The following is a 45,208-nucleotide window of genomic DNA, read 5'->3' as shown; positions in this document are numbered from 1 at the left end:
GCTCCGCCAGCGTTGAGGTCGATAGCCCAGGTCACTGGCTCGCCCTCACTCAACGCGAGAACATCTGCGATCAGCTGGAGCAGTGTGTTCTCGTCGTTGGCGACCCGCCTCGACAGCCTCCGCTTGCCCTCGGTGTCGATCACAGTGCAGTGATGCTCGGCTTTGCCCGCGTCCGTTCCGGCCCAGAGTTCGGGCACGCTCACCTCCGAAGTTCCGGTACTGGTCCCAGCAGACGACCTCGCCAGCGTGTCCTTACCAAGCGATCTCCGCGCGCATCCCAATCAGTGGCCGAGTCGTCGCGGGGCACCGGGCGGCCAATCAGTAGAAGCCACACGTGCGGCATGAGCTTGACAGCCACACCCAGTGCCCCAGGGCCTTCCGATCCTACGAGTGAGCGGAATCGACCCACCAACAACGTAAGGACCTTGAAGTCGTCTTGTCGTAGGGGCTGACGGTTGGTGATCGTGGCGGTATGCCGGAGGTATGAGGTATCCGCAGGGTGGGGGTCTGACCGCGGAGAGGCAAGCGTTCCGTTAGCGGGTCCGGATGGAAGCGATCGGTATGTTCGCCGTCGGGCGGGGCAGTACGGAGATCGCGAAGGAGTTACGGGTCAGCGTCCGGTCGGTTCAGCGGTGGCGGCGGGCCTGGCGGGAGGCTGGTCAGGACGGGGTTCGTTCCCGTGGCCCGGTGTCCCGGCCGAAGCTGAGCGATGGGCTGTTCGCGGTGCTCGAGGAGGAGTTGGCCAAGGGCCCGGTCGCTCACGGCTGGCCGGATCAGCGGTGGACGCTTGCCCGGATCAAGACGCTGATCGGGCGGCGGTTCCACAAGTCCATGACGTTGTCGGGGATCTCGCAGATGCTGCGGCGCCGTGGCTGGAGTCACCAGGTTCCGGCCCGTCGGGCGGTCGAGCGGGAGGAGGCGGCGGTGGCCGGCTGGGTGAAGGAGGTGTGGCCTCGCTTGGAACCACCGCGGCGGCGCTCGGGGCCTGGATCGTCTTCGAGGACGAGGCAGGATTCTCGATGACGCCGCCGACCTCCCGCACGTGGGGCAGGCGCGGATCCACCCCGGTCATCCGGGTGAGAGGCCGTTCTCAGCGTCGCTTCTCCATCGCGGCCCTGTGCTGCTACAAGCCCGGCGAACGCTCCCGCCTGATCTACCGGCCCAAACGCCATACCGATCACAAGAGCGGCGGACGCAAGAGCTTCGCCTGGACCGAGTACCGCGACCTCCTCATCGCCGCCCACCAGCAGCTCGACGGACCCATCGTCCTCATATGGGACAACCTGAACGTCCACAAAGACCGTCGGATGCGGGCCTTCATCGACGCACAGGACTGGATCACCGCCTACCACCTGCCGCCCTACGCACCCGACCTCAACCCGGTGGAAGGCATCTGGTCGGTACTCCGCCGGACCACCCAGGCCAACACCGCCTTCACCGGCCCCGACCACCTCATCCGTCGGCTACGACGTGGCCTCCGCCAGATCCAATACCGCAGCGACATCATCGACGGCTGCCTCACCGGGACCGGTCTCACACTGACGACACCACGCCTACAACCTCAGTAACGACAAACCTCAGACTCAGGTCACTAGGTTCTGTCCCGCCGATCATGGGTGTGGGAGGATGCCGCCCATGACTTACATCCGAAGGGGCCGTGCCTCGTAGAACACCAGCTTCACTTCGGCCGCGGGAACGCGGCTGGGGTAGACCCTGGGTGCGGTACCGCGATGTCCCAGGTCTGTCGGGAGCGGCGAATGCCGCTGTCCGTGTGCTCGAACGAGAGCGATTGTCTCCGGGGATCGTGACGGTGGCACTGAGCGTGTGGTCCGTGCGCGTTCACGGCACGAGGCGCCGGTGGAGACAATGGGAGGCAGAGTTCACCTGCCCCTGCTGCGGCGAAGGTTGGGCCCGGGACAAGCTGCAAGATGCTCTGTCCATGCTTCCGCCAAGGGCCGCCGGCGAACTTCGGGTGCAGGTCGAACGCCTGGACGCGGTGCTCCTCGGGCGAACGCATCACGAGCCGACAGAAGACCCGGAGTTGGCGTGGTGGCATTGCAGGTGCTGACCGTACCGATGTCGCCCACGGGATCGTTGGCTCTTGCGTGACTGGTCGGGGGGATCTGACAGAGGCGGAGTGGCGACGTCTGGAGCCGCTCCTGCCCACGGGCAATAACCGCTGCGGGCGGTGGCGTGACCACCGCCAGGTGGTCAACGGCATCCTGCACCGAGTGCGAACCGGGGTGCAGTGGCGTGACCTGCCTGAACGCTACGGGCCATGGAAGACTGTCTACGAGCGTCACCGGCGCTGGTCGGCCGACGGAACCTGGGAACGGCTACTCCAGCAGGTGCAGGCCCAGGCCGATGCCGCCGGTGGGATCGACTGGGACGTCTCGGTTGACTCCACCTCGATCCGTGCCCACCAGCATGCGGCCGGCGCGCGGAAAGCTCCGCCGCCCGCCGCATCAAAAGGGGCGGCCGCGATGGCACACCAGAGCGGAAGGCCATGGGTGAGACTGTGCGCCCGCCTGGCGGAGGTGGTGCAGGAGGTGAGGCGCTCGGTCGCTCCCGAGGAGGCTTCACCACCAAGATCCACTTGAGTGCCGACGGGCGTTGCCGCGTGCTTTCACTGTTGCTGACGGCAGGCCAGCGGGCGGACTGCACGCAGTTCGAGCCAGTCATAGAACGCATTCGGGTGCCTCGACTCGGGCCGGGCCGCCCGCGCACTACACCAGACAGCGTGAGCGCCGATAAGGCATACAGCAATCGCCGGACCCGCCGCTACCTGCGGCGACGCCGCATCCGCCACGTCATTCCCGAGAAGAGCGATCAGGCCGTGCACCGCATACGCCGGGGCCGGGCAGGAGGTCGCCCACCCGGCTTCGATAAGGAGCGGTACAAGAAGCGCAACACCGTGGAACGGGCGATCAACAAGCTCAAGAACTACCGAGCGGTGTCCACGAGGTACGACAAGCGCGCGTACGTCTACCTGGGCACCGTTGCCGTCGCAGCAACCATCATCTGGCTCCGGACATGATCGGCGGGACAGAACCTAGTGACCTGAGTCAGAGATTCGGTGGCAGTAGGCGGCGACTTTGTCGAGGATCTCGTCAGCGGTCTTCGTCCAGACGAAGGGCCTGGGCTGCTCGTTCCAGTCGGTCAGCCAGGCCCGGATGTCGCGTTCGAGTGCCTGGACGGAGCGGTGGACTCCACGCTTGAGTTTCTTCTGTGTGAGCTCGGCGAACCACCGCTCGACCAGGTTCAGCCAGGACGCGCTCGTGGGCGTGAAGTGCAGGTGAAAGCGCGGGTGCGCCAGCAGCCACTTCTTCACGTCCGGCGTCTTGTGGGTGGCGTAGTTGTCCAGGATCAGATGGACCTGGAGACTGGCCGGGACTTCCTTGTCGACGGCCCGGTGCCGTCGGTGCAGTGATCCGATCACCTTGCCCGTCGCGACTTCGAGGGCTGCGAAGAGGGTGGTGGTGCCGGCGCGGATGTAGTCGTGGCTGCGGCGCTCTGGAACACCGGGCATCATCGGCAGCACCGGCTGGGACCGGTCCAAGGCCTGGATCTGCGACTTCTCGTCCACGCAAAGAACCAGGGCCTTCTCAGGCGGGTCGAGGTAGAGACCGACGACATCGCGGACCTTGTCAATGAAGAACGGGTCCGTCGACAGTTTGAAAGTCTGCGAACGGTGCGGGGCGAGCGCGAACGCCCGCCAGATCCTGGAGACCGTCGACTGCGACATCCCCGTCGCCGCGGCCATCGACCTCGTCGACCAGTGGGTCGCGTTCTTCGGTTTCTCCTCGAGTGTCCTGACGATCACCCGCTCCACATCGGCATCGGTGATCTTGCGCGGTACACCAGGCCAGGGCTCGTCACACAGACCGTCCAAGCCGTGTTCCAGGAAGCGCCGCCGCCAGGTGCGGACCGTGTCTGGAGCAATCCGCAGCCGACGGGACACCTCCATGATCGAGCGGCCGTCTGCGCACTCCAGCACGATCCGTGATCGCTGAGCCAGAGCCTGAGCCGTCGAACGACGACGTAACCAGCCCTCCAGCACAGCACGCTGGGCATCGGTCACCGACAACGGCGGAATCTCCGGACCAGGACGACTCATACCCGAACTAACGACAAACCTCAGACTCAGGTCACTAGGGCAGCGTCGTGCGGACACAGTTTTGGGCATCAAAGCCATGACCCAGGCCGCGGGGAAGTACCCCGCGCATGGTCGAGCCTTCGTGTTGGCGATCGAGAACTCTATGGCGCACGCTGTTACCGCCGGGTACGGTGATCACCGCGTGAAACGGCGACCGTGACCTGGTCGTTGTTGCACACGTTCACGGCGGCCGGGGGGACCAGCGCCGCTACGGGGGATGACATGATGCCGCGGGCCGGTACACGGGACCGCATCAACGGGCGCTGCCGGCTGCACATCTGTGCTGCCGGCTCGACCCCGCGCACCACCTCGAAGCGAAACATCCCCGTCTGCCTTCGCCTGCCACGAGGGAAGACACCACTTTGTACACAAGACCAGGCCGAAGCCTCCGCAGATCGCGCAGACCCGCCTTCCTCACCCCCGCGATCTCGGCCGCGGTCGCCGTCGCCGTGATCGCCGTCGGCGGCCCGCAGTCCCCGCCCGGCCCCCAGGACCGTACGGAACTCGCGGGCAACTCGTACGACTGGTTCGACGACACCACCGCGGAGCAGCTGCGGCAGGACCAGTGCCTGATGGCCGATGTGCTGCGGCTGGGTGGTCCGGCCATGGCCGGCACCGCTCAGGACGGGCTCAACCACCGACGTACGACCTCGGCAGGGACGCGCTGCTCGCCACGTGCACCGGCGGAGGCCCGCAGCAGGTCAACATCAAGCCGTCCGGCCACACTGGCGAGGTCCAGCCCAAGGCGCACTTCGACCTGGCGACGAAGGGCATCGCGAACGCCCAGGCCGGCGCGAAGCAGCAGCTCGCTCTGCTCAAACAGCAGGCCACCGCCGCGAAGACGGCCGCCACCGCCTCGGACGCCGCCGTGCAGGCGGCCTACGCCATCGCGGACAAGAACGGCGCGCCGCGTGGCCGCGGCATGCTGGTGGGTCTGCAGAAGGCCCAGGTCACCAAGGGTGCGGTGGCGGCACTGGACGCGATGGTGAAGGCGGGTGAGACCGCCGAGGCGGCCACCCGTGCCTCCGGCGCAGACAGCGACACCATCGCGCAGCGCGCTCTGGCCCAGGCCGCGCAGTCGAAGGCGGAGTTCCGGCGAGAGGCCGCGCACACGGCCGAGCTCCAGGCAAAGGCCGCCGCGGATGCCGCCCAGACGCACCGGGACAACGCCAAGAAGGAAGCGGACACCGCGAAGGCGAAGCTCGGTGAGGCGCTGAAGGCGGAGGCCGACGCGAAGGCGGCGGCCGCCAACGCCCACGCCAAGCGGCTCGCCGCCGAGGCCCAGGAGGCCACGGCGAAGAAGGAGAAGGAAACCGCGGCCGTCAAGCAGGGCGAAGCCGCCCAGCACAAGAAGAACGCGGAAGCGGAGGGGACCAAGGCAAGCAACGCCAGGACCAAGGCCGAAGCCGCCGAGGCGGCCGCGGTCGAGCACAGGAACGGCGCCTTCAAGGCCCGCGATACCGCCAAGGCCAAGCGCGACGACGCCTGGGAAGCGGAACAGAAGGCCGACGCCGCGCGCGCCAAGGCGGACGCCAAGGCCGCCTACGCCGCCTCCCTCGATGCCGCCCCGGAGGCCGTCGCCGCACGTGCGGCCGCCGATCAGGCGGACAAGTACGCGACAGACGCGGAGACGGCGGCCGGCAGGGCGCGGGGCGAGGCCGACGCGGCGACGAAGGCCGCCTCCGAGGCCGATGCGGCCGCGACCCGCGCCGAGGCGGCAGCCAAACGCTCGCGCTCGGACGCCGACGCCGCCCAGGCAGAGAAGCTGAAGGCGGACGCCGCCGTGCGCACCGCGACGAGCGCGGCCGCCGAGGCGATCGGCGCTTCCGAGCGCGCCGCGTTCTCCGCGCGGGCGGCCGTCTCCCAGGCCACCGCGGCGGACACGCAAGCCAAGGCCGCCAAGACCCTGGCGGACATGGCGAGCGCGGAGGCCGGGAAGGCCCGGGCCGCTGCGGCGAAGGCGGGGGGTTACGCACACGTGACCGCCCAGGCCGCAGTGGACGCTGGGAAGGCGGCCGCACAGGTCGCAAAGCCCGCGAACGACGCGATCCAGCTCGGCTCGCCCTACGTCACCACCGACTCGGCCGCCGAACTGGTTGTGTTGACCGGGCAGGCGTCGAAGAGCATCGCGGAACAGCAGAAAGCCATCGCCGACGCGCACGCCAAGAACGCGCAGGAGGAAGCCGCCTCGGCCAAGGTCATCGCCGACCAGGCGCAGGGTGACGCGAAGGCCGCGTACGAGCACGCGGCGACCGCCGCCAAGCATGCCTCGGACGCCCGTACCTACGCCAAGGAGGCTCTTGGCTACTCGGCTGACGCCGCGAAGTCGGCAGCCATGGCCTCCGCGTCGCTGGCCCGCAGCACCGAGTTCGCCGGCCAGGCCGCGGCGGACGCAGTGGCCGCGGACCAGGCAGCCGGACGCTCCGAGGGCTACGCCAAGGCGGCCCGGGACTCCGCCGACCAGGCGGCCCTCGACGCCGCCGCGGCCCGCGCGGCGGCGACTCGAGCTGAAGAGGAGGCGAAGAGCGCCCGGGCGGCCGCCGACCGCGCCGCCATTGCCGCGACCGAGGCCGAACAGGCCGCGAAGGACGCGGACAAGTACGCCAAGGAGGCCCAGGAAGCGGCCGACAGGGCGGAGAAGGCCGCCAAGGCGAAGCAGATCGACGCCGGAACCGTCCCCGACGGTGTCGGCGCGTCCATCGGACGCATGTTCTACCTGGTCAACCGCACCGAGCAGATCGGTGCTCCGCAGACCCTGAAGAAGACGGCCGGCTGCGAAGGGTGGATCGACGCGCTCTTCTACAAGGGCGATTGCACGATGACCATCAAGATCCGGTACAAGGCCTTCCTCGATCTGTACCTGTGCTCGGCCGACGCCCCGGACCCGTCGACCGGCAGATGCCCCGCCAACGAGACCAAGTATCTGGGCGAGTACCCGACGGACGAACTGTCCCAGGAGATCACGCACACCATCTCGATCGGCGAGTATCAGTCGGGCATCAACCCGGTGGACATCCTCTTCGGGCACTGGATCAAGTGCGCACAGTTGTGGCCCGGTGGTGAGGGCGGCAGCTGGGGCGGATGCGCCTGGGCGGCCCTGGACGTCGCCCTGCTGTTCTCGGGGAAGATCCTCAAGCCCATCGCCGAGGGCATCATGGCTGCCGACGCCGCCATGCGCACCGGAATCGGCATCGCCGACGCCCTGCGGGCCCTGCGTTCGCTGAGGCTCAACCCGGAGGCCCTGGCGGCCATCGAGTACGAGGCCAACCTGGCTGAATCGATCTTCACCAAGTGCGAGAGGAACAGCTTCCCGGCCACCACACCCGTGCTCATGGCGGACGGATCACACCGCCCGATCAGCTCCCTCCGGGTGGGCGACGCGGTACTGGCCGGCGACCCGGTCACCGGGACGGTCCGCTCGGAGCCGGTCACCGACACCTACCAGCACGCGGCCGACGGCCTGGTCACCATCGGCCTCACCGACGGCACCAGCCTGGACACCACCCCCGGCCACAAGATCTACGCCGAGAAGCGCGGCTGGATCCTGGCCTCGGACCTGCGCCCGGGAGACCGGCTGCTGCGCCCGGACGGGGAGCGGATCGCGGTGGCAGGGATACGCGGCGACACCGACGCGGCATCCCGGCAGGTCCACGACCTCACGGTCGGCGGCACGCACACCTTCTACGTCGGCGCCGAGGGCGCACGGGCGTCGGACGTGCTCGTGCACAACTGCCTCAACCTCAACGACGAACTCCTGCCGGCCCTTTCGAAGTACAAGGACTCGGGCGAGATGCACGCCCTCAGGGAGCACGTGCTTCCGACTCCGACCGAAGCGTTCGCCCTGGCCCAACACAAGGGCGTGCCGAAGACGGTGTGGACCAGCCAGGAGACCGCCCAGAAGGCCATCGAATATGTCTTCGAGGACTACTTCACCGTCGTGAAGGACGGCCAGAGGGTGCGGGACATGGAGAAGCTGAAGAAGTTCCAGCAGAAGGTCGCCAAAGCGAGGGACGGAGAAGTGGTCCTGGATATCTCACGGCCCTATCCCGCCCTTCAGTCCTTGGGGAAGACGTACCACACGGACGGTGTAACGGTAACCAATGCCGGTAACCAGGTCACGCTGAAACTGATGAAGGTTACGGGTCACAGCGGCCAGGGACGTGGCGGATACGCCATCATGACCGCATTTCCCACAGGGGTGGCTCCATGACCGGGGAACGTCCTGCGTACTACGAACTCGGCTATGGCGAGGACTTCGGTCTGACCGCCCTGACCGAACGCCTCAGCCGTCCCGGCTCCGCCACCGGCCCGGCCGCCGCGCTCGGGTTCGCGGAGGAGCTGGCCGACCGGTCAGAGGGCGAGGAGGCCATCGAGCTGGGGGAGGACGCCCGCCGCCTGCTGGCGTCCGAGCTCCCGGAGCGAGTCCTGCGCACGGTGTGGCTGGCCTCCACCGGCAGCGCCTTCGACCCGACCGGCCACGGCATGACCTGCCGTGAATGGCTGGAGCGGATCTCGGAGGTGTCCACGGTACGGCTCCGGCAGAGCAAGGGGTCCTTCACCCCGCCGCCTGTGCGGCCGGTACGGGACTCGCGGCTGTGCCAGGCGGTCGTGGCGGAACTCCGCGTCACGGCCCCGGCCCTGGCGGGCGCTTCTCCGCTGCCGAAGCTTGTCGACTGCCTGGAGCAAGTGGTGACCGGCGCCGACGCCGATCTCGGCATGCGCCTGTTGCTCCGCGCGCTCAAGGCGCACTCCGTGCCCGTCCCATACGGGCAGTACCGCCGCCTGGTGGCCCTCGGCTGGCAGTTCGGCTTCCCACCGGGCGCCGTCCACGACGGCCTCGCGATCACCTGGCCGCCGGTCAGCGCTGCCTTCCGGCAGGGCATCAACGGGGACTTCGGGCTCTCCCAACTCACCAGGCAGTTCACGGCGGGCTGGGACTACCGCACGCCCCGCGGGGCAGTCGCGGCCGCCGTCAAGGCGGACGGCTACGAGCGCCCTCCGGGCTCGGAGGCGGCGGTACTCCTGGAGGACACCCGCCGGGTGCTCGCCCCCGGCCTGTCCGATGATGCGATCACCGTGTTGTGGCTGGCGGCAACGGACCGTGGCTACAGCATCGACCGGTTCGGCGTCGGCGGCCGGGAGTGGCTGGAGCAGGTCGCCGAAGTGTGCGAGGAGCACCTGACCGAGGTCGCACCCGCCTACGTCCCGGCGGCCCCGCCGCCGGCCACCGGTGCCGGCGACGAGGTCCTGCGCGAGATCCGGGGCATGTCATCCCTCGCCGCGAGCAGGGCGGTCAGCCCCGGCTTCCACCCCATTGAAGGCACCACGGTCATGGAAGCCCTGGAACAGGTCGCCACCCAGGTCGACCCCGACCTCGCGTTCCGTTTGCTCCTGCGCACAGTGGAGGTCCTCCAGCTTCCGCTCACCGAGGAGCAGTACACCCGCTACGAGGCCCTCGCCGGCCGTTTCCACTACGGCGAGGACCACCTCCTCTTCTCGGTCGACCACCTGGTGCAGCGCATCTGACCCACCTGCCCTAACCGGTACGCACAACCAGAGCGCCCCTCCCTCCGGAGGGGCGCTCTGCGTCTATGGGCCCACGTCAAACGCAGCCTCGCCAACCTCGCCGTCATGGCCCTCGACCGACTCGAAACCCACCTCCCTGGACCGTCAAGATCCATTGTCAGGGTGTCCACTCCAAAGGATCAGCCTCAGGAAAGCCCAGGCCCGGTATCCGCTACACGCCGCCGAATGATCGAGAGGTCTGGACGGCTGTGGACCAGCCGAAAGCAGGTGTGGCCCGGATCGCCGAGCGGTCCGGGCCACAACGGTCCTGCTACGCACCGAACTCAGTTCACGCAGAGTCCCGCTTGGGAATGGCATCGAGGAACGGGCGCCCATGCTCCTGCATTTGCTGCAGTACCTGAGCCCGCTCGTCCTCGTCCTCGATCAGGAGTGCCATTTGGGACTGGCAGTTGTAGACGGTGCCGCCGGATCGGGTCCTGATGACGACCCATCCTTCTTCGGATCCGTCCCACAAGTGGTCGTAATCCTGCATGCCCGTCACCAAGGCCTCCATTCCGAGAATTCCGAAGTGCCATCCTTCGTGAAGGTTGTCACGACTCCTCCAGAGCCTACTGGAACAATCTTTGAGGAGCGCATGGGCGACCCCGCCATTTCGAACAACTCCAGCAGGTCCATGTCGGCCGTGCTGGGTGACCGGGTACCCCTCGGATGTGTATGGTAGATCAGAATGCTGTCGGCGGTGACCGGTACCCTTACGCGCGCGACCTGCCCCGAATACAGGGTGTACTGGCCGCCTCTCCCCCCAGGGCCAGGCCCCAGCTTGTAGACCACAGCAAATTCAACGTCATGCTTGACCGTCATGTTCTCCAGCTCGGTGACGGTCGGACGCCGATCGATCTTGACCCCGGCAAAGCCGGGAAGTCCTTCCCCTCTGCGCGCGCCGTACAAGAGTCTCGTGACCGGGCCCGCCTCGGCAGCCACCCCGCTCGGATTGACTGCTGCCCGCCTCCACCCGGTCAGCCCGGCAATTCCCGTGACGGCAATCTGCTGTGCGAGTTCGTCTGCCGTATGGCTGTAGAGGTCTGCAAGCTCCTCGCAGCCCTGGTCACGGAACATCTCGGCGGCTCGGTAGAGGCGGTAGGCCGGCCGCACGGGAAGGTATTTGTCGACGAACCCGCCGGTGCCACCGTTCTGGCCCCTGAGGGCGTGGTAGATGTCCCCGATGAACTGGAAGGGCAGCTTGGCCCCTTCAACCAGACCCTCGCCGATGATGCTGGCGGCCTGGCCGAAGGAATGGATTTTGCCGTCGTCGGGGTCGTCGGGTGTGCGGCCGGTCGGGTCGGTGAAACGGGTGGGTGAGTTGTCCGCGTACGCGTACGCCGAGATGTACGGCTTGCCAGCGGGAAGGCCTCACCGTCGGCGGATCGGGACGCCGGCGGCCGCGGCTGCCGCAGGCGGCGGGGGGCTGCTCATCCTCATCCTGACCCTGGCGGCACTCGGCGGCGGAGGCGGCGGCACGCCGCAGACCTCGAACCCGTCGGCCCCCGCCACCACCGTCAGCTCGCCGTCCGGGTTACCCCGGTAAGCCGGCTCCCAGCAGGGCCCGGCTGATGGCCGGGCCCTCCTCATGTCCTACGGCTGCGGACCAGCCGCTCCGCAGAGGGCCCGCGCTCCCACGGTTTTGGACGCGCGCTCGCCAGTTTCGGAACCTTGCGCGTCTGGGGCAGTCCGTGAACCGGAGCGCGAGACGCAGGCACGTGCCCCTTGTGGGCCTGTGACTCCTTCTGCGCGGTCGGCACCCTTGCGGCGGTCGACCGCGTACATGAGACATGGAAGACCCTTTGCAGTCGCTCGATTCCGCACGGGCCAGGATGATCTCGGCACGGACCGGGATGGGTCGGCAGACCCGCGGTGCGCCGGTGTAGCCCTCGGGGCGGAGTGCCGCGTCTGCGGTACCGGAGACGGACGGGACACGGGATAATCGGGTCCATGGTCACGCTCTCCTCCAGCAGCGCGGCGCCGTCGGCCGCCGAGGTACTGCACGCACGGTACGCGGGCCGGCTGCCCGCCTCGCTGGAGAAACTCGCAGGTCCGCGGCACGGCGTCGTCGAGCTGCCCCTGCACGTGGCCTGGTCCGGACTGCGCGCCTACGACCTGGACCGTCCCCGCCTGCGCATGGGCCTGTACCGCACCGTCCTGGCCGAAGGACAGCACGAAGACCTTGTCACCCTGCTGAACCGCGACCTCCTCCTGGCCCAGTGGCCCGTCCTGCGCACCTTGATCAGCAGGCATCTGCGGCAGGTGTGGGAGGAAGCCTTCCCCGAGCTGGCGACCACCGAATCCGCCGCAGCGTGAACCTGAGCGACCTGCACCGGCGGCTCCTGGCCGCCGTCATCGACATCGGCGCCCCCTACCCCCTCGTGATCACCGGGGGGTACGCCGTTCAGGCCCACGGCCTCGTCGAGCGGCTCAGCCAGGACCTGGACGTGGCCACCGAGAACCCGGCCCCCATGGCCGAGATCGTCGCGGACCTCGAGCGGGGCTTGACCGCACGGGGCTGGCAGGTGCGCGTGATCGACGTGGACGCCCTGACTGCCCGCCTGATGGCAGCCGACCCCGACACCGGCGAGGAGTGCGAGGTGGACGTCCTCAAGGAACACTTCTGGACCCCGCCGGCTCAGACCGAGTACGGGCCGGTCCTCGCCTTCGACTCCGTCATCGGCACCAAGGTCCGCGCCCTGGCCGACCGCGGCGCCGTCCGCGACCTCATCGACGTGCACGCGGCCTCCCGGCACCGCACCACCAACGAGCTGGAGCGCCTCGGCAGACGGCACGGGCGCGACGAGTTCCGCCTCCACGACCTGCGCGACCGCCTCGCCGGCGCGGACTGGGCCGACGACGAGGAGTTCGCCGCCTACGGCCTCACCGAAGACGAGACGGCCGAGCTCCGCGCCTGGGCCCAGCGCTGGGTGAGCGATCTGGAGCAGCGCCTGCACGAAGACGACGGCCAGGACGACGACAGCTGACGCCATGTGCAGGCCAGTGAGCTGCGGGGATCCCGCCACACGTAGGCATTGAGCACGGGCCGGCGGCGCTCCTGAGGCTGATCGGTCACGCCCGCACCGAAGAGCCAGCGGTGCCTCCGTAGCGGGCGCATGCGGCGCGGTCTCTCGGGTTCCTCCCCGCATGCGAGGGAGCCGGCCGCGGGAACCTGGACGGACGACGGTACGCGAGGTTCAACCCCGCGTGCGAGGGGCAGGTCGAGCCGGCGCCGAGGCCGACGGAGCAGCTGGTTATCGCAGAAAGCCCCCCGGGGATCGCTTCTCCCGTTCTGAGGCGAACCGACCCGGTCGGGAACCCCTGGACAGCGGGTGTCAGGGGGTGCATCTACGCTCCCGTTCATGCACATGGAGCGGCGGCCTCGCCCGAGTCGGCGAGTGACGCCGTGAAGTCGTCGGTGGTTGGCAGGGCATGACCACGCACAAGACACACACCGGATTCATCTTTACGGCGGTCGCGGCGGGGGCCGTGGTCGCCACGGCCTCGCCCGCGTCGGCGGGTGGGGCGGGTGACTTCCTGTCGCCGGCCTCCGGGACCAGCTGCGCCAAGGATAACGGCCACGAGTGGATCATGCACCTTGACGTTGGCTCCCCCTTCGATGAGAGTGCGGATGAGATGGGTGGCCGGAGTGTTGCGTGCGTCGTAGACCAGGTTCAGGACGTAGCCGATCACGATCAGGACCAGCCCGGCGCGCAGCGGGCCGTGGACCACCCGCGCCAGCAGCCGTCCGGGCCGAGAGCCACCACATGGACGCAGACCAGGCGCGCGCCGAAACCGAAGCCCGCCTTAGGCACGCGACACTCTTGGACCTTGCCGAACAGCAGGCCCGCCACCGGCATTTACCGAAACCCACACCCCCGCGGCGCATGCAGAGAGTGCTCCGGTCGCATCCTGCTCGCCGGCGAGGCCCTGGCCACCGGCCTGTGCAGGCCCTGCCGGGCAGAGCACCCCACCTACGGTCTTTTGACATCCCGGGCCCGGGTCAGCTTGGCGCTGACCTCCCGACCCGGCGACGGGCCGCAGGAGGGGCGCGGCCCGTCGCCGGATCTGGGGGCGTCAGAGGCGTCACTTCTTGACGTAGAGCTCCTGGACGGGTGTGAAGGGAAGCTTCTGGTAGCAGATGTACGCGCTCCATCGGCCCTCCGTGACGCCTTCCTTACCTGCGGCCTGGCACGCGGCGGCTCCGAAGAACGAGGCCTCGTGAATGTAGTCGGCGGGAGGGGTCCAGGCGCTCGCCGTAGACACGACGGGCTGCTGCTTCGGAGCGGCGGCGAAGACCGGTGAGGCTCCCAGAACAAGAGCGGCGGTGGCGGCCAGGACGGCGACGGGAAGTGCCTTACGCATGTCGGATTCCTTCTGTACGGTCGCGCCAGTGCAACGACCATGGGGTGGGTGGGAGGTGGTTACGAGTACTGCTGCTTCTTGACGTGGAGGTGGTTGGTAGATGTCGGTCGGTCCGCGTGTCTCCTGGTGGCAGACGTGCGCACTCTGGTTGCCGTCCGCGATGCCTCGCCTTGGACGCGACAGGCTGTTGCGCCGGAGTGGCGGCGCAGAGGGTGGAAACTAAGTCTTGGCAGCCGCAGCCCCGCTTGCTGTGCGGCGACGGACAGGTGATCGACTGACAGCTCGACGATGCGGCTCACGGCCCGCGCGCCGTGAGCGACCCCGACTTCACGACGCAGCGGTGTGAGCCCTCGACCCGCCTGTACTTTCTGCAGGCCAGCGGCGTGCTGGAGCGCCGCGCACATCTCTCCGATTCCGCCGTGAAACGGTGGTACGGCGAGTAGCCCAGCAGCCAGCCAAGCTCCTCATCCTCCGATGCGGAACCGTATTCGGCAGTCCAGGAAGGTCCCAGGCCGGAGCGCTCGTAGCGGACCATGTCCAGGAGGGGGGGCTGCGTAGAGCACCACCCGGTACATGTGCGGTTGCTGGTTGAGCGCGGCGCCTGCAAGCAGCCCGCCGTTCGACTCACCGCTGATCACCAGTTGTGAGTGGGTGGTCCAGCCACCGCTGCGGAGGGTCTGAGCCGCAGCGGGGAAATCGTCGATGGACCTCTGCTTGTTCGCTCTCGTTCCCGCCGCATGCCACTGCGTCCATTTCGCAGGTCACAAGCGAAGCACTGCAGCGGACCCTCCGTTGGGTCTATGTGCGACTCCGGTCGTCCCATGTTCTTCCAACCCCCGTTGAACCTTTCAGCTGCACGCCGGCGTCGGGACACGATGCATAAGGCGCGCGGTGGTGGAGTCTCCCAATGGTGATCGTCTATTAGTTCCTGGGATCCGGCAACCCGCTAAATCCAGCCACGGTCGTACGCGACTCTTGTCGCTGTGTGTCGATTCTCCGGCCACCTATCCCTAAGCCAGCCGGAGGCCTGCACATGTGTCTCGTCCGCAGCCCTCGGAAGGTAAACCGTAAGGGAGAACAGGCCATTGTTTTCGATACCGTTTCCGGCGTGCCGCCGGGCGCGTCCAGGCGTTCGCGCAGGCCGACGAGGCCGCTCCCGCCGATCTCTGGCATCGCAGCCCTGTACACGCCGTCATTCTCCACAGTGAGCGTGACCGTGTCCGCAAGCTGCCGCAGCGCGCGGCGGCCAGGGCCGTCCTGTGGTCGGCGACGTCGTTGGCCGTCGCGTTGCCGGGCCGCAGCAGCATCGCCACACACACTCACGGGTGCTGGCCACCCAGGCCCCCGGCGGATGATGGCCCCAGGTGCCCTTGAACGTGCCCGCCGCTCCTCCTTTCCGGCTGGTACAGGTCACGACGGTCACGTCGAGGTTGAGGACGTACCAGCGGGACAGTTCCCAGCCGCACACAGAGATCCAGGAAAAGCCACCGGGCCGCAGGGCCAGCCAGGTCCACACCACGCGCCGGACCGTGACGCGGACCCGCTTGATACGCGCGCGACCGGGGCGTCGACCGCCTCCAGGGTGCGTCGCAGCGTGCTGTCCGACACCGGTTTCGGTAACATCGCCTGCCACTGGTAATGCAGTTGCTCAGCCGCCAGGACGTTCATCGCGCAAGGGGCGCTTGCGCAGGCCAGCTGAACCAGCGCCACGCACCTGTCCCGCAACCCCGGCCCGGCACCCCGCAGAAGCGCGGCGGCCAGAGCGTGAGTGAGCCCGACACGAGCGGCGACCCTCCACAGCAGCACGACCCCCGCATGCCGCTTGCCGTCGGGCGCACGTCGAGCCGGTGATCCCCTTCAGTAGCCCTGCACCTATGGGGTGTCTCTTCCTCGCGACGTTCTTGATCTGAGCAATCCAGATCACCGCAAGTGGGAGCTTCTTCTATCGGGACATCAGATCGTCTTCGTAGCTAAATACATGGGGCTGATGACTCGCATCTGATCGCGTACGGCGGCCTGGCTGCTGGGGTGCGGCTGGCCGAGCGGTGTGGTCTGCCCGGTCTGGCCCGCGACCATACCAGTTCATATGCGGCATTGGGATGATGATATGAATCACAAAGCGGGCGCATGCTCCTTGTTCCTTTACTGGATCAATACCTCCTAGGCTGCCTGTCCACCGGCCAGGGCTGACCACCACAAGCCGGCGCAGATCTTGACGTAGGGGGAACACACCGTGAACAACCTGTCGGCATTGGGGATCTCGGCGCTCGAGGAGCGGGTATACCGGCACTTCCTTCGCAACCCCCACTCCACGGCCAACGACCTCCTCCTGCGCACCCCGCCAGCGGACACCGAGCGGGCCCTTCGGCGGCTGTGCGAGCTGGGGATGGTGCGGGTGGACGAGGAGTGCTTCGGGACGGTCGTCGCGACGGCGCCCGCCGTCGCGATACAGCGGCTGATCGAGCAGCAGGTGTCGGACATCCATCAGAAGCTGCAGGATGTAACGCAGACGTCCCGTCTGATCCCCGCTCTTGAGGAGGAGGCCGCCGCGACCGACGAGGAACAGCCGGGTGTCGAGCGGCTGGAGACGCTGGACCACGTCCGGGGTCGCCTGGACGACCTGGCCTTCTTCACCCGCTACCACATCGACTCGGTTGAGCCGTACGCCCGGCTCACCCAGGAGGACATCGACTACGCCCGCCCATTGGACCTCCGGTGCCTGCGGCGCGGGGTGCAGGTGCGCAATGTGGTCCTCAAAGAGGCCACCAGAGATCCGCTCACCCTTATCTACCTTCAGGAGCTCACGCAGCACGGGGCCCGGATCAGGGTCGCGGACAGCATCGTGGAGCGGATCCTGATCTTCGACCGGCAGACGGCGATCATCCCGCAGGACCCGTCCGACACCTCCCGCGGTGCCCTGCTCACCCGCGAGACCGGCCTGGTCGACAACATCCAGCGGCTGTTCGAGAAGATCTGGGACTCCTCGCTCGAACTGTCCCAGGTGGTGGCGCCGGACGACAACGAGCTGTCTGAGATGGAGCGGCAGGTCCTCGAATCCATGTGCACGGTCGGCAAGGACGAGATCGGCGCCCGTGACCTCGGCGTGTCGGTACGCACCTATCGGCGCCACGTGGCAGATCTGCTGCGCACCCTCGGCGCGGTCAGCCGCGCGCACGCCGCGCTCCTTGCGCGCGAGCGCCACTGGATCTGACCGAGTCGGCTCCGTACCCGCGGCTTCTGGGGACTCGCGCCGTCTCAGTAGCGCCATCGCCAACCCCGTAGCGCCGGCTCGGCGAGAACCTCCCCGAGCTGGGAGCGCGCCTCCGCGGGGGCGCTCCCAGCCGCCCGGATGCGTATCGACACACGATGCTCCTCGGCCACCGGCCGGCACTGCCACCGCGCGGGCAGGGCCGCGAGCAGGCGGACCACCGCCGTCTGCCAGGGCGGCGCCGCGGCGTCGGTGCGCTCGCCCACCACCTCGAGCTCGGTGCAGGGCTCCGGCGTCCCGGCGGCGCTCATGCGAGGAGTCCGCGGAGCGTGTCGCGGGCGCGGGCCGGGCCGAACAGCAGGGTCAGCCGGGGGAGCGCGGCTTGGACAAGGCGTTCGCCCAGAGCGGCGTCCCTGATCAACTGAACGATCCGGTCGGCCAGTTCCGACGCGCTGTCGCCGACAAGGACCTCCGTGCCGTGGCGTAGTCCCATGCCCTCGAAGGCGAGCGTGGTGCCGACGACCGGGCGGCCATGCTCAAGCGCCTCGCCGACCTTGCCCTTGACGCCGGCCCCGAAACGCAGGGGCGCGGCCACCACCCGCGCGGCCGCGTACAGCGATGCAAGATCCGCCACCCAGCCGTGCACCGTCACCGCGTCCCCCGCCAACGAGAGCACCGCTTCCGGCGCCGAGCTGCCGACCAGGTCGAGCCCCGCCTCCGGAACCTCCCGGCTGACCAGCGGCATCACCTCACGCGCCAGCCACCGTGCGGCGTCCACGTTCGGCTGGTGCAGGTAGTGACCGACGAAGAGCACCCGAGCGCCGTCCGCCGCGCCCGGCGCGGGGCCGGTGGGGGGGAGGTGGATGTTGGACAGGACGCGGACGTCGGCGCCGGGGACGAGCGAGCGGAGCGTGGTCCGTTCCTCCTCCGAGACGACGAGCGTGATGTCGCAGGTGCGGGCGAGGAGCAGTTCGAGGGCCCGGGTCGTCTCGGCCTGGGCACGCAGCGTGAACCGGTCGGTGCGGCCCTCCCGTTCGGCCAGGTCGGCGGCGCGGCCGAGACGGCGGAAGTGGAGGTCCACGGTGTCGTAGACCACGGTGCACCGTGGTGCGTGATCCCTGATCTCCCCGAGGAGCCGGATCGCGGGCTGGGGGCGGCAGAGCAGCGCGAGTCTGATGCGGTGCCCCTGCTCCCGCAGGAACCGCAGTTGCGCGGCCGGGTCACCGAGGACCGCGACTCCCAGTTCCTTCAGGCGCGTCGCGTACGACATGTCGGTACGGCCGTCCAGCGGGAAGAAGAGCACCTGGCGGCCGAGCCGTACCAGCTCCTCGATCATCCGGGACAGCCGCACCGATCCGGAGTCCTCGTCCGGGGCGGGCAGCCGCTGGTCGACGACGAGTACGATGCCCGCCGTCCGCGGGCATGTGTCGGGCATGATCGTTGTTTCCCAGTCCCTCAGTTTCTCAGCCCGCGAATAGCACGGTGATCAGGGCGCTGTCCAGGCCCTTGAACGCCTCGGCCCAGGGGCCGCGGTCGTGTTGGGCCGCGACTAGCCGGCCGGCCCGCTCGGCGATGGCCTGCGGGTCCTCGCCGGGTAGCACGGCGGGCAGCGCGCCGATGCCGTTGAGGATCATGACGAGGAGGACGGTCGACTCGTCCGGCCCGCCGTCGCCTGCCCTGTCCCCCTCCCCGGTGACGGCGGTGCGGACGCGGTCTACGACGGACGCCTCATACGAGGTGTCCTCGGCCGGCCAGGAGTTCGTACGGATGAGGCCCAGGAACCGTCCTTCCTGGTGGCGCACCAGGCCGCGGCCGGTCAGCGCCTCCATCAGCGGCTCCCAGCAGGCGTGGCCGATGTTCTCCGCGGCCCAGGCCAGCTTCCGGTCCTTGGCGGTGAGCATGGACAGGGCACGGTCGAGCGCCGCGTCGCCGGTGGGGGCGGCGTCCAGGACCACCGGCCGGGCGTCCTTCGGGTCTCCGCCCGGGCGGTCGACGGCCACCCGGCCGACGCGGACCAGGTCGAGCAGGATCGCGCTGCCCACCGCCCGGTGTCTGCGACCGATGTCGACGGTGCTCCGTCCCGAGTTGTCGTCGAGGAGCAGCAGGGCGAGGTCCTGAGCAAGAGCGGACATGATGTCCATACCTTTCTTCGTGGGTTGCTTCGGGTCATTCGTAAAATCGGGACGGAGGTCGAGTTCGGGGTCCGCGACGCGCTGGGGCTTCGCCAACTGTCCCTACGGCTCAGAGCGGGCGCTGCAGCGCCCGCTCGCGGCGGGTCGCCATGACGGAGCCGGATTCGCGGCGGGCCATGCGGCGCAGCACCACCGGTGCGATCAGCAGGCCGGCCACCGCCCAGACGCCGAGCACGCCGACTGTCTCGGCATGGCGCCAGGAGTCGCCGATCTCCGCGGCGACTGCGGAGTCGGGGAGGAGGGCGGAGCGGGCGGCCAGGCCGATCCAGTACAACGGAAAGATCTCGGCCAGATGCTGGACCCAGATGGGCAGTTGGGAGGCCGGATAGAAGATGCCGGAGACGGAGGCGAGCCCGAACAGCGGCAGCATCACCAGGCCGAGGTTGCGCGGGCTGTCGATCAGCGAGCCGAGGATCGCGCCGACTGGGAGCATGGCGAGCAGCCCGAGCGGCAGCGCCCAGGCGAGAGCCGCCCAGAGTCCGGGGTCGGCGGCGGAGACGTCCGGCAGCATGACGATGCCGGTCAACGCGACCACGGCGCAGGCGGACAGAACGGTCCCCGAGACGGAGACCAGCTTGCCGACGAGGTAGGCCGGCATGCCGTGGGGGAGCGCCTTGAGCCGCAGCAGGGTGCCGTCCTGGCGCTCGACGATCAGCTGTTGGGTCAGGCCGAGCATGCCGTTGAAGGCGACGCACATGCTCATCAGGCTGGGCAGGAGAAAACCGGCGACGGTCATGCCGGTGTCGGCCAGTTGCTCGTCGCGCAGCATGTACAGGGGGGCGAGCAGGCCGACCAGCCAGACGAGGTTGGCGGCCAGATCCTGCTTCGTCGTGGCGATCTGGTGCAGTTCGCGCCCGCCGCGGCGTACCCCTTCGCGCAGTACGTATCGGAGGCGGTTCACGCGGCGGACGGCGGCGGGCCGGGCCGCGTCGGGCGTGGCGGTCGGCGCGGAGGCGGGGGCCGGGGCACTCGGGCGGGAGGCCGTTCTGTCGGCGGCGCCGGTCGCGCGGATCGTCGTGTCGCTCATCGCGCCGCTCCTTCGAAGAGACGGGCCGCCTGGTCGGAGCGCCCGGCCTCGGCCTCCCTGACGGTGGTCAGATAGACCTCCTCCAGGCCACCCCGCCGGATGTCCAGATCGTGCACGTCCTCTCCGTTCTCCTGGAACAGCCTGCGGACGAACCCGGTGACGTCCTGGGTCCGATGGCGGTGGACGGTGCCGTCGGCCGTCCAGCCGACCTCGGCGTCGGTGCCGATACGCCGGGCGAGCTCGTCGACCGTCCCCTGCGCGACGATCCGGCCGCCGACGAGGATGAGGACGCGGTCCGCGAGCTTCTGGGCCTCCTGAAGGTCGTGCGTGGTCAGCAGAATCGTGTTCCCCGCCCCGGCCAGGGTCCGCACCAGCTCGTGGAACTCCTGCCGGGCCTCCGGGTCGAAGCCGACGGTCGGCTCGTCGAGGAAGAGTACCTCCGGCCGGCCGAGCACACCGACCGCGATGTCGAGGCGGCGGCGCTGGCCGCCGGAGAGGCTGGAGATCCGCTGTTGTTCCAGGCCGTCGAGCCCGACGAGGGTCAGCAACTCGTCGACGTCCCACGGCTTCGGGTGCGCGGGGGTGGAGTAGGGGGTGTAGAACGCGGCGAAGTGGCGCAGCAGTTCCGCCACCCTCCACTTGCCGTGGTCCCGCCAGGACTGGAGCACGATCCCGAGGCGGGAGCGCCAGAGTTCGTCGCCCTCGACCGGGTCGGTGTCCAGGACCCGTACCGTGCCAGAGGACCGTGCGCGGAAGCCCTCGAGGATCTCGACAGTAGTGCTCTTGCCCGCGCCGTTGGGGCCGAGCAGGGCGACGACCTCGCCCTGGTGCACCTGGAAGTCCACTCCGCGCAGCACCTCGTGGCTGTCGTACCGCATATGCAGGTCGCGCACGTCGACGACCGGCTGTGCGACGGCCGGCTGTGTGGGGGAGCATGTCGCCTGCGCCCTCGTCACCGCTGTTCCTCCCGAATGTCGTCCCGATGTTGCCTGGGTTCCTGGTGGCCCTGTCGGCTCTGTCGGCCCTTGAGTTCCGTCCGGCGTGCGAGTGCCGCCTCCACGACGTCGGCGGCCGCGCGGGCGCCGCCCGCCGCCGCGGCCTCAGCCCGGATCGCGGACAGCCGGGCGGGTACCGAGCTGTCGGAGAACAGGTCCTGTACGGCTTCGGCGAGCGCCTGCTCGTCGGCGGAGTCCGGCCCGGTCGACGAGACGGCTCGTAGCACCCGTCCCACGCCCAGTGCCGCGACTCGTTCGGCCGTCACGAACTGCTCCACGGCCTGGGGCAGTACCACGAGCGGGACTCCGTGCGCGAGCCCTTCGAGCACGCTGCCGGTGCCGCCCGCCGTAAGGAACAGGTCGGTGTGGCGGAGCACGTGCTGCTGGGGCACCCAGGTGTGGATCTCGACACCCTCCTCGCGGGCCAGATCGCGCAGTTCGTCGGTGGTGGCCGGGTGGCCGGTGGCGACGACCACGTGCCGGTCGTCGCCTAGGCGGCGCAGGGCACGGACGCACATGCGGAAGACGTCGGTGCGCCGGTTGTACGTCGTGCCGAGCGAGACCAGGGCGCAGGTACGGCCGGGGTGCGGCGGGGCCCAGTCGCCGTCGGTGCGGCGCGGGCCGCCGACCGGGCCGACGAAGACGTGGCGCCCGCTGATTTCCTCCGCCCGGAACTGCAGCGACCGCGGCATGGCCACCACACAGGGCACGGTGCCGTCCAGTGCCGCCCGGCCCGCGCCGACGGCGGGGCCGGTCACCGCGTCGGGGAAGGCGTGGGTGGGCGAGAACTGCACCTCTGCCGCGCCCCAACGGCGGGCGAGCAGCGGGGCGCAGCCGGTCACCGTGTCGTACACGACGAGCTCGGGCACATCCCGCGCGTACGCCTCGGCGAGCTGAGGCAGCGCCGTGCGGCACTCCCGGTCGAAGGCGGCCACGGCGAGGCTGCCGTCGTCCTCGGCGGGGATCCAGTCGCCGGGGCCGCCGCGGGCCGAGGGGAAGCCGGAGCGGTAGCCGACCGCCGTGGCGCCGGACTCCTCGACGAGCGGGGCGAAGTCCTCGCCGGTGGCGAAGGTGACGCGGTGGCCGCGGGCCGTCAGCTCGGCGGCCAAGCCGAGCATCGGGTTCACGTGTCCGTGCAGGGGCACGGACATCAGGGCGATGTGCGCACCTGTGGCGACCTGCATGAACGGCTCCTCTCACGGGTGGGATGGGGATGGTCTGCGGGGAGGGGGGTTAGCGTGGCCCGGGCTCCGGCGGGTTCGCGGCCTTCGCGATGGCCCGCAGATGGGCGAGGTGGGCGGTGAGCGCGGCGCGGCCCTCGGGCGTGAGGGCGATCCAGGCTCGGATGCGGGAGCCGAGCGGCTCCTTGTTCAGCTTCACGTACCCGGCCGCCTGCAGGATCTTGAGCTGTTTGCTGAGCACCGAGTCGCTCAGGCCGAGCTCGTCCCGTACGACGGAGAAGGCGAGCGAGTCCACCGGCGCGAGCATCGAGCAGATCCGCAGCCGGTTGATCGGGTGGATCACCTCGTCGAACTCCGGCTCGCTCACGCCCTCAGCTCCTCTGCGACGGCGCGGTCCACCCGACGGCCCGCGACGACCGTGCCGGCCAGGGCGAGCACCCCGCACACCGCCATCGACCAGCGCAGGTCCGCACCCCATTCCAGGGCCAGGCCGATGCCGATCAGCGCGATGACGAACGGACCGTAAAAGGTCGTGATCCGCCGGGCGCCCGGGGTGGCGTGGAAGCGGTCGAGCGAGACGCCCGTGGCCCGGGCCGCGGCCATCGTCACGAGGAGGGGGCCGAGGCCGATGCCGACGATGACGCCGTACGGGATGAGGTCCCAGTCGATGCTCACCGAGGCGAAGGCGAACAGCAGGCAGCCGCCCAGGGCCGGGTAATACCAGCGCGGGGCCGCGGCCCGTGCCACCGTGCTCGCACGGTCCGCGCCGGCCTGTTCGAGAGCGCGGCGCGCCTCTTCGGAATCCATGACTCTCCTTCCCGTCGGGCGGTGCGCCCAAGGGCTTTCCCTGCCGCGATCCGCCCCTTTCCATAGTGGAAAGATAGCCTTCTGTTTCCATGGTGGCAAGAGGGTGGAGGTTCACCAGCGTGTTCACTGGCGGATCGCCAATTCCGTGGTCAGCCAATCCAGTTCAATGGCGCCCAGGGCGACGACGGTCTCCGTGGTGGGCACGAAAAGGTGCGCGGCGGCAGCAGCCACCTCGTCCCCCGTCACCGCGTCGAGCAGTTGTGGCCGGCTGATCACCCAGTCCAGGCCGCGCCCGGACCCCGTGGTGTGCCGCAGCGCGTCCGCGAGGAGGCCCGGCGAGTCGAAGGCCGACAGTAACTGGGCCGCGCAGTATCGCCGTACGGTGTCCAGCTCGTCCCGGCCCGGCGGAGCGGCGGCCAGGGCGACGGCCTCCTCGGCCACGTCGCACACCGCCCGCGCCGCCTCCGCCCGCGGCGCGGTGACCCGGACCAGCGCCCGTGCCCGGCCGGCGACCACGTCCCGGCCCGCGAGCATCACGTGCCCGGCGCGGCCGAGCCGTCGGCAGCGTTCGGCGAGCCGGGCGCCGTAGTGACCGCCGAACAGCGCGGTGGTCAGGTAGCGGGCCGGGAGGTCCGGGGCGCCACCGACCCCTCCCGCGCCGTCCGGCTCCGGTGCGCACAGCGTCAGCGCGACGGTGTCGCCGGCCGAGGGCTCGCGCAGCACCAGTACGGCGGGGGAGGCCATGCCGGTGCCGGTGCCGGTGCCGGTGCCGGTGCCGCTGGGCGGTTCTGGCGCGGCGGCCGACGCCTGCCAGGGGCGCAGGGCGCTGGCGGCCTGGTCGACGGACCGCTCCGGATCCACGTCTCCGACGACGACGAACACCGCACCGCGGGGCGCCAGCATCCGTGAGTGGAGGCCGGCAGGCGCGAGCGGCTCCGCCGCCGCCCCGCCCAGCCACTGCAGGCGCAGCGCCTGGTCCATCCGCTGCTCCGGGGAGAGTCGCGGCGCGGCGGCGATGGCGGACGCGGGGAAGGCGTCCGGGAACCGTGGTGGAGTGAGCAGGCCGGCCACGACGCCGAGGAGTTCCTGGTACGCCTCGCGCGGCGCCCACGCGGCGATGTCGGCCCACTGGCCCCCGGTCGCGACCCCGAGCCGCCCGCCCAGCCGGCGGACCCGCGCCGACGCCCCCGTTGCGGCGTCCGCGTGGCGCAGCAGCCAGGCGGCCTCCGCGGGCCTGCGCCAGCCGTCCGGCCCGAGCGGAACCCGCAGCCGCACCTCCACCTGCCCGGCCCGCCGGTCCAGTACGGCGAGGATCCGCGGCCCGCCGTCCGCCGCGATCTCCACGGCACCGTCGAGGCGCGGCCCGGCCGCGCGGCCCAGCGACGGCAGCGGACGTGGTCCGCGCGGCGTTCGGGCGAGCGCCTCGGCCCCCCGCCAGATCTGCGGCCCGGGTCCGGCGGGCGCTTTGCCCTCGCCCCCGGCGGGTGTCTCGCCCTCGGTTGCGGCGGACGCCTCCGCCACGGTCCCGGAGCCGGCCCGTGCGGTCGCACCTCCCGGAGTGCCGGCGCCTTCGCCGAGGACGAGGATCGCGCGGGGCGCGGATGCCAGTTCGGCGGCGGCGTCGGCGAGGTCGGCGGGGGTGACGGATGCGACCAGGTCCGGCAGTTCGTCGACGAGTTCCGGGCGGCCGAAGAGGAGTTCCGCACGGCCCAGGGCCCGGCAGCGCTGCTCGAGGTCCGCGTGCTCGCGGCGGAGGCGTGCGGCCAGAGAGCGGGCCGCGTCCGCGGCGCTTTCGCTCACCGCCTGCGCATCGCCGAGGCGCTCCCAGAACGCGGTGAGCCGGCCGAGGAATTCGTCCGCGGTCAGGTCCGGCGGCAGCACCGAGGTGACCACCAGGGCGTCCGTGCCCCGAACGTCGAGCGGCCCGAAGAACCCGCAGGAGGCGCTCACCGGTGCCCCGGCCTCGACGGCCGCCGCCTGCTGCGCCAGCTCCGCCAGCACCATGCGGGCCACGTACGCCTCCGGCCCTACCGCCGGGTCCGGCAGCCGATGGCCCACCGCGACCGCGGTGCGCGGCACCCGAGGGTCCGTGCGATGCAGCACCCGGTCCTCGGTGAGCGGCGGCTCGTCCAGCGGCGGCGCGGCGGCGGGGGCCCGGCCCGGGATGTCTCCGAAGTGCCGCTCCACCAGCGGCCAGACGTCCTCGGCCCGGTGTGGGCCGACGACCGTGAGGACGGCGTTCGACGGGGCGTAGTAAGCCTCGAAGAAGCGTGCGCAGTCCTCGACGGTGACCAGGGCGAGCCGCCGCGCGTCACCGTAGCCGTCGTGCGCGCTGGCGAAGCCGCGGAACATGACCTGGGGCAGCAGCGGCCACGGCAGTCCGCCATACGGCCTGCCGTCCCTCATCTGCTCGATCTCCCGTGCTACCTCGGCAAGTTGGGAGGCGAGCTGGTCCGGTACGAACCGGGGCGCTCGCATCCGGTCCGCCTCGCGGAACAGTGCCTGCTCCAGGGCCTGGGCGGGCACGGTCTGGAAGTAGTCGGTGTAGTCCTGGTGCGTAGTGCCGTTGGCGGCGCCCGCGACCGGGTGCAGCGCGTCGTAGAATGCGCCGTCCGGCAGGCTCTCGCTGCCGCGGAACATCAGGTGCTCGAAGAGGTGGGCCATGCCCTCCTGGCCGGGCCGCTCCGCACGGAAACCCACCCCGTAGTGCACGGCGACCGCCGTGCGCGGGGTGGGCCAGTGTGGAACGACGACAACCCGCAGCCCGTTGGGCAGCGTACGCCGGTGCAGACCGCCGGCCCGCGCCGGACGAGGGATGGTCATGTACGTGCTCCTGGCAGGCGATCGGGTCGGGGAAAGCCAAAAGAACAGGGCCCGGGGCCGGGGGCCGGAGGCCGGGTCAGCGGTCGGCGGTCGGGCCTCCGAGGTCCAGCAGGAACGTGGCGAAGCCCGTGTACTTCTCGAAGTTCCGCTCGTCCCAGCCGACATAGGCGGTGTAGTCGTGCAAATGGAGCAGGACGCGCAGGGCCGCCAGGGACGACCAGTCGTCGCCGAGGCTCCGCCCGTAACCCTCGAACAGCGCGTCGAGCAGCTTCGGCCAGGCGGGTCCGCTGTCGCCGCGGTACCACTTGAGCTCGACGAGCTCGCCGAGCGTCCAGCCCAGGTCCCAGTACCACGGGGCGAGGCACAGGTCCTCGCCCACCAGCATGTCCGCTTCGCCCAGCGCGCCCGCCACGGGGACGAGCGAGCCGAGTGCCGCAGCCCCGTGGCACGGCACCCGGTCGCCGTCCGCGGCGATCCGCTCGCACAGTCCGTGCAGCCGCGCCATCCGCGACTCCCCGAGCCGGGGCCGCAGCAAGGACTCCGCGTACGCCGCGCGCGGCTCGGGGGAGCGGCCCGCCAGCCAGTAGGTGAACCGCACCAGGCCCCGCGGCAGCGGCCCCGGGGTCACGGCCCCGGTCGGCACGGGCGTGTCGTGGAGCGTCCGCAGCGCACGACCGAGGCCGCGCAGCGTGTCCGCCAGTTCGTCGTCCGGGCCGTGGTACAGCAGTCGGCCGGCGGCCGACTCGGGGCCGCGGACCTGGTAGACGCGCCCTTCGCCGTCGGCCGTCGGCGTCCCCGGGGCCCACCGTACGGAGGCCTTACCGCTGTCCAGGAGGCGGAAGACCGCATCCGCGACAGGGGCCGCGAACGGCGCGGGCGCCTGCGCGCCCGGTCGCCGCTCCCAGACGTAGCGGCCCGCGCCGGTGCCCGACGCGTCGCCCGTCACCCGGGTGCGCAGCAGCCCGGTGCCGAACTCCCTGCGATACGCGCCGCCGCCGCGGCCCGCCGACGCGTGCTCGGCCGTGCCCGTACCCGTACCGTTCATCGCCCTGCCTCCTGCTCCGTCTGCGCCGGTACGCCGGGCAACGCGCCCGCGCCATCGGCCGTCATGGCCTCGTACGAGGCCGGCGCCGTCCGCAGGTGCTCGCGCTCCGTCCTGCGGTCCTCGATCCGCCGCACCACGTCGCTCACCGGCGGTGGCACCCAGCCGTCCTCGCGCCCGGTGGTCAGGCTGTAGCCCGGGACCGGGGGCACCAGGACGATGTTCTGGCGGGCCGCGAGCGCGGCCCAGTGCCGGCGGAAGGCCGGGCTGTCGAATCCGCCCGGCGGCAGCGACGGCGCCACCGCCACCAGTGCGTCGGTGCACTGGAGGGCGAGCAGTGCCGGGGTGTCGGCGAGGCCGAGGGCGAGGCGCGCGGTGAAGTGGAAGGTCGCCGGGTAGACGAGGATGGCCTCGGCCCACTGCGCGTACGCCACGTGCCGGGCCTCGTCGCACTCCTCCCAGGCGTCGGTGTCCACCGGACCGTCGGCGCGCAGGCCGAGCGACAGCGGTGTCACGAAGCGCCGCGCGCTGCGGCTCATCACCACCCGCACGATCAGTTCGGGGTATCCCTGGCGCAGCCAGGTCAGCCACTGGGGCAGTCCGGCCGCCGTCGTCGAGCCGGTGACCACGAGGAGCAGCCGGCGGATCCCGAAGGGCGGCACGACCAGCGCGTCTGGGGTGGCTTCCGGGGCGCTTCCTGGCGCTTCCAGGGCCTGTTCCGGCCGTGTCATGGCGTGGCCACCAGCGGAATCAGCCGCTCTAGCTCCCGGAGGGCGGCGGTACCCCCGTGCGTCATCGCGACGCCGGTGACATTGAGCACGATCTCGTCGACGCCCGCCTCTGTGAACTCACGCAGCCGATCGCGTACCTCGCTCTCGTCCCCGAAGAGGAACGCACCGCCTCCGGCTAGGGCCTTGGCGCTCTCCTCCGGGGAGTTGCGCATGTCGACGTCGATGCCGGACCGGCGGAGCATGTCGGCGTAGTGCGGCAAACTCATGTGGCCGGCGTTGCTGGCGAGCGCCAGCTTGGCCGCGTCGCGCTCCGGCCCGTCCAGGGCCACCGGCACGATCGCCACGACCCGCGGCATCGGGCGATCTGCCGTGTCCGCCCCGGCGCGCAGCGCGGGGACGACACTGTCGCGCAGATAACCGGCCGGGGTCAGCCAGGTGATGGCCGCGTCGGCCAGCTCGCCGGCGAGCTCCGCCATGCGCGGCCGCAGTACCCCAAGGCCGATACGGACCTCGGGCAGCGGCTGCCGCGGCAGGGCGGCGTTGCAGGTGTAGAACTCGCCCTCGTGGGCGGCCTTTCCCTCGGTGAGCAGTCCTCGCAGGATCGTCACGTAGTCCCGCACCGCGCCGAGCTGGCTGCGGTAGGGCGCGCCGAGGATGCTGCGCTGCAGGACCGCGGCGCCCGGCCCGTACCCGGCGATCACCGAGTGCCCGGTGGCCGCCGCCAGGCTCTGCGCCCGCAGCGCCGCGTCGTACGGGTGGCAGAAGGGCATCAGCGACACCGACGTGCCCACCGGCACCCGGAAGCCGCTGGCGGCCGCGTGCACGAACGCCTGGTGGGTGTCGCTGACCGTGCCCTGTCCCTGCCAGAGCCGGACCGCGCTGCTCCACTGCGCGAGCGCGGCGAACGGCAGCAGCTGCTCGGGCCGGGTCGGAACGAACGGGACGAGGAAGGAGACGTCCGTCATGCTGCGGCCTCCGTCTCGACGACCAGCATCTGGCCGTGCACGAGCCGTGCGTACGCGGGGCAGTCGGCCATCAGCGTCGTGTGGTCGCCCTCACCCACCGTGCGGCCGTCCTCGAGAACGATGACATGGTCGGCGTGCTGCACGGTGGAGATCCGGTGGGCGACGACGAGCATGGCGCACTCCCGCGAGAGTTCGTCCACGAGATCGCGCAGCTTCTGCTCGTTGATGCTGTCCAGGTGCGACGACGGCTCGTCGAGCAGCACCAGGTCGGCGCCGGAGAGCATGGCTCGCGCGAGGGCGAGACGCTGGCGCTGTCCGCCGGAGAGGTCGACGGCACCGGCCAGTACGGTGTCCAGGCCGCGCGGTCCGACGCGGAACTCCTCGGCGAGACCCACCCGGTCGAGGACCCGCCACAGTTCCTCGTCGGAGACCGACGACGGGTCGCGGCCGAGGGTGAGGTTGGCCCGGATGGAGTCCTGGATCAGGGTCGAGGACTGGTCGACGTACGCCATGCGGCCGCGAAGGCCGGCCAGCGACCAGTCCGCGACATCGCGCCCGAAGACCTCGACGCTGCCGCTGTCGGCGGCGGCGAACCGCTGCATCAGCTCCAGGCTCGTGGTCTTCCCGGAACCCGAGATGCCGACCAGCGCGGTCAGGCCTCGCGCCGGGACACGGAAATCCGCGCCCCGCAGCACGGGCCCTTCGCCGTAGCCGAAGTGGACCTGCTCGAAGCGGACGGCGGGCACGGCCTGCCCGTCGGAGGAGGCGGCGGCCTCCGTGAGCGCCTGCTCGCGGTCCCCGTCCTGCTCCTGCTCCCGGGCGAAGAGCGAGGTGAACCGGTCGCGCGCGACGTTGCCCATGCGCAGCGCGGTCACGGCGGACGCGATCATCATCAGCGGCCCGGTCAGCTGGAGCAGATAGAGCAGGAACGCCACGAAGTCGGCGAGCGACAGCTTGCCGTCGAGCATCCGGGCACCGCCGCCGGTGATCACCGCGACCAGCGCGATCTGTTGACCCAGCGTCATCGCCGGCATCATCAGAGCTTCCATCCGCGCGGCGGCGATCTCCCGTCGCGCCACCTCGCCGGCCTTCTCGGCCAGGTCGTCGCCGACCTGCCGCTCCGCTCGGTACGCCTTGATGACCTTCACGGCGTCGGCGGCGGCGACATATCGCTGCGCCAGGCCGCTGGTGGCCTCCTGCACCGCGGTGTAGCTGTGCCGGAGCCCCTTGACCACGGCGAAGATCAGCACCGCAGCAGCCAGGAACGCGCCGAGGGTCACCAGGAGCAGCATGCCGTCGATGAATCCCATGATCACGAGCGTGCCCACGGTGGTCAGCGCGGCCATGGGCAACTGGACCGGGCCCGCGTCGACGAGCCTCTTCACCCGCGCGGTGTCCGCGGTGATACGGGAGACCAGGTTGCCGCTGCCCTCCTGCCGGATGTCGGCGACCCGCATCCCCAGGGTGTGCCGCATGGTCCGCACGCGGAGTCGGCAGATCATCCGCTGGCCGAGCCGGGCCAGGAGGTACGTGGCGCCGGCGCCGGCCAGCGCGGAGCCCAGGCCGAGCCCGACGAGCAGCCAGGTGTAGCCGTTCAGGCCGTCGCCGCCGAGCGAGGCGATGAGCTTGCCGACCGCCCAGGGCAGCAGCAACGTGGAGGCCGTGGAGAGCAGGGCTAGGAGGGCGATGGCAGCAAGCCGGCTGTAGCGGCCCGCGGCCAGCTCCCGCATGATCCGGAAGTCGCGGTCGGCGGCCGGTGTCGTGGCGGGTGCCGTCGCCGGTGCCGCCGCACGAGTCGCCGTCCGTGCCGTCGTGCTGTCAGCCACGGTCGCCGCCCCTCTCGCGGTACGCGTCCGCCGATTCGGGCGTGACCGGGCCTGGACGGGGCGTCAGCTCCACCAGGGAGCGCGGCCCCTGGACCGGTCCCCGCCACGTGATGTCGAACCCGGCCCGGTCGCAGAGCCGCTCCAGGTCCGTGACCGAGCGCGACGGCGCGGGCATCATCGAGCGGTACTGCAGCTCGACCGCGGGCCCGCCCGTCGGCATGGCCACGTCCGCGAGGAGGACCTTGCCGTCGCGGCCCGCCGCCTCGCGGCAGCGCTCCAGGATGCGTACGGCGTCGTCGTCCGACCAGTCGGCGAGGATCGCGGAGAGCAGATAGACGTCGAAGCCCTTGGGCAGCGGATCGAAGAAGCTGCCGACGACCGCAGTGGCGCGGTCGGCGACGTCACTGCGCGCGAAGCGGGCGCCAGCCTGCTCGGCGACGTGTCGCAGGTCGACCAGGGTCCCGCGCAGATCAGGGTGCGCACGGAGCAGGCCGATCAGGATCGCGCCGAGGTGGCCGCCCACGTCCGCCACGGTGCCGACGCCGCTCCAGTCGTAGTCCTCCACGATGTGCTGTGCGCCCCAGGCGAGTGGCTGGTCCTGGGCGGCGTCCGCAGTGAGCGCCTGCTCGGCCCATTCCGCGGTGAAGGACGGGTCGTTGTTGACGGTCTCCCAGTAGCCGCCGCCGGGGACCGCGGCGTGCGCGGGCTCGCCGGTCCTGACGGTGTGGTCGAGGCGGAGCAGGGACTGCGCGCCCCACCCGATCATGCTGTCGTTACGGAGGACCCGGCGCAGACCGGTGGGGTGATCGGTCAACAGTGGCTCGCCGAGCGGGGTCAGCGCGAAGTGCCGCTCACCGCCGTCGCCTCCGCCCTCGCGGTCGTCGCCGCCCGTCGCGCTCAGGAGGCCGATGTCGGTGAGGTGCCGCAGCAGCGCGTCCATGACGTCCGGCTGGGCATCCGCGGCGCGGGCGATCCCGGCGGATGTGGTCGCGCCGGCCTGGATGTGGTCCGCGACGCCGAGCGTGGCGGCGGCACGGATGGCGGACGGGGTCAGCAGGTCCGCCAGGGACAACAGTTTCTCGTAAGGCCGGGGGTCCGCCATCTTTCGCCGCCTCCAGGTAGGTAGTCAGGGGGTCGGGCGTGTGCGGGCCGGAGACCAGCCCGCACACGCCTGGTTCATGCCAGTCGGCTGATCAGCAGCCGTCGTCGACCGTCTTGGAGACGACCTGGCCGCTCATCCAGCTGATGCTGGCCGACACCGCGGCACAGCCCCAGGTGGTGGCCGGGGCGTCCGAGGCCGCCGAGAGGTTGATGTCCTCGGCGGAGGCGTACGCCTCGTAACCGGACAACAGTTCGATGACAGAGGTTGCCTTCTCCATGGCTATGGCCTTTCGTTGCGTGAAGGAGGTGGAGCGAGGTCAGCAGGTGGCCTCGTACGTGACGGCGCTGAGGAAGCTGGCCGCGGCGGAGGCGCAGTACCAGGTGGTCGCCGGGGCGTCGGCTACAGCGCTGACGTCGAGGTCACCCGCGTCCATGTAGGTCTGGTAGCCGGCGACGAGGTCCATGACACTGTCGGTGTTGTTCATGGATTCCCTTTCATGTCCGAATGTCTGAACTCAAGGCTGAGAGCGTCGACGACGCCCTCAGCGATGGGCTCAGCTGTCGGCTCCGGACCGTGCCGCCCTCAAGCGGCGCTCGGCGTCAGATTGCGCGCCGGGGCGGCCGGGTCGATGCCCGCCTGCCTGAACTGTTCGACGACCGTGCGCTCGGCCGTTCCCGGGCCGGCGTCGGGAGCACCGGCGCTGTCGATCAGCGCGGTCGCGAGCACGCTGGCGCGGTGCTGCCCGAAGCTGAGCCCCTGCCGGCCCGAGTGGGGATCGGCTGGTTCCCAGGCGGTCGCCACGCCGGGGCGGAGCTCCTCCGTGAACGCGGAGACATCGGCGCGTACCCCCGGCAGACCGCCGACGTGCGTGGCCAGGTCCGGTGCGGCCTGGGCGTGTTCGGCGTCCAGGTAGACCACGACCGCGTCCCGCCGCGGGTACAGCTCGGGCGCGGAGAGAACCTTCGCCCGGTAGGGAAGCCCACGGTCCTCCAGGAAGGTCAGCGCGGCACCCCAGACTCCCACCACGTCGTCCACGTTCCAGACATTTACGTACACCCGCAGCACACCCTGGCCGCCCCGGCGCTGCCGGGAGCCGTCGACGAGGAAGAAGCCCGGCGACAGACCGGCCCGCGCGGACGGCAGGGTCACCTCGGCGACCGCTCCCTCCACTGGCTCCGCGGTGCCCAGTGCTGCCAGGGGGATCCAGAACCTGACCCCCTCGCGCTCCACCAGAATCCGGGACTCCCCCTTGTCGTCCGACTCCACCGCGGACCGGACCCGTGCCGGGGCGATGATCTCCCGGTGAGGCACGACGGCCGCGAGGCGGGCCTCAAGGCCCTCGTCCCTCAGCCGGGTCGGCACCCTGCCCGGCTCCTGCCCCGAATGGAACACGTCGTAGATCGCCTCGGAGAGCAGACGACGCAGTTCCCGGGGCGTCTCCGCTTCGATCTCCCGCTGTCCCACGACGGCCTTGGAGCGATCGGCCGCGACGCTGATCTTGTCCATCACTTCGCGTACGCTCGACGCCAGCACGTGAATTCCCCCTTTTTCTCGTGATTTCTCGTGTTCCGGGTTCAGGAAACGAATCCGAGCGTCGCCGTGAACCTCTCCGGATTCACCACGGCGGCCCGCCCCACACCCGCCGCGGCCCGCTGAATTCCGGTGAGCCGGGAAGTGGAGAGCGCACCCGCGACGAGCCGGTCGAGAAGGTGCCATCCGGCGAACGCGGTCGCCCGCACGGCGAGGGTCTCGTCGACATCGGGAAGGACGTCCCGGTAGCCCCGCCAGAATTCCCCCACCAGGGGCAGCAGGCGCTGCATCTTCTCGGCCCCCCGCCGCAGCACCATGTCGTGCGTGAACTCCATGTCGACGAACACGTCGTCGCCCCGGTTCGTCACGAGGTCGAGCACGGACCGGTAGATCCATTCGCCCGCGAAGGCACCGACGTCACGCGCCGGATCCGCGAGCCGGAACTCCTCCCAGTCGGCGACGTAGACGGCCTCGGGCCGTACTAGCAGCTGGTCCACGCGGAAGTCGCAGTGCGACGGGACGCGCGGCGCGTCCGCCTCCCACGCCCGGAGCCGCTCCAGGGCCCGGATGAGGGCCTCGTCGTTCTGCAGCAGCCGCCATGCCTCCAGCTCTCCCGCGCTGGAGCGGATGTACACGGACATCGGCAGTCCGCGCAGGAAGGAGACCGGCGGGAACGGCGGCGCCACCTGCTCGACCTCGACCGTCCCGACGGGCGGAGTGCCGTGCAGCCGGCCGATGACGCGACCTATCCGGTATGCCTGCTCCCCGGTGAACACCTCGTCCACCATCAGCTGGGCGCCGTTCTCCGCGTCCACGACGCGCTCGAAGGCCACGATGTGCCGGTCGGAATCGGCTCCCAGGAACTCGGGCCGGAAGAGCTCCGGAGGACGTGCCGCCTTCGCGTACTCCTCGAAGGCGAGCATGCGCCGCAGCCGGGCCTCCACATCGGCCCTGGCCCCCGTGAGGCGCTTGACGAAGACTTCCATGCCGCTGGTGGTCGTTCCGGCCCAGGCGTCGTTCCGGCCGATCGGCGCGGTGACGGAGTCCCGCACCAGCGTGCCGACTCCGAGACCGGTGAGCAGTTCGTCCACCTCGGGAGCGGCATCGAGGTCGATGGCCGCCACGTCTCTCTTCATGCCAGTCATGCGAGCAGTCCCCCTGAATCCGGTCGGCCCCGTGTCACTTCCACTCGAGGACGAGCGGGGGGATCCGCGGGGTGACCTCGATGCCCGTCGGCCCGCTCTTCCACTCGATCACGAACGCGGAATCGGGCACCACGCCGTTCTGCGAGTCCGAGACCGAGTTCGCCTCAGCGTGAGCGGGCACCGCGCCGGCGAAAGCCACTCCGGCGACGGCCAGGGAAGAAAACGCGATGCGAACGGTGCGACGCTTGTTCATGACTCTCCAGCCCAAGACGAGTGTCCTCTCCCATCCCCCGGGAGCGGATCTTCTGTCCGAAAGATTGCCATCGAACGAAGTACGTCCGGCCTGAAGCGGATGTCAGCTTGATGCAAGGCTCTTGCAGCTTGATGCGAGGCGGGCCACGAGCTTCACGGGGACCGGCCGGGATACCTGCGACAGCTCGGTCTCTACGGCTTCACGGAACGGCGCTCAGCCTGTTCCGGCACCTCCCGCAGGGGCACGCTGGAGCGAACCGAGAGCGGGGGCAGGCTGACGTCTCACCGCGGTGCGGCTGCCGAGCGACGACGCCGGCGGCCTGCACGGCCACAAGTACGCCATCCACGTTCTCGTCGCCGCTACAACACGTGCCTCCAGCGCGCCGTCGATGAGCAATCGGACGCGGAACAGATCGGAGTAGCTCTTCCACCCAGGAGACGTCGAAGTGGGACCAGAACATGCCGAGCTTCTCCAGCTGGGCGACGCGCTCGTCGTCCATGTCGCCGCGGGCCTAGAAGCGGAGGGTGCCGGCGGTGGTCAATCTTGCGCGCGGATCCACTGCCCGAGCGGGAACCCGGCGAGTGAGGCCGCCACCCGGCCGCTTCGGCCTCATCGTCGTCGAGAGGCCGGCTCGCCGCAGCCGGTCCCGTCGACGAAGACGACCCTTCTTCGTCTGCCGCTTCGGACGGCACTGCGGTTCGGAACGGGGGGAGGACGCGGCTGGGCCCCGACCCTGGGGGAATGGGTCGGGGCCCAGTTGGTTCAACCTTCGCGGAGTTCGCTGCCCGCACCGTGTGTGCGTTGCGGGAAGGAGATCCCCGGCCGGGGGAGGACCCGGTGTTGAACAATTGCGGCAGTGGTCTCACCTGGTACCGCTGACGGCAGCCCGGGCACCCGACACCCCGTGCGGTGCGGTCCGACTGTTTCGGGGTTGCACCCGACCGCCACGAGACGAAGGAGCGCCATGGGCAACCGCAGCAACGTCCCCACGGCCCGAGCACCCGGGGGGCGCCTACCGGCTCCCGGGGACGGCGCCAGCACCCTCGCACGGGCCGAGCACGGCCTCGTCGCGTTCATCGCCCGGCGGGACGACCTCGACGAGACCACCGTCGCCGACGGCGAGGACGCGCCCTTGGGAGAGCGGTGAGCAACATGAGCCCGCCACACACGCGCCGCGCCCCGTATGCCGTCGGCGACCTGGTCACAGGCACCTCCTATGTGAAGTCCGAGGACCGGCCTCGTGAGCAGCCGGAGGAGATCACCGGCCGCATCGTCCAGGTGGGCTCCGGGTGGGACGGCATCGATTCCGCTCAGGCGTACGTATGGGTCCGCCTGCCGTCCGGCCGCGAACGCCATGCGCTCATATGCGACATCCGCACAGTGACCACCTGACCCACCGCCATCACACCCCAAGGGATCGCCCCACCCAAACACGAGGAGACGCCCATGCCCGGACCACCCCTCCCGCACCGCACCCCTCCCGCACCGGTTCCGGTCGAGAGGTTCGTCCGCCGCACCTACCTGGAGCGGGCCGCCCGCTACCAGGTAGCCGCCGACCGCATGAGCACAGGCGGCCTATGCGACCGCCACAGTGTCGCCGACGTCGGCGCCGGCCACACCGAACTCGACCTGTACCTGCGCACCGAATACCGCTGGCGGGGCCGGTACCTGCCCGTGGACCGGTGGACCGGAGACATCGACCTGGAGACCTGGCAGCCACCGATGCGGTTCGACTGGCTGGCCTGCCTGGAGGTCATCGAACACCTCACCGATCCCGAGCGGCTCGTGCGCGCACTCCAGGACAGCGCCGAACTCGGGGTGGTCATCACCACCCCCAACCCGGACACCGTCGACGTCCTCGCCCTGGACCCCACCCACAAGACCCCGGTCAGCCGCCAGCGCTTGGCCGCTCTCGGCTTCTACACAAGCACCCACAACCTTTACGGCACCCCGGACGACGGCATCTGCGCCGTCTGGTACCGCGCCGGGAATACCCTCATCGAGCGCGACATCACCCCCGTCCCATTCCAGGGGGGTCAGCGGTGATCAAGGAAGGCCAGTTCACGTTCATCGCCGGCCGCGACCAGGTCCGCCCCTTCCTGGGGGAAGTACGCGGCCAAACGCCCGGACGTCTTCGAGGTGATCGAGCGCCGCTTCCAGGCCGCCGGGCTCGCCGACATGCGCTACCGGCCGCTGCGTCTGGAACTGGAGATCACCACCAAGTGCAACGACTCCTGCCCTTCTTGCGGCATGGGCGCATTACCCCTGGCGCAGGGCATCACCATGACCACCGAGCAGCGGGCCCGCCTCGTCGACGAGTTCGATGCGATCGGCCTGCCCTCGGCTGCGGTGACTGGAGGGGAGCCCTTCGTTGCCGTCCACGCGCTGCTGCCGCTGATCCGGGCGCTGAGCGGGCGGGGCATCGACATCTCGAAGCTGACCACGAACGGGGTGTGGGGTGCGGACGGACGCTGCCAGCGCACGTTCGACAAGCTGGAGAAAGCCGGCCTGTTCGGCAACCAGCTGTTCGTGCCGCTGATCATGCTCTCGGTCGGTGAGCAGACCATGCCCCTGCAATGGGTAGCCCGCATTCTCCACCACGCGATCACCCACTACAGCGACCGCGAGCTGAACGTCGCAGTCTCCTCCCTCGCCGACCCCGCCAGCCGCGACCACAAGGTCTACGAGCTGATGGCCGTATACGAAAGGGCCTACGGTGACTTCCCGCACGACCGTGTCCACTCCACCATGCGCGTCTACCTGGACAACGACCGCCTCCCGGAGCAACAAAAAGTCCACAGGCCCGGGCACACTAGCGTCAAGCGCTGGATGGACCGCTGCTTCGACTGCTTCGCACCCACCGTCGGCCCATACATCCTGCCCTCCGGACTGATCAAGCAGGACGGCCGCGTCTACGCCTGCGCCAGCTTCGACGTCCCCGAATCCCTCGGCTTCGGCAACATCTTCACCGACGGCCTGCGCACCATCATTCAACGCGCAAACGACGACACCTACCTGCGGCTCATCGCCGACGGAGGCGGCCTTAAGGGCCTCCACGGTGCCGTGCCGGACGATTTCACCGAGACCACGGCCTGCGGCGGGTTCTGCGCATCCTGCGGACTGCTCAGCGACAAGTTCAGGGAAGTCAACGGCCTGCCAGCCCCGAAAGCGCTGCCGATCATCACCGGGCAACAGCTGGTCGCGCCCCTCCCACCGCGCACGGTCGCCAGCCCATGAGCAAGGAGAGGCTGTCAATGCCGGACACCACAAGGACCGATCCCATTCTGCGTGACGCCTTGTCACGAGCCGCAGAAGGGCCCGTCGATACGATTCCCGACGACGGACGGCTGGAGCAGGACTTCGGCGTCGACAGCCTGGCCCTGGCCGAGCTGGTCACCGACCTCGAAAAGCGGCTGTCCGTCGTCATCCCGGACGAGGAAACCGGCCGCCTCCACACCGTCGCGGACCTGCGCGCCCTCCTCGCCCGCCTCGCCCCGAATGGAACGGACGCATCATGAGCCTGCGCGAGATCGAGCCCAAACAGCGAGGATTCCTCATCGTCAACTCCCACCCAGAAGGGGCCGCGCGCACCGTCAACCGCATGTGGGAGAACATCGAGGCCCGCACCGACGGCCGCAAGCCGACCGCGCTCATCCTCGGCCACTCCGCCGGCTACGGACTTTCAACCCTCGTGGCAGGACTGCGGCAGCACGGCATCCGCGGCATCGGCGTCGCCTTCGAGGCCGCCGACAACGGGCGCCGCACCGCGACAGCAGGCTGGTACCGCACAGCGGCCACCGCCCAGCTCGCCGCCGACAACGGACACGACATCCGGTTCGTGAACACCGACGCCTTCTCCACGGACGCCAAGACCCACGTCCTTGACCTGCTGGAGCAGCACTACGGACCGATCGACTACCTCATCTACAGCCTTGCCGCACCCCGCCGCACCGACCCCGCCACAGGCACCGTTCACCACTCAGTGATCAAGCCTCTCGGCGCCGCCTACGAAGCACCCGCGCTCGACTTCTCCGGCAACGCTCCACATGTCACGTGGGCCCGGATCGAACCCGGCACCGAAGACGAGACACGGGACACGGTCGCGGTGATGGGCGGCGACGACTGGACTATGTGGGTCCGTGCCCTCGCAGCCCGCCAGCTCCTTGCCGAGGGGTTCACCACCGCAGCTCTCACCTATGTCGGCTCCGAGGTGACCGCTCCCGTCTACCGCCAGGGCACCATCGGAGCAGCCAAGGAACACCTGGAACAGACCGCCCACGACCTGAACACCTCGCCCACACTCAAGGAGAAAGACGGCCGCGCGTTCACAGTCGTGGCTGGCGCCGCCGTCACCCAGGCATCCAGCGCGATCCCGTCCATCGCCCTCTACACCGCCTTCCTCCGCACGGTTCTCGGCGAGAACGGATTCCGGTCCACGGCCGAACAGGCCATGGACCTGTGGAACCAACTGGAAGGCCGCACCCCACTGGTCCTCGATGAGAAAGGGCGCATTCGACTCGACGGCTGGGAACTCGACTACCACGCTGCCTACCAAGACGCGGGCCTCCGAACGCCGCATCGCCCTCCCCGCCCGCTGCCTCCAGCCGCTGAAACTCCACCACGAACTGCCGTCAAACGGCAAATCAGCCCCGCCGAGCGCAGCTCGACGGGGCCTATATTTGCGATAGCTAGCTTCACTCAGCGTGGCAGCTGAGACAACATCTGCGCGAGACTGTCCGAGAACTCAGGCATGTGCGATTCGGCGCTATATCTCACGGTGCAGGCGGCAGAGACCAGCTCCAGCGCCGAATAATCACCACTCGAAAGCATCCTCGCGCACATCCCTAGGGGGACTACGAAATCTGCTTGCGTACCATCCGATAGCGAATCGAGCATGTCGTCTTCCCCTGCGAGAACTAGCTCCACGATCGAACTCAACACTCCCACCAACCTTGGAGCATCTACTCCATGGGCGAGCTCGATCATGTCTTCGTATTCGGCAAACCCGAATCGATTAACCTGGATGTGCTCTCTGGCCACATCAACCACCTTCGAAACTGATTCCCTAATGCTGCAGCCTGGGCTGACAGACCAACGCACATGGACTGGCAGGCGTGCCGTGCGCGCCACCGGGCGGCGAATTCAATCCCCGCACCTTTACCACTTCGAACGATCCCCCTCGGATCCCGGCCGCACCCTCGGCCGCCTCCGCCTGGATGAGGCACATCGTTTCAGCACATCCCGCATGGTAGCGACCCCCCTCAGGCGTGAACTGCCGCACGAGGGAATCCACTTCTCCACCGGGAGCTGGTGTCAGGCCATGACCCGAGTGACCAAAATAGGTTCGCCCTGACGGTGATGTGTATTTCGCCGCAAAGAAGGGGCCATCAGTTTTATTGAAGCCAGCACGCAGGCTATCGGCATAGTCACCCAGGTTGCAGTTGTGAACGAGGACCGGCGTAGCCCCCGCCAGCACGTAGTACGTGTGGAAGTTGTTGACGGTGAGGTTGTGCGTGGTGACTGCGTAGGGGTAGTTGCGCTTCGTTTTGACGGTGAGGGTGGTGCCGTCGGGGCGGCGGAGGTGGTCACCCGGGTTGAAGTCGCCCGCGTCGACCCACTGGTGGCGGGTGTCGTTCCAGTGGGGGTGGTGGAGGGTGGAGGTGAGCTGGACGGGCGGGGCGCGGGGGTTGGATTCGTCGGTGAGGGTGAGGTCGGTGAAGTTTTTGTCGTCGGGGGTGGTGATGGTGTCGGTCACCCGCTGGGGACGGGTTTCGCCGGTCTGTGGGTCGGTTGCGAGGACGGTGTCGCCGACGCGGATGTCCTGGATTTCCTTGGTGGTGCCGTCGGCCATCTGGACGCGGGTGCCGGTCGGGAAGCTGTTGAGCTCGCAGGAGACGGTGGTCTCGGTGTCTGCGCCGCCGTTGCTGTGGGACTCGACAGAGTCGGCGGCCCCCGCTTCGGCGTCGGATGCCTCTCGGGTGGATTTGGCTTCCGTGCCTGCGCTGTCGCCCGCGGTCTCCTTGCCGGCTTTCTGGGAGGCTGATTCGGCTGCCTTGGCCTCGGCTGCGCGGGCTTCCTTGGCTGCTGTCTTGGCCCGGGTCATCGCTTCTGCCGCGCGGGCCACTCCGCGTTCCGCCTCGTGGACGGCGTCGTAGGCCTTGTTCAGCGTCGGTCAGGTGAAGGCGGCCGCGCATGATCACCCGGTCGTCTTCCTGTCGGAGTTCCGCCTCGGCGGAGGAGGCCGGCTGGGTGTTCTGGCCCCAGTGGATGTCCTCGTCGACGGTCCATTCGACAAGGTGCCGGCCGTCTGTCTCTTGCGGGTCACCGTGCCAGAGCGCCATGGCGGACCCGACGGGCGTATGACCCCGAACTTTCATGGGCCGCTGCGGGGTCTGCGGCAGGCTCTGTGTGCGGACGAACATCGCCTCATCATCCATGAGGTGGCGTCTCAGGGACGAGGAGTTGCTGGGTGGCCGAGGTCAAGCGGCGCTGAGCCAGTCCCGGTAGGCGCCTGCGAGGTCGTCGTCGCGGCGTGTGCGGCGTTCGATGCAGGAGATCACGGCAGGTCAGACGCTGAAGTGCTCGGCGACGGTGGTCAGGGCGGTCGCGGGTCCGAGGTCACCAGCATGCTTGGCCATACTGACCGGCACGTCCCCGGCCGCCCCAGGTGGTCGACGCATCTCCTCCACACATAAGCACAAGATCTATTGTAGGATCGCTGTTGTGCAAAATGCCTTGTACGCTTTTCGTATGGCAGGCAATCTTGTGCGCCAGGTCTCCGATGCGCGCGTCCTGGCCGCGCTCACCCATCCACTCCGTCGCCGGCTCCTGGACATGCTCAAGGTGAACGGCCCGTCGACCGTAGGGTTGCTCGCAGAACGCAGCGGTGAAGCCGTCGGCAACGTCAGTCACCACGTGGGGGTTCTGGCCAAGGCCCTCCTTGTCGAACAGGTTCCTGAGCTCGCACGGGACCGCCGCGAACGCTGGTGGCGCCTCACTTCCACCGAAGTGCGCTGGGCGCGGGCCGACTTCGAGGCCAGTCCAGCCGCAGAAGCGGTTGCTGACGCGGCCGGGTCGCTCATGCTCGATCGTCAGATGGAGTGCGTCCGTACGTGGCTTGGCCGCCGCACGAACTACCCGCAGGAGTGGCGGGACGGCTGCTCGGTGTCCACTGAGGCATGGCTGCGACTCACGCCATCCGAGGCACGCGAGTTCGGCGCGCAACTCGTCGCTCTATTCGAGACGTGGTCGGCTCGACCGGATCCAGACGACGGCCAAGTGCGCGAACCAGTGCTGGTCTTCGGGCACTCTGTGCCGGCCACGCCGTGACCGCGCGCGTCAACGAGCCGGACCACGCGTCCGGCAACGCCTCGCGCATGGACCATCCTGCCGATGCCTCTGCCGGATCCCGCTGGGGCCTGCTCGCGGACCGAGACTTCCGATTACTGTGGGCCGGCCAGACGATCAGCAAGGCTGGCAGTAGCATCACAACCGTCGCTCTACCCTTGGTCGCTGTCGTCGAACTGAATGCGAGCCCACTGGCCGTCGGTCTGCTGACAGCTGCGATTTGGGTGCCATGGCTGGTCCTGGGACTGCCGGCCGGGGTGTGGGTGGGAAGGCTGCCGCGACGTCGCCTGATGATCACGTGTGACGTGGTGATGGGGCTGTCATTTACCACCGTTCCGGTGGCTGCGTGGCTGCACGCGCTGACTATGGTGCATCTGATGGTGGTTGCCATGCTGTCCGGCATCGCCTCTGTCTTCTTCAGTGCCGCCTATCAGGTCTACCTGCCTGAACTTGTCTCTTCCCGTGACCTGATCGAGGCCAACGCCAAGCTGCAAGGGAGCGCCTCCGTCGCCCAAGTCGCGGGCCCCGGCGTGGGGGGACTGGCAGCCCAGGCATTCGGGGCTGTCTCCGGACTCCTGGCTGACGCCGCGACATTCATCATCTCCGCGACCACTCTGGTTCTCATGCGTAGAAACCGGGCGGCGGAGCCCGAATCGAGCAAGCGGGCTTCCGAGGCCGTGTCGGGCAAGCCCGCCCCCGGGACAGGCAAGCTCCGTACCGACATCGCGGACGGCTTCCGGTTCATCGTGCGCGATCCGTACCTTCGCACGATCACAGCCTTCGGTGCCGCGGCGAACCTTGCTCTGACCGCCTACCAGTCGATTGTGATCCTCTACCTGGTCCGTGAACTGCACGTCGGAGCCGGCTTGGCGGGCCCGTTAGCCGCCGTCGGCGCGCTGGGCGGTGTCGTGGGCGCGGCTGTTGCCCGCCCGCTGTGCCGCTGCCTCGGTACGGCGCGCGGTGTGGTGATCGTACAACTGGCCGCGACCCCCTTCGCCTTCCTGATCCCGCTCGCCTCCCCAGGTCCTGGCATCGCCCTTTTTGTCTTGGGATCCACCGTCCTGGTCGCGGGCGTCGTCGCGGGGAATGTGGTCTTCGCAAGCTTCCGTCAGGCCTACGCACCGCCCGAGATGCTGAGCCGCCTGATCACCTTCGCGATGACGATCAACCACAGCAGCATTCCCCTCGGTGGCCTGCTGGGCGGCGGTCTAGGCACTCTGATCGGACTGCGCGCCACTCTATGGACGACAGCTGCCATGCTGGTGGCGGCATGTGGCATTCTGCTCGCCGGGCCCATCGTCCTCCATCGGGACTTGCCCACCGCCCCCAAAGCGTCGGCCGCTGAGTCTGCCTAAGAGAGCATCTGATCAGTGTTCACGCGGATGTGAATGGGATGTCCGTTTCGATTCGCCAGGTTGGTACGGATTCTCCGGTCAGTTCGCGGGACATTTTGTTACTGAACTTGATTGGGTGATGTCGGAGCCGATCGCCTGACGGCGACCGCTCTGCTCCGGTAGCTCTGGACCGTGAGATACGCGCAGGGCGGCGGGTTGACCGACGCAGGGAGGGCCGCGAGGGAGCGGGTCCGGCTGCAGGCCGTGGAACGCTTCGAGGACGGGCAGAAGAGCAGGGAGATCGCTGTCGCATTGCGGGTCAGCGAGCGGTCGGTGGAGCGGTGGCGCCGCCAGTGGCGCGAGCGCGGTGAGGGGGGGGTCCTGTCGAAGGGATCGCCGGGTCGGCCGAGGCTCAGCGACTCGCAGATCGCGAGGCTGGAACGGGAGTTGGAGCGTGGGCCGCTGGTGCACGGCTGGGCCGATCAGCGGTGGACACTGGCACGGATCAAGACGTTGATCGGTCGGCTGTTCCACGTGAGCTACACGGTGGAGGGAACGTGGCTGCTGCTGAAGCGGCACGGCTGGTCCTGGCAGCAGCCCGCCCGGCGTGCGGTCGAGCGCGACGACGCGGCGGTCGGGGTGTGGAAGAAGGAGACCTGGCCGCGGGTAAGAGCATCGCGGCGGCGTGTGACGGCTGGATCGTCTTCGAGGACGAAGCCGGTCAGTCGATGACGCCGCCGCGAGCGAGAAGCTGGGGACGCAAGGGCTTGACCCCGGTGGTCCGGGTCCGCGGCCGGGGCTCGGGCCGGGTGTCCATGGCCGGGCTGACCTGCTACAAACCGGGAAAGCGGTCCCGGATGTTCTACTCGGTCCGCGAGTACCGGGGCCGCAAGGACGAGCCGAAGGGCATTCGCTGGCGCGACCTGCGTGACCTGCTGGTCAGAGCGCACATCCAGCTCGGCGGCCCGATCGTGCTCGTATGGGTCAACCTGCGCATGCACCTGGTCGAGCCGATACGTCAGTTCATCGCCGACCACGCGGACTGGCTCACCGTCTTCCAGCTTCCGAGCTACTCACCGGACTTGAACCCGCAAGAGGGCATCTGGTCGCTGGTCAAGCGTGACATCGGCAACCTCGCCGCAGCCGACCTCGGCCAGATCACCCGGGCCGTCAAGCGCAGACTCAAGCAGATCCAGTACCGCCCGGACCTGGTCGACGGCTGCCTGGCCGGCACCGGCCTGATCACGGACGACTGACCGACATCACGAATTCAAGTTCAGTACGGTGCACAGATGCGCATGTATCTCTCCTCCTTCCGCACCGGTGACCACCCGGAGCGGATGCTGGCACTACTGGACAATCCCGCCGATGCAGGTGAGGTAGCGGTGATTGCCAACGCGATCGACGCCCTGTCGTGCATCGAGCGCCGAGCCGCAGTCGAGCGCGAACTCAGTGCACTCGCTGAGCTCGGCCTGCGGCCGGTCGAGTTGGATCTACGCGCATTTTTCGGCCGGCCCCCGACACACATCACCGCTGCTCTTGCCCGATTCCCTCTGATCTGGGTCCGCGGAGGCAACGTGTTCGTTCTGCGTCATGCATTGGCCCTCAGCGGCG

39 protein-coding genes and 5 pseudogenes are annotated in these 45,208 nt (G+C 69.6%); 17 read left to right on the top strand and 27 right to left on the bottom strand.

Features of this window, described 5'->3' with window-relative positions; translation table 11 throughout:
* Positions 1 to 197 (bottom strand): IS110 family transposase (locus tag AMK16_RS33755; RefSeq protein WP_158071281.1); only part of this gene is annotated, 197 nt, incomplete at its 3' end.
* Positions 198 to 483: 286 nt separating this feature from the next.
* On the opposite strand from AMK16_RS33755, the pseudogene AMK16_RS38720 reads away from it, so the two are divergent.
* Positions 484 to 1,568, top strand: a pseudogene (locus AMK16_RS38720) (IS630 family transposase).
* Positions 1,569 to 2,105: 537 nt separating this feature from the next.
* Positions 2,106 to 3,037: pseudogene (locus AMK16_RS34655) on the top strand (IS5 family transposase).
* A 15-nt stretch (positions 3,038 to 3,052) separates the two neighbouring features.
* Here AMK16_RS34655 and AMK16_RS33730 read toward each other — a convergent pair.
* The gene (locus tag AMK16_RS33730) at positions 3,053 to 4,117 is read right to left on the bottom strand and encodes an IS630 family transposase (protein ID WP_073921149.1); all 1,065 of its coding nucleotides are present in this window, start codon (positions 4,115 to 4,117) and stop codon (positions 3,053 to 3,055) included.
* A 679-nt stretch (positions 4,118 to 4,796) separates the two neighbouring features.
* On the opposite strand from AMK16_RS33730, the pseudogene AMK16_RS33725 reads away from it, so the two are divergent.
* Both AMK16_RS33725 and AMK16_RS33720 read left to right on the top strand, forming a co-directional pair.
* Positions 4,797 to 8,366 (top strand): annotated as a pseudogene (locus AMK16_RS33725) (polymorphic toxin-type HINT domain-containing protein); the annotation flags it as partial.
* Entirely contained in the window at positions 8,363 to 9,682 is a 1,320-nt protein-coding gene (locus tag AMK16_RS33720) for a hypothetical protein (RefSeq protein WP_073921147.1), read from the top strand. The pseudogene AMK16_RS33725 and the gene AMK16_RS33720, both read left to right, overlap by 4 nt.
* Before the next feature lie 328 nt (positions 9,683 to 10,010).
* Here AMK16_RS33720 and AMK16_RS33715 read toward each other — a convergent pair whose 3' ends face one another.
* Positions 10,011 to 10,214 (bottom strand): hypothetical protein, encoded by a 204-nt coding sequence (locus AMK16_RS33715; RefSeq protein WP_073921159.1) that lies wholly within the window; start codon positions 10,212 to 10,214, stop codon positions 10,011 to 10,013.
* A gap of 5 nt (positions 10,215 to 10,219) precedes the next feature.
* Positions 10,220 to 10,834 carry a hypothetical protein gene (locus AMK16_RS33710; protein ID WP_073921146.1) on the bottom strand — a complete coding sequence of 205 codons (615 nt, stop codon included), beginning with the start codon at positions 10,832 to 10,834 and terminating at the stop codon, positions 10,220 to 10,222.
* An 837-nt stretch (positions 10,835 to 11,671) separates the two neighbouring features.
* Between AMK16_RS33710 and AMK16_RS33700 the strand changes: the two genes are divergently transcribed.
* Together AMK16_RS33700 and AMK16_RS33695 are read left to right on the top strand one after the other, a co-directional pair.
* The gene (locus tag AMK16_RS33700) at positions 11,672 to 12,037 is read left to right on the top strand and encodes a hypothetical protein (protein WP_199885690.1); all 366 of its coding nucleotides are present in this window, start codon (positions 11,672 to 11,674) and stop codon (positions 12,035 to 12,037) included.
* Positions 12,034 to 12,708 (top strand): nucleotidyl transferase AbiEii/AbiGii toxin family protein, encoded by a 675-nt coding sequence (locus AMK16_RS33695; RefSeq protein ID WP_073921144.1) that lies wholly within the window; start codon positions 12,034 to 12,036, stop codon positions 12,706 to 12,708. The genes AMK16_RS33700 and AMK16_RS33695 overlap by 4 nt, the downstream gene beginning before the upstream one ends.
* 1,099 nt (positions 12,709 to 13,807) lie before the next feature.
* Here AMK16_RS33695 and AMK16_RS33690 read toward each other — a convergent pair.
* Both AMK16_RS33690 and AMK16_RS38715 read right to left on the bottom strand, forming a co-directional pair.
* On the bottom strand, positions 13,808 to 14,086 hold the full coding sequence (locus AMK16_RS33690; protein ID WP_073921143.1) for a hypothetical protein: 279 nt from the start codon (positions 14,084 to 14,086) through the stop codon (positions 13,808 to 13,810).
* A gap of 464 nt (positions 14,087 to 14,550) precedes the next feature.
* Positions 14,551 to 14,820: pseudogene (locus AMK16_RS38715) on the bottom strand (prolyl oligopeptidase family serine peptidase); the annotation flags it as partial.
* 1,499 nt (positions 14,821 to 16,319) lie between these two features.
* Between AMK16_RS38715 and AMK16_RS33680 the strand changes: the two are divergent.
* A complete protein-coding gene (locus AMK16_RS33680; RefSeq protein WP_073921142.1) occupies positions 16,320 to 17,297 on the top strand; it encodes a helix-turn-helix transcriptional regulator in 978 nt (325 codons plus the stop codon).
* A 44-nt stretch (positions 17,298 to 17,341) separates the two neighbouring features.
* Here the strand turns inward: AMK16_RS33680 and AMK16_RS33675 are convergent, their stop codons facing one another.
* From AMK16_RS33675 to AMK16_RS33590, 19 genes are all read right to left on the bottom strand, one after another.
* On the bottom strand, positions 17,342 to 17,605 hold the full coding sequence (locus tag AMK16_RS33675; protein ID WP_073921141.1) for a hypothetical protein: 264 nt from the start codon (positions 17,603 to 17,605) through the stop codon (positions 17,342 to 17,344).
* Complete coding sequence (locus AMK16_RS33670) at positions 17,602 to 18,729, bottom strand: glycosyltransferase family 4 protein (RefSeq protein ID WP_073921140.1); 1,128 nt, start codon at positions 18,727 to 18,729, stop codon at positions 17,602 to 17,604. The genes AMK16_RS33675 and AMK16_RS33670 overlap by 4 nt, the downstream gene beginning before the upstream one ends.
* Positions 18,730 to 18,757: 28 nt before the next feature.
* A complete protein-coding gene (locus AMK16_RS33665; protein ID WP_158071280.1) occupies positions 18,758 to 19,426 on the bottom strand; it encodes a GOLPH3/VPS74 family protein in 669 nt (222 codons plus the stop codon).
* Between the two features lie 109 nt (positions 19,427 to 19,535).
* Positions 19,536 to 20,513: an ABC transporter permease gene (locus AMK16_RS33660; RefSeq protein WP_079191919.1), complete on the bottom strand. Its 978-nt coding sequence runs from the start codon at positions 20,511 to 20,513 to the stop codon at positions 19,536 to 19,538.
* A complete protein-coding gene (locus AMK16_RS33655) occupies positions 20,510 to 21,391 on the bottom strand; it encodes an ABC transporter ATP-binding protein (RefSeq protein WP_079191922.1) in 882 nt (293 codons plus the stop codon). The genes AMK16_RS33660 and AMK16_RS33655 overlap by 4 nt, the downstream gene beginning before the upstream one ends.
* Positions 21,392 to 21,465: 74 nt before the next feature.
* Positions 21,466 to 22,692, bottom strand: coding sequence for a nucleotide disphospho-sugar-binding domain-containing protein (locus AMK16_RS33650; RefSeq protein ID WP_073921137.1), 1,227 nt, complete (start codon positions 22,690 to 22,692; stop codon positions 21,466 to 21,468).
* A 49-nt stretch (positions 22,693 to 22,741) separates the two neighbouring features.
* Complete coding sequence (locus AMK16_RS33645) at positions 22,742 to 23,056, bottom strand: transcriptional regulator (RefSeq protein WP_073921136.1); 315 nt, start codon at positions 23,054 to 23,056, stop codon at positions 22,742 to 22,744.
* The gene (locus tag AMK16_RS36075) at positions 23,053 to 23,496 is read right to left on the bottom strand and encodes a hypothetical protein (protein ID WP_073921135.1); all 444 of its coding nucleotides are present in this window, start codon (positions 23,494 to 23,496) and stop codon (positions 23,053 to 23,055) included. The genes AMK16_RS33645 and AMK16_RS36075 overlap by 4 nt, the downstream gene beginning before the upstream one ends.
* Positions 23,497 to 23,619: 123 nt before the next feature.
* Positions 23,620 to 26,319, bottom strand: a complete 2,700-nt coding sequence (locus AMK16_RS33635; RefSeq protein ID WP_073921134.1) for a M16 family metallopeptidase — start codon at positions 26,317 to 26,319, stop codon at positions 23,620 to 23,622.
* A gap of 76 nt (positions 26,320 to 26,395) precedes the next feature.
* Positions 26,396 to 27,364, bottom strand: a complete 969-nt coding sequence (locus AMK16_RS33630; protein WP_073921133.1) for a hypothetical protein — start codon at positions 27,362 to 27,364, stop codon at positions 26,396 to 26,398.
* A complete protein-coding gene (locus AMK16_RS33625) occupies positions 27,361 to 28,092 on the bottom strand; it encodes a flavoprotein (RefSeq protein WP_073921132.1) in 732 nt (243 codons plus the stop codon). Before AMK16_RS33625 ends, AMK16_RS33630 begins: the two co-directional genes overlap by 4 nt.
* Positions 28,089 to 29,057 carry an LLM class flavin-dependent oxidoreductase gene (locus AMK16_RS33620; RefSeq protein ID WP_073921131.1) on the bottom strand — a complete coding sequence of 323 codons (969 nt, stop codon included), beginning with the start codon at positions 29,055 to 29,057 and terminating at the stop codon, positions 28,089 to 28,091. Before AMK16_RS33620 ends, AMK16_RS33625 begins: the two co-directional genes overlap by 4 nt.
* Positions 29,054 to 30,883 (bottom strand): ABC transporter ATP-binding protein, encoded by a 1,830-nt coding sequence (locus AMK16_RS33615; RefSeq protein ID WP_242439057.1) that lies wholly within the window; start codon positions 30,881 to 30,883, stop codon positions 29,054 to 29,056. The genes AMK16_RS33620 and AMK16_RS33615 overlap by 4 nt, the downstream gene beginning before the upstream one ends.
* Complete coding sequence (locus tag AMK16_RS33610; protein ID WP_073921130.1) at positions 30,876 to 31,985, bottom strand: methyltransferase; 1,110 nt, start codon at positions 31,983 to 31,985, stop codon at positions 30,876 to 30,878. Before AMK16_RS33610 ends, AMK16_RS33615 begins: the two co-directional genes overlap by 8 nt.
* Before the next feature lie 91 nt (positions 31,986 to 32,076).
* The gene (locus tag AMK16_RS33605) at positions 32,077 to 32,262 is read right to left on the bottom strand and encodes an LxmA leader domain family RiPP (protein ID WP_073921129.1); all 186 of its coding nucleotides are present in this window, start codon (positions 32,260 to 32,262) and stop codon (positions 32,077 to 32,079) included.
* 39 nt (positions 32,263 to 32,301) lie between these two features.
* A complete protein-coding gene (locus AMK16_RS36840; RefSeq protein WP_199885689.1) occupies positions 32,302 to 32,469 on the bottom strand; it encodes an LxmA leader domain family RiPP in 168 nt (55 codons plus the stop codon).
* A 98-nt stretch (positions 32,470 to 32,567) separates the two neighbouring features.
* On the bottom strand, positions 32,568 to 33,518 hold the full coding sequence (locus AMK16_RS33600) for a T3SS effector HopA1 family protein (RefSeq protein ID WP_079191916.1): 951 nt from the start codon (positions 33,516 to 33,518) through the stop codon (positions 32,568 to 32,570).
* Positions 33,519 to 33,559: 41 nt separating this feature from the next.
* Positions 33,560 to 34,651 carry a class V lanthionine synthetase subunit LxmK gene (gene lxmK, locus AMK16_RS33595; RefSeq protein ID WP_242439056.1) on the bottom strand — a complete coding sequence of 364 codons (1,092 nt, stop codon included), beginning with the start codon at positions 34,649 to 34,651 and terminating at the stop codon, positions 33,560 to 33,562.
* A gap of 43 nt (positions 34,652 to 34,694) precedes the next feature.
* Positions 34,695 to 34,913, bottom strand: coding sequence for a hypothetical protein (locus AMK16_RS33590; protein WP_073921128.1), 219 nt, complete (start codon positions 34,911 to 34,913; stop codon positions 34,695 to 34,697).
* A 964-nt stretch (positions 34,914 to 35,877) separates the two neighbouring features.
* Between AMK16_RS33590 and AMK16_RS33585 the strand changes: the two genes are divergently transcribed.
* The 6 genes from AMK16_RS33585 (at position 35,878) to AMK16_RS36835 (ending at position 39,627) form a co-directional block, all read left to right on the top strand.
* Positions 35,878 to 36,060, top strand: coding sequence for a hypothetical protein (locus tag AMK16_RS33585; RefSeq protein WP_073921127.1), 183 nt, complete (start codon positions 35,878 to 35,880; stop codon positions 36,058 to 36,060).
* A 5-nt stretch (positions 36,061 to 36,065) separates the two neighbouring features.
* Positions 36,066 to 36,305: a hypothetical protein gene (locus AMK16_RS33580; RefSeq protein WP_143196932.1), complete on the top strand. Its 240-nt coding sequence runs from the start codon at positions 36,066 to 36,068 to the stop codon at positions 36,303 to 36,305.
* Positions 36,306 to 36,359: 54 nt separating this feature from the next.
* Positions 36,360 to 36,959: a hypothetical protein gene (locus AMK16_RS33575; protein WP_073921125.1), complete on the top strand. Its 600-nt coding sequence runs from the start codon at positions 36,360 to 36,362 to the stop codon at positions 36,957 to 36,959.
* Between the two features lie 93 nt (positions 36,960 to 37,052).
* Positions 37,053 to 38,150: a 4Fe-4S cluster-binding domain-containing protein gene (locus AMK16_RS33570; protein ID WP_073921124.1), complete on the top strand. Its 1,098-nt coding sequence runs from the start codon at positions 37,053 to 37,055 to the stop codon at positions 38,148 to 38,150.
* A 17-nt stretch (positions 38,151 to 38,167) separates the two neighbouring features.
* Positions 38,168 to 38,431, top strand: coding sequence for an acyl carrier protein (locus AMK16_RS33565; RefSeq protein ID WP_073921123.1), 264 nt, complete (start codon positions 38,168 to 38,170; stop codon positions 38,429 to 38,431).
* Positions 38,428 to 39,627: a hypothetical protein gene (locus tag AMK16_RS36835; RefSeq protein WP_073921122.1), complete on the top strand. Its 1,200-nt coding sequence runs from the start codon at positions 38,428 to 38,430 to the stop codon at positions 39,625 to 39,627. The genes AMK16_RS33565 and AMK16_RS36835 overlap by 4 nt, the downstream gene beginning before the upstream one ends.
* Here AMK16_RS36835 and AMK16_RS33555 read toward each other — a convergent pair.
* Entirely contained in the window at positions 39,612 to 39,953 is a 342-nt protein-coding gene (locus AMK16_RS33555) for a hypothetical protein (RefSeq protein ID WP_073921121.1), read from the bottom strand. The genes AMK16_RS36835 and AMK16_RS33555 overlap by 16 nt on opposite strands.
* Before the next feature lie 25 nt (positions 39,954 to 39,978).
* Complete coding sequence (locus tag AMK16_RS33550; RefSeq protein WP_073921120.1) at positions 39,979 to 41,037, bottom strand: polymorphic toxin-type HINT domain-containing protein; 1,059 nt, start codon at positions 41,035 to 41,037, stop codon at positions 39,979 to 39,981.
* 626 nt (positions 41,038 to 41,663) lie between these two features.
* Between AMK16_RS33550 and AMK16_RS33540 the strand changes: the two genes are divergently transcribed.
* The 4 genes and pseudogenes from AMK16_RS33540 to AMK16_RS33520 all read left to right on the top strand — a co-directional run.
* Positions 41,664 to 42,242 carry an ArsR/SmtB family transcription factor gene (locus tag AMK16_RS33540; RefSeq protein ID WP_073921119.1) on the top strand — a complete coding sequence of 193 codons (579 nt, stop codon included), beginning with the start codon at positions 41,664 to 41,666 and terminating at the stop codon, positions 42,240 to 42,242.
* Entirely contained in the window at positions 42,239 to 43,615 is a 1,377-nt protein-coding gene (locus AMK16_RS33535) for an MFS transporter (RefSeq protein WP_242439055.1), read from the top strand. Before AMK16_RS33540 ends, AMK16_RS33535 begins: the two co-directional genes overlap by 4 nt.
* 171 nt (positions 43,616 to 43,786) lie before the next feature.
* A protein-coding gene (locus AMK16_RS38710; RefSeq protein WP_443333636.1) for an IS630 family transposase occupies positions 43,787 to 44,850 on the top strand; the annotation gives its coding sequence in 2 pieces (ribosomal slippage) (positions 43,787 to 44,234 and positions 44,234 to 44,850; 1,065 coding nt in all).
* A gap of 36 nt (positions 44,851 to 44,886) precedes the next feature.
* Positions 44,887 to 45,208, top strand: a pseudogene (locus AMK16_RS33520) (hypothetical protein); the annotation flags it as partial.

The organism is Streptomyces sp. CB00455 (genome assembly GCF_001905445.1).
Classification (GTDB): Bacteria; Actinomycetota; Actinomycetes; order Streptomycetales; family Streptomycetaceae; genus Streptomyces.
Note: the sequence above shows the minus strand (reverse complement) of the source record. Positions and strands in the feature narration are given on the sequence as shown.

What these genes read in the sequence shown, in the direction of transcription:
- AMK16_RS36835 (WP_073921122.1), top strand. Translation starts at nt 38,428, where the DNA reads ATGAGCCTGCGCGAGATCGAGCCCAAACAGCGAGGATTCCTCATCGTC.
- AMK16_RS36075 (WP_073921135.1), bottom strand. Translation starts at nt 23,496, where the DNA reads ATGGATTCCGAAGAGGCGCGCCGCGCTCTCGAACAGGCCGGCGCGGAC.
- AMK16_RS33540 (WP_073921119.1), top strand. Translation starts at nt 41,664, where the DNA reads ATGGCAGGCAATCTTGTGCGCCAGGTCTCCGATGCGCGCGTCCTGGCC.
- AMK16_RS33605 (WP_073921129.1), bottom strand. Translation starts at nt 32,262, where the DNA reads ATGGAGAAGGCAACCTCTGTCATCGAACTGTTGTCCGGTTACGAGGCG.
- lxmK (WP_242439056.1), bottom strand. Translation starts at nt 34,651, where the DNA reads ATGAAGAGAGACGTGGCGGCCATCGACCTCGATGCCGCTCCCGAGGTG.
- AMK16_RS33630 (WP_073921133.1), bottom strand. Translation starts at nt 27,364, where the DNA reads ATGAACGGTACGGGTACGGGCACGGCCGAGCACGCGTCGGCGGGCCGC.
- AMK16_RS33715 (WP_073921159.1), bottom strand. Translation starts at nt 10,214, where the DNA reads ATGCAGGATTACGACCACTTGTGGGACGGATCCGAAGAAGGATGGGTC.
- AMK16_RS33565 (WP_073921123.1), top strand. Translation starts at nt 38,168, where the DNA reads ATGCCGGACACCACAAGGACCGATCCCATTCTGCGTGACGCCTTGTCA.
- AMK16_RS33690 (WP_073921143.1), bottom strand. Translation starts at nt 14,086, where the DNA reads ATGCGTAAGGCACTTCCCGTCGCCGTCCTGGCCGCCACCGCCGCTCTT.
- AMK16_RS33700 (WP_199885690.1), top strand. Translation starts at nt 11,672, where the DNA reads ATGGTCACGCTCTCCTCCAGCAGCGCGGCGCCGTCGGCCGCCGAGGTA.
- AMK16_RS33590 (WP_073921128.1), bottom strand. Translation starts at nt 34,913, where the DNA reads ATGAACAAGCGTCGCACCGTTCGCATCGCGTTTTCTTCCCTGGCCGTC.
- AMK16_RS33610 (WP_073921130.1), bottom strand. Translation starts at nt 31,985, where the DNA reads ATGGCGGACCCCCGGCCTTACGAGAAACTGTTGTCCCTGGCGGACCTG.
- AMK16_RS33580 (WP_143196932.1), top strand. Translation starts at nt 36,066, where the DNA reads ATGAGCCCGCCACACACGCGCCGCGCCCCGTATGCCGTCGGCGACCTG.
- AMK16_RS33670 (WP_073921140.1), bottom strand. Translation starts at nt 18,729, where the DNA reads ATGCCCGACACATGCCCGCGGACGGCGGGCATCGTACTCGTCGTCGAC.
- AMK16_RS33575 (WP_073921125.1), top strand. Translation starts at nt 36,360, where the DNA reads ATGCCCGGACCACCCCTCCCGCACCGCACCCCTCCCGCACCGGTTCCG.
- AMK16_RS33635 (WP_073921134.1), bottom strand. Translation starts at nt 26,319, where the DNA reads ATGACCATCCCTCGTCCGGCGCGGGCCGGCGGTCTGCACCGGCGTACG.
- AMK16_RS33620 (WP_073921131.1), bottom strand. Translation starts at nt 29,057, where the DNA reads ATGACGGACGTCTCCTTCCTCGTCCCGTTCGTTCCGACCCGGCCCGAG.
- AMK16_RS33675 (WP_073921141.1), bottom strand. Translation starts at nt 17,605, where the DNA reads ATGAGCGCCGCCGGGACGCCGGAGCCCTGCACCGAGCTCGAGGTGGTG.
- AMK16_RS33585 (WP_073921127.1), top strand. Translation starts at nt 35,878, where the DNA reads ATGGGCAACCGCAGCAACGTCCCCACGGCCCGAGCACCCGGGGGGCGC.
- AMK16_RS36840 (WP_199885689.1), bottom strand. Translation starts at nt 32,469, where the DNA reads ATGAACAACACCGACAGTGTCATGGACCTCGTCGCCGGCTACCAGACC.
- AMK16_RS33625 (WP_073921132.1), bottom strand. Translation starts at nt 28,092, where the DNA reads ATGACACGGCCGGAACAGGCCCTGGAAGCGCCAGGAAGCGCCCCGGAA.
- AMK16_RS33730 (WP_073921149.1), bottom strand. Translation starts at nt 4,117, where the DNA reads ATGAGTCGTCCTGGTCCGGAGATTCCGCCGTTGTCGGTGACCGATGCC.
- AMK16_RS33720 (WP_073921147.1), top strand. Translation starts at nt 8,363, where the DNA reads ATGACCGGGGAACGTCCTGCGTACTACGAACTCGGCTATGGCGAGGAC.
- AMK16_RS33650 (WP_073921137.1), bottom strand. Translation starts at nt 22,692, where the DNA reads ATGCAGGTCGCCACAGGTGCGCACATCGCCCTGATGTCCGTGCCCCTG.
- AMK16_RS33665 (WP_158071280.1), bottom strand. Translation starts at nt 19,426, where the DNA reads ATGTCCGCTCTTGCTCAGGACCTCGCCCTGCTGCTCCTCGACGACAAC.
- AMK16_RS33655 (WP_079191922.1), bottom strand. Translation starts at nt 21,391, where the DNA reads ATGCGGTACGACAGCCACGAGGTGCTGCGCGGAGTGGACTTCCAGGTG.
- AMK16_RS33660 (WP_079191919.1), bottom strand. Translation starts at nt 20,513, where the DNA reads ATGAGCGACACGACGATCCGCGCGACCGGCGCCGCCGACAGAACGGCC.